General features: G+C 43.1%; 49 protein-coding genes and 2 tRNA genes (2 of these 51 only partly in view). 21 read left to right on the plus strand and 30 right to left on the minus strand.

Annotated elements, in window-relative coordinates; all coding sequences use genetic code 11:
• Positions 1–400, minus strand: the 5' portion of a protein-coding gene (locus JK628_RS12625) for a hypothetical protein (RefSeq protein ID WP_202284929.1). The gene continues 275 nt to the left of window position 1, outside the view; 400 of the gene's 675 nt are visible here — the first part of the coding sequence; it begins with the start codon at positions 398–400; its stop codon lies beyond the left edge, outside the window.
• A 186-nt stretch (positions 401–586) separates the two neighbouring features.
• Between JK628_RS12625 and JK628_RS12630 the strand changes: the two genes are divergently transcribed.
• Positions 587–940, plus strand: coding sequence for an MGMT family protein (locus JK628_RS12630; RefSeq protein ID WP_237524010.1), 354 nt, complete (start codon positions 587–589; stop codon positions 938–940).
• Positions 941–970: 30 nt separating this feature from the next.
• Positions 971–1774, plus strand: a complete 804-nt coding sequence (locus JK628_RS12635) for a DUF3108 domain-containing protein (protein WP_202284931.1) — start codon at positions 971–973, stop codon at positions 1772–1774.
• Positions 1775–1842: 68 nt separating this feature from the next.
• Here JK628_RS12635 and JK628_RS12640 read toward each other — a convergent pair whose 3' ends face one another.
• Positions 1843–2619, minus strand: coding sequence for a class II glutamine amidotransferase (locus JK628_RS12640; RefSeq protein WP_202284933.1), 777 nt, complete (start codon positions 2617–2619; stop codon positions 1843–1845).
• 242 nt (positions 2620–2861) lie between these two features.
• Here JK628_RS12640 and fadE point away from each other — a divergent pair, with 242 nt between their 5' ends.
• Positions 2862–5309: an acyl-CoA dehydrogenase FadE gene (gene fadE, locus JK628_RS12645; protein WP_202284935.1), complete on the plus strand. Its 2448-nt coding sequence runs from the start codon at positions 2862–2864 to the stop codon at positions 5307–5309.
• A gap of 62 nt (positions 5310–5371) precedes the next feature.
• On the opposite strand, the gene JK628_RS12650 is transcribed toward fadE, so the two are convergent.
• Positions 5372–7213, minus strand: coding sequence for a cation:proton antiporter (locus JK628_RS12650; protein ID WP_202284937.1), 1842 nt, complete (start codon positions 7211–7213; stop codon positions 5372–5374).
• Positions 7214–7760: 547 nt separating this feature from the next.
• On the opposite strand from JK628_RS12650, the gene JK628_RS12655 reads away from it, so the two are divergent.
• The 3 genes from JK628_RS12655 (at position 7761) to JK628_RS12665 (ending at position 12239) form a co-directional block, all read left to right on the plus strand.
• Positions 7761–8771, plus strand: a complete 1011-nt coding sequence (locus JK628_RS12655) for a DHH family phosphoesterase (protein ID WP_237524011.1) — start codon at positions 7761–7763, stop codon at positions 8769–8771.
• Positions 8772–8957: 186 nt separating this feature from the next.
• Positions 8958–9860 (plus strand): LysR family transcriptional regulator, encoded by a 903-nt coding sequence (locus JK628_RS12660; protein ID WP_202284940.1) that lies wholly within the window; start codon positions 8958–8960, stop codon positions 9858–9860.
• Positions 9861–10178: 318 nt separating this feature from the next.
• Positions 10179–12239, plus strand: coding sequence for an alkyl/aryl-sulfatase (locus JK628_RS12665; protein WP_202284942.1), 2061 nt, complete (start codon positions 10179–10181; stop codon positions 12237–12239).
• A 127-nt stretch (positions 12240–12366) separates the two neighbouring features.
• Here JK628_RS12665 and JK628_RS12670 read toward each other — a convergent pair whose 3' ends face one another.
• The 5 genes from JK628_RS12670 to dnaQ all read right to left on the minus strand — a co-directional run bounded on the left by JK628_RS12670 (position 12367) and on the right by dnaQ (position 16555).
• Positions 12367–13911, minus strand: a complete 1545-nt coding sequence (locus JK628_RS12670; RefSeq protein ID WP_202284944.1) for a glutamate synthase-related protein — start codon at positions 13909–13911, stop codon at positions 12367–12369.
• 222 nt (positions 13912–14133) lie between these two features.
• Positions 14134–14210 (minus strand) — tRNA-Asp (locus JK628_RS12675).
• Between the two features lie 85 nt (positions 14211–14295).
• Positions 14296–14372 (minus strand) — tRNA-Asp (locus JK628_RS12680).
• Positions 14373–14496: 124 nt separating this feature from the next.
• Complete coding sequence (locus JK628_RS12685) at positions 14497–15816, minus strand: TIGR03503 family protein (protein WP_202284946.1); 1320 nt, start codon at positions 15814–15816, stop codon at positions 14497–14499.
• Positions 15817–15826: 10 nt separating this feature from the next.
• The gene (gene dnaQ / locus JK628_RS12690) at positions 15827–16555 is read right to left on the minus strand and encodes a DNA polymerase III subunit epsilon (RefSeq protein WP_202284948.1); all 729 of its coding nucleotides are present in this window, start codon (positions 16553–16555) and stop codon (positions 15827–15829) included.
• 72 nt (positions 16556–16627) lie between these two features.
• Here dnaQ and rnhA point away from each other — a divergent pair, with 72 nt between their 5' ends.
• Positions 16628–17107: a ribonuclease HI gene (rnhA, locus tag JK628_RS12695; protein ID WP_202284950.1), complete on the plus strand. Its 480-nt coding sequence runs from the start codon at positions 16628–16630 to the stop codon at positions 17105–17107.
• A 12-nt stretch (positions 17108–17119) separates the two neighbouring features.
• Here rnhA and JK628_RS12700 read toward each other — a convergent pair whose 3' ends face one another.
• Positions 17120–18016 carry a LysR substrate-binding domain-containing protein gene (locus JK628_RS12700; RefSeq protein ID WP_202284952.1) on the minus strand — a complete coding sequence of 299 codons (897 nt, stop codon included), beginning with the start codon at positions 18014–18016 and terminating at the stop codon, positions 17120–17122.
• 16 nt (positions 18017–18032) lie between these two features.
• Positions 18033–18767, minus strand: a complete 735-nt coding sequence (locus JK628_RS12705) for a class I SAM-dependent methyltransferase (RefSeq protein ID WP_202284954.1) — start codon at positions 18765–18767, stop codon at positions 18033–18035.
• Between the two features lie 107 nt (positions 18768–18874).
• Here JK628_RS12705 and gloB point away from each other — a divergent pair, with 107 nt between their 5' ends.
• Positions 18875–19651 carry a hydroxyacylglutathione hydrolase gene (gene gloB / locus JK628_RS12710; protein ID WP_202284956.1) on the plus strand — a complete coding sequence of 259 codons (777 nt, stop codon included), beginning with the start codon at positions 18875–18877 and terminating at the stop codon, positions 19649–19651.
• Positions 19652–19741: 90 nt separating this feature from the next.
• Positions 19742–21304, plus strand: a complete 1563-nt coding sequence (locus tag JK628_RS12715; RefSeq protein WP_202284958.1) for a lytic transglycosylase — start codon at positions 19742–19744, stop codon at positions 21302–21304.
• 86 nt (positions 21305–21390) lie between these two features.
• Here JK628_RS12715 and JK628_RS12720 read toward each other — a convergent pair whose 3' ends face one another.
• From JK628_RS12720 to JK628_RS12730, 3 genes are all read right to left on the minus strand, one after another.
• Positions 21391–21831 carry a YcgN family cysteine cluster protein gene (locus JK628_RS12720; protein ID WP_202284960.1) on the minus strand — a complete coding sequence of 147 codons (441 nt, stop codon included), beginning with the start codon at positions 21829–21831 and terminating at the stop codon, positions 21391–21393.
• A gap of 174 nt (positions 21832–22005) precedes the next feature.
• Positions 22006–23007: a lytic murein transglycosylase gene (locus JK628_RS12725; protein ID WP_202284962.1), complete on the minus strand. Its 1002-nt coding sequence runs from the start codon at positions 23005–23007 to the stop codon at positions 22006–22008.
• Between the two features lie 56 nt (positions 23008–23063).
• On the minus strand, positions 23064–23345 hold the full coding sequence (locus JK628_RS12730; RefSeq protein WP_202284964.1) for a YcgL domain-containing protein: 282 nt from the start codon (positions 23343–23345) through the stop codon (positions 23064–23066).
• Positions 23346–23465: 120 nt separating this feature from the next.
• On the opposite strand from JK628_RS12730, the gene minC reads away from it, so the two are divergent.
• Genes minC through minE form a run of 3 tightly spaced genes read left to right on the plus strand, consistent with a single transcriptional unit; the run spans position 23466 to position 25229 of the window.
• Positions 23466–24131, plus strand: coding sequence for a septum site-determining protein MinC (minC, locus tag JK628_RS12735; RefSeq protein ID WP_202284966.1), 666 nt, complete (start codon positions 23466–23468; stop codon positions 24129–24131).
• Positions 24132–24156: 25 nt separating this feature from the next.
• On the plus strand, positions 24157–24966 hold the full coding sequence (minD, locus tag JK628_RS12740; protein ID WP_202284968.1) for a septum site-determining protein MinD: 810 nt from the start codon (positions 24157–24159) through the stop codon (positions 24964–24966).
• 2 nt (positions 24967–24968) lie between these two features.
• Complete coding sequence (gene minE / locus JK628_RS12745; protein WP_202284970.1) at positions 24969–25229, plus strand: cell division topological specificity factor MinE; 261 nt, start codon at positions 24969–24971, stop codon at positions 25227–25229.
• A gap of 158 nt (positions 25230–25387) precedes the next feature.
• Here the strand turns inward: minE and rnd are convergent, their stop codons facing one another.
• From rnd to JK628_RS12785, 8 genes are all read right to left on the minus strand, one after another.
• Complete coding sequence (rnd, locus tag JK628_RS12750; RefSeq protein ID WP_202284972.1) at positions 25388–26497, minus strand: ribonuclease D; 1110 nt, start codon at positions 26495–26497, stop codon at positions 25388–25390.
• Positions 26498–26609: 112 nt separating this feature from the next.
• The gene (gene fadD, locus JK628_RS12755) at positions 26610–28283 is read right to left on the minus strand and encodes a long-chain-fatty-acid--CoA ligase FadD (protein WP_202284974.1); all 1674 of its coding nucleotides are present in this window, start codon (positions 28281–28283) and stop codon (positions 26610–26612) included.
• 177 nt (positions 28284–28460) lie between these two features.
• Positions 28461–29342 carry an alpha/beta hydrolase gene (locus JK628_RS12760; protein ID WP_202284976.1) on the minus strand — a complete coding sequence of 294 codons (882 nt, stop codon included), beginning with the start codon at positions 29340–29342 and terminating at the stop codon, positions 28461–28463.
• A gap of 17 nt (positions 29343–29359) precedes the next feature.
• Positions 29360–30193, minus strand: coding sequence for a class I SAM-dependent methyltransferase (locus JK628_RS12765; RefSeq protein WP_202284978.1), 834 nt, complete (start codon positions 30191–30193; stop codon positions 29360–29362).
• 87 nt (positions 30194–30280) lie between these two features.
• Complete coding sequence (locus JK628_RS12770; RefSeq protein ID WP_202284980.1) at positions 30281–31012, minus strand: M50 family metallopeptidase; 732 nt, start codon at positions 31010–31012, stop codon at positions 30281–30283.
• Entirely contained in the window at positions 31005–31313 is a 309-nt protein-coding gene (locus JK628_RS12775; RefSeq protein WP_202284982.1) for a hypothetical protein, read from the minus strand. The genes JK628_RS12770 and JK628_RS12775 overlap by 8 nt, the downstream gene beginning before the upstream one ends.
• 60 nt (positions 31314–31373) lie before the next feature.
• Entirely contained in the window at positions 31374–32087 is a 714-nt protein-coding gene (gene tsaB, locus JK628_RS12780) for a tRNA (adenosine(37)-N6)-threonylcarbamoyltransferase complex dimerization subunit type 1 TsaB (RefSeq protein ID WP_202284984.1), read from the minus strand.
• Positions 32088–32344: 257 nt separating this feature from the next.
• Complete coding sequence (locus tag JK628_RS12785; RefSeq protein ID WP_202284986.1) at positions 32345–33841, minus strand: dipeptidase; 1497 nt, start codon at positions 33839–33841, stop codon at positions 32345–32347.
• A 213-nt stretch (positions 33842–34054) separates the two neighbouring features.
• Here JK628_RS12785 and JK628_RS12790 point away from each other — a divergent pair, with 213 nt between their 5' ends.
• Together JK628_RS12790 and JK628_RS12795 are read left to right on the plus strand one after the other, a co-directional pair.
• A complete protein-coding gene (locus tag JK628_RS12790; RefSeq protein WP_202284988.1) occupies positions 34055–36232 on the plus strand; it encodes a M3 family metallopeptidase in 2178 nt (725 codons plus the stop codon).
• A gap of 338 nt (positions 36233–36570) precedes the next feature.
• Complete coding sequence (locus JK628_RS12795; RefSeq protein ID WP_202284990.1) at positions 36571–38652, plus strand: bifunctional 2',3'-cyclic-nucleotide 2'-phosphodiesterase/3'-nucleotidase; 2082 nt, start codon at positions 36571–36573, stop codon at positions 38650–38652.
• A gap of 70 nt (positions 38653–38722) precedes the next feature.
• Here JK628_RS12795 and JK628_RS12800 read toward each other — a convergent pair whose 3' ends face one another.
• The 3 genes from JK628_RS12800 to JK628_RS12810 all read right to left on the minus strand — a co-directional run bounded on the left by JK628_RS12800 (position 38723) and on the right by JK628_RS12810 (position 39821).
• On the minus strand, positions 38723–38908 hold the full coding sequence (locus tag JK628_RS12800) for a hypothetical protein (protein ID WP_202284992.1): 186 nt from the start codon (positions 38906–38908) through the stop codon (positions 38723–38725).
• Positions 38909–39122: 214 nt separating this feature from the next.
• Positions 39123–39428, minus strand: coding sequence for a Fis family transcriptional regulator (locus JK628_RS12805; protein ID WP_202284994.1), 306 nt, complete (start codon positions 39426–39428; stop codon positions 39123–39125).
• Positions 39429–39455: 27 nt separating this feature from the next.
• Positions 39456–39821: a hypothetical protein gene (locus JK628_RS12810; RefSeq protein WP_202284996.1), complete on the minus strand. Its 366-nt coding sequence runs from the start codon at positions 39819–39821 to the stop codon at positions 39456–39458.
• Positions 39822–40034: 213 nt separating this feature from the next.
• On the opposite strand from JK628_RS12810, the gene JK628_RS12815 reads away from it, so the two are divergent.
• Positions 40035–40646, plus strand: coding sequence for a DUF938 domain-containing protein (locus JK628_RS12815; RefSeq protein WP_202284999.1), 612 nt, complete (start codon positions 40035–40037; stop codon positions 40644–40646).
• Here JK628_RS12815 and yjjG read toward each other — a convergent pair.
• Together yjjG and JK628_RS12825 are read right to left on the minus strand one after the other, a co-directional pair.
• Positions 40643–41323 (minus strand): pyrimidine 5'-nucleotidase, encoded by a 681-nt coding sequence (gene yjjG / locus JK628_RS12820; RefSeq protein WP_202285001.1) that lies wholly within the window; start codon positions 41321–41323, stop codon positions 40643–40645. The genes JK628_RS12815 and yjjG overlap by 4 nt on opposite strands.
• A 199-nt stretch (positions 41324–41522) precedes the next feature.
• Positions 41523–43532: a methyl-accepting chemotaxis protein gene (locus JK628_RS12825; RefSeq protein WP_202285003.1), complete on the minus strand. Its 2010-nt coding sequence runs from the start codon at positions 43530–43532 to the stop codon at positions 41523–41525.
• A 754-nt stretch (positions 43533–44286) separates the two neighbouring features.
• Here JK628_RS12825 and JK628_RS12830 point away from each other — a divergent pair.
• Positions 44287–46854: a hypothetical protein gene (locus JK628_RS12830; RefSeq protein WP_202285005.1), complete on the plus strand. Its 2568-nt coding sequence runs from the start codon at positions 44287–44289 to the stop codon at positions 46852–46854.
• A 117-nt stretch (positions 46855–46971) separates the two neighbouring features.
• On the opposite strand, the gene JK628_RS12835 is transcribed toward JK628_RS12830, so the two are convergent.
• A complete protein-coding gene (locus JK628_RS12835; RefSeq protein WP_202285008.1) occupies positions 46972–48762 on the minus strand; it encodes an acyl-CoA dehydrogenase C-terminal domain-containing protein in 1791 nt (596 codons plus the stop codon).
• A 205-nt stretch (positions 48763–48967) separates the two neighbouring features.
• Between JK628_RS12835 and JK628_RS12840 the strand changes: the two genes are divergently transcribed.
• Positions 48968–49813 (plus strand): D-hexose-6-phosphate mutarotase, encoded by an 846-nt coding sequence (locus JK628_RS12840; protein ID WP_202285010.1) that lies wholly within the window; start codon positions 48968–48970, stop codon positions 49811–49813.
• Between the two features lie 98 nt (positions 49814–49911).
• Here JK628_RS12840 and JK628_RS12845 read toward each other — a convergent pair whose 3' ends face one another.
• On the minus strand, positions 49912–50331 hold the full coding sequence (locus JK628_RS12845; RefSeq protein ID WP_202285012.1) for a hypothetical protein: 420 nt from the start codon (positions 50329–50331) through the stop codon (positions 49912–49914).
• A gap of 398 nt (positions 50332–50729) precedes the next feature.
• Here JK628_RS12845 and JK628_RS12850 point away from each other — a divergent pair, with 398 nt between their 5' ends.
• The 3 genes from JK628_RS12850 to JK628_RS12860 all read left to right on the plus strand — a co-directional run bounded on the left by JK628_RS12850 (position 50730) and on the right by JK628_RS12860 (position 54633).
• Positions 50730–53993 carry a YdbH domain-containing protein gene (locus tag JK628_RS12850; RefSeq protein WP_202285014.1) on the plus strand — a complete coding sequence of 1088 codons (3264 nt, stop codon included), beginning with the start codon at positions 50730–50732 and terminating at the stop codon, positions 53991–53993.
• 94 nt (positions 53994–54087) lie between these two features.
• Positions 54088–54288, plus strand: coding sequence for a YnbE family lipoprotein (locus JK628_RS12855; protein WP_202285016.1), 201 nt, complete (start codon positions 54088–54090; stop codon positions 54286–54288).
• A gap of 24 nt (positions 54289–54312) precedes the next feature.
• Complete coding sequence (locus tag JK628_RS12860) at positions 54313–54633, plus strand: YdbL family protein (protein ID WP_202285018.1); 321 nt, start codon at positions 54313–54315, stop codon at positions 54631–54633.
• A 93-nt stretch (positions 54634–54726) separates the two neighbouring features.
• Here JK628_RS12860 and JK628_RS12865 read toward each other — a convergent pair whose 3' ends face one another.
• Both JK628_RS12865 and JK628_RS12870 read right to left on the minus strand, forming a co-directional pair.
• Positions 54727–55899 carry an AI-2E family transporter gene (locus tag JK628_RS12865; protein ID WP_202285020.1) on the minus strand — a complete coding sequence of 391 codons (1173 nt, stop codon included), beginning with the start codon at positions 55897–55899 and terminating at the stop codon, positions 54727–54729.
• A 1-nt stretch (position 55900) separates the two neighbouring features.
• Positions 55901–56578 (minus strand): potassium channel family protein, encoded by a 678-nt coding sequence (locus JK628_RS12870; RefSeq protein WP_237524012.1) that lies wholly within the window; start codon positions 56576–56578, stop codon positions 55901–55903.
• A gap of 368 nt (positions 56579–56946) precedes the next feature.
• Between JK628_RS12870 and JK628_RS12875 the strand changes: the two genes are divergently transcribed.
• Positions 56947–57671, plus strand: the 5' portion of a protein-coding gene (locus JK628_RS12875) for a hypothetical protein (RefSeq protein WP_202285022.1). The gene runs 211 nt beyond the window's last position; only the first 725 of its 936 coding nucleotides appear in the window; the start codon lies at positions 56947–56949; its stop codon lies off the right edge, out of view.

A 57671-nucleotide genomic window follows, 5' to 3' on the forward strand; every position in this document is an offset into this window, starting at 1 on the left:
AGTGGTTAACGGCAAACTCTGTAAACACTTGGGTGTTTAACCAGCCTTTATGTTCATGCATCAAACCCAGCTGATACTGATAATGGCTAGCTTTACCTTGAGGTGTATCGCTCTTACCATGGTCAATCGATGCTCTAAGATGCCACTGATTAGAAGATGAGTACAGATAACCAAAATGCCATTTATCACCGCTAGTATTGGTGTTGACAGAGAATTTTTGCTGGCTCGTCGCCAAACTACCACCCACTTTCAGGACATCACCATCGAAGCCAACATAAAGCGAATCACTTAGGTTTAGTGGGTCGGCAATATGACGATACTGTTCGGCCATAGCTGGAACAGAAACAGTAGATAACAACAGTAATGAGCTAAAGAAAGGTTTGATGACCTGCACAGACATGATATATACCATAAAAAAGCGCTATTATTACTTTGGCGCCAAGTCTCAGCAAGAACTTTTACTTTATATTACAATGTATTAATAAAACAACCATAAACCAATAAAGCATTAACAAATGCAACCCGCATTTAGTGGGAGATACAAATAAGCGATAGAATTTAATCGAAAATAAAGGGATAGTGACTAATGGCAAGCGACAACAAAGCTTCACCTATGACGCAAATATGGCATATTGTGTCTATGATCCCTGAAGGTAGAGTCAGTTCTTATGGAAAAATTGCCGATTTAGCCGGGCTACCAGGTAGAGCTCGTTATGTGTCAAAGGCGCTCAAATCTGCACCTGATACGCTAGCTTTACCTTGGCATAGAGTAATTAACAGCCAAGGAAAGATCTCGTTTGCCGAGCATACTCAGCCTTATAGAGAGCAAATGGAGCTACTACGCAGCGAAGGGGTTGTTGTCAATCGCGGTCGAGTTAAGTTGTCTGATCACGAATGGCTGCCAGATATGGCAACATTAGTGCTTTCGATACCATTTTAAAGCACATTAAACACTTTTAAGGAGACGTTTTTGTCTAAAAAGTCACGTATTTTATTTGCTGTCAGCTTACTATTGACGAGTCATGTCGCCCTCAGTGACACAACGCCTTTGACTCCTCACACTGCTGAATATCAAGTCAATTATGGCAGCATCGAACTTGGGCGCGCGCGTTATATTTTGGCGGCTGCGGGTGGGAACGCATTCAAATACCGTTTCGACAGTGATGTCAGTCTACTAATACTGTCTGATCAACGCCATATTCGCAGTGAGTTTACCCTTGAAGACAAGCAACTGATCCCAATGCGCTACTCTGTCGAGAGAACAGGGACCGGGCCTAATTTTAGAGAACAAATCGCTTTTGCCAAGGGGCAGAATGTGGTTCATAGCCGCTATAAAGATGAGCGAGCAAAATTCCCTTACGACGCTGAACTGTTTGATCCTCTCATGGTGCAGTTACAATTTAGGCTCGATATGGCCGCCAATAAAGAAGAGCTGCATTACACCATGGTCAAAGAGGGAGAGATTGATGACTACGGCTTTAAGATTGTCGGAAAAGAGCGCGTCAATATCGATAGCGGCAGTTACCAAACCCTAAAATTTGAAGTGGTGCGTGACAGTACTAAACGGCAAACATTTTTTTGGATGTCTCCCAAGCTAAGCTACCTCCCCATACGCTTAACGCACTTTGAAAAAGGCAGTAAACAACTCGATATCCAACTGCTAAATTATAAGTTTGAGCAAGACACTGTCGTTCTTCCCCAAGTAATAGCGCCTGTGTTAGCTGATGCTATTAAGCCAGAGGCCACAGAGTCAAGCAACGCCACCGAACAATAACCAATATCACAGCAAAAAGCGCGGATAGCCAATAGCTAGCCGCGCTTTATTATCAGTCTAGTTCAAATCTAGCCTATCAGTAACTCGCCTTTCTTAAACAGCTTCCATTCACCTGCTGCTAAGACGTTCCACTGTTCATCTTTGGTTAATGGACGAGTAGCAATAACGGTAACAACATCATTCGGTGTGGTTTCTTTATCAAAATCAATTACCACATCGGTGTCGATTAGCTTGGCTTTACCAAACGGTGCGCATCGAGTGATGTAGCACAAGTTATTACTGCAATAACTCATCAAGTGCTCACCGTCACTCAAAATCATATTAAACACACCAAGTGCTCTTATCTCATCCGCTAATGTCGCAATAAAACGATAAACCGCGAGCATGTCATCAGGCGCTTTATCACCAAACTGCGCGACCACTTTATCCATAATCCAACAAAATGCCATCTCGCTATCTGTATCTCCCACGGCATTAAACCGTGTAGAGGCAAACTTCGCTTCATAATCGCTTAGCTGACCATTATGAGCATAAGTCCAATATTGGCCCCATAGCTCACGCGTAAAAGGATGGGTATTCTCTAGGGACACACAACCACGATTAGCTTGACGAATATGGCTCACAACCACTTCACTCTTAATGGGATAAGATTTTATTAATTTTGCAATATGTGAATCACTACTAGGGCGTGCATCTTTAAATGTTCGATTACCCTTACCTTCGTAAAAAGTGATCCCCCAGCCATCAATATGAGGGCCAGTCACACCACCTCTCTCAGCGAGGCCTGTAAAACTAAATACAATATCGGTCGGCACATTGGCACTCATGGCCAGCAACTCGCACATTAATCCTAATCCTGTTCAATAAACCACAACATATTAGTCCATTCTAACCAGTTGCTCACCATAGTGGAATCCTCCCTTAACACAAAAAATTTAAACAATTGTTTGAAAAAGGCTTGTATTAAATTGGGCTAACGTTTAAATTTTATGAGACACAGGTCTGACCACAGACTATAATTGTGACGTTAGCCCGCAAATAAGTGACTCGCTAAAAGTGATAAGTCACAACTAAAAGGAGAATTACAGTGACTACCCTACTTTGGATCCTGGCGATGATTTTTACCATAGGTGCTTTTGCCTATCTAAGAGTCTCCCTACTCACTGCGACCTTAGGTGCCGCCATCGTTATGGCTATCGGCACAGGTACTGCAGTTATTAGCCCGTTACTATGGGTTGCTTTTCTTGTTATCGCCCTACCGCTTAATCTTAGTTCTTTCAGACAAAATGTCATCTCTCGTCCGTTACTTAAAATGTATCGCGGGATCATGCCGGAAATGTCTACCACAGAGAAGGAAGCAATTGAAGCTGGAACGACATGGTGGGAAGCAGACTTATTTGCAGGAAAGCCAGATTGGAGCAAACTACACAACTACCCAAAAGCAACGTTGAGTGCAGAGGAGCAAGCATTCCTAGACGGCCCAGTTGAAGAAGTATGTAAGATGCTCAATCAACATCAGGTGTCTCATGAGCTCGCAGATCTACCAGAAGAGATCTGGCAGTATTTAAAAGATAATGGTTTCTTCGCCATGATCATTAAGAAAAAATATGGTGGTTTAGAGTATTCTGCTTACGCACAGTCGCGTGTACTGCAAAAGCTTGCTGGTTTAAGCAGTGAACTGGCCTCTACTGTTGGCGTACCTAACTCTCTTGGCCCAGGTGAGTTGCTACAGCATTATGGTACCACCGCTCAACAAGATCATTACCTTCCACGTCTTGCACAAGGGCTTGAAGTCCCTTGTTTTGCATTAACCAGCCCAGAAGCGGGCAGTGATGCAGGCGCTATTCCTGACTACGGCATCGTTTGTAAAGGCGAATGGGAAGGCGAAGAGGTCCTTGGGATGAAACTCACATGGAATAAGCGCTACATTACTTTAGCGCCTGTCGCGACGGTATTAGGGCTAGCCTTTAAACTGCGCGACCCTGACCAGCTTTTAGGGAAGCAAGAGGAGCTAGGCATTACTTGTGCACTTATCCCAACTGATATCGAAGGTGTTGAGACTGGTCGTCGTCATTTCCCACTTAACTGTATGTTCCAAAATGGTCCAACATACGGTAATGAGGTATTTGTCCCGCTGAGCTTTATCATTGGTGGCCCTGCAATGGCTGGTCAAGGTTGGAGAATGCTGGTTGAGTGTTTATCTGTAGGCCGTGGTATCACGCTACCGTCTAACTCTGCTGGTGGTATTAAAACCGCAGCATTAGCGACAGGGGCCTACGCTCGAATTCGTCGCCAGTTTAAGTTACCTATTGGAAAGCTCGAAGGCATCGAAGAGCCGATGGCGCGCATCGGTGGTAATGCTTACCTAATGGATGCTGTAACAACCTTAACGACAACGGGTATCGATTTGGGCGAGAAGCCTTCCGTCGTCTCTGCCATCGTCAAGTTTCACCTCACCGACAGAATGCAAAGATGCGTGATTGACGCTATGGACATTCATGGTGGTAAAGGTGTCTGCTTAGGTCCAAATAACTATTTAGGCCGTGGCTATCAAGCTGCTCCAATTGCGATTACTGTTGAAGGCGCAAACATTCTTACTCGCTCAATGATAATTTATGGCCAAGGTGCAATCCGCTGTCACCCATATGTATTACCAGAGATGGAATCGGCGTTTGATACAGATGCTAGCAAAGGTTTGCGTGATTTTGATGCTGCTATCTTTGGTCATATTGGATTTACCACCAGTAACCTAGTTCGTAGCTTCTGGTTAGGCTTAACCTCAAGCCGCTTCTCTAACGCGCCTTACTCAGATAAAACCAAGCGTTACTATCAACAGATGAACCGCTTCAGTGCTAACTTGGCATTACTATCTGACTTAGCAATGGCGACATTAGGTGGCAACCTTAAACGTAAAGAACGTATATCAGCCCGTTTAGGTGATCTGCTCAGTCAGCTATACCTTGCGTCAGCAACACTGAAACGTTATGAAGATGAAGGTCGTCAATCAGAAGATCTACCATTAGTACAGTGGGCAGTTGAAGATTCACTTCATAAGCTACAAACTTCACTAGATGATCTGCTGGATAACTTCCCCTTGGGTCTTGGTTTACCATTGCGTGCTGTTATCTTCCCATTTGGCCGTCCACTAAAACGCCCTACTGACGTACTTGATCATAAAGTTGCGCAGATAATGCAAACACCTTGTGCTAGCCGTGAGCGTATGGGACAAGGCCAATTCTGGACACCTAGCGAGCACAATGCTGTTGGTATTCAGGAACAAACCTTTAAAGATATCTTGGCTTCAGAGCCTATCTACGACAAGGTCTGTAAAGCCGCTGGCAAACGCCTACCGTTTATGTGGTTAGATAAAATAGCGGCTGAAGGTAAAGCGCTTGGCGTACTTAGCGAAGATGAGATTGCCCTGTTAGAGCGTGCAGAAATTGGCCGTATGAAATCAATCAATGTTGATGACTTTGATCCTGAAGAGCTTAAAGCGCGTGCGCTAGAGTTTGCTAAACAGGAACAAGCTGCATAATCAAAACGTTAGTTAAAACCCTAAAAGCCAGTCGCTACACGCAACTGGCTTTTTTATTGGTATTACTCAGCGTCAGACATATTGGCCACGACACTAGACATTGCGGCAGGTTTAGCATCGGTAGGAATTAAACTAATTAACTCAACACCGTGGTTCAATGTCGTGTCTGCAGCACTAATCACTTTAACTTTACCCTCCTGCAGGTAAATCAAAGGAATGGCAGCTTGGCCATACTGCTCCATAAACATCGAGTAATCAAAGCTCTCTGTTAGGTTTGTACTCTTTATCATGGCACCTTTGGCCATTAAACTTGCAAGTTTAGAGTAAGACACGGCATCGCCAAATAGACACAACCGTTTTAGATATGACTCAGACAACTGGTGCCTAGCGCTCGCTCTGGAGTTAATGCTATCACCATTATTGAGTCCATAAACCTTCTCGCCGCCAAACACATCTTGAAAGTAGAAACTGACTAAAGGATTAAGCTGCCGATAAGGCGACATAATCAACACCCGCCCTATTCCGTTCATGTTCATGTGGTTCTCAGCATGCTCCGATGCAGGGTTACCGAAATACACTGCAATATTGTCCATTCTGGCCAAGCGAATATTGTCCCAATTATTGTCAGCGAGTAGCACTGTCACGCCTTTTGACATTAAAATTTTAGCTAAAGCACGTGAAAACTGCGACGCGCCAAAAATCAGTAATCCTTGTGATGACCCAGCCGTCACCCGCAATTTTTTTGCCCAGCGCCCAGCCGTTAAACTCTGGATCACCACGGTGCCGATAATAATTAAAAACACTAAAGGCACAATCAACTCTGCACCCGACACACCAGCTTTTTCTAATTTGATGGCAAACAGTGAGGAGATGGCCGCAGCAACAATACCGCGCGGCGCTACCCAGCTTAAAAACCATTTATCAGCGCTAGATAATGATGTGCCAACACCGCAACACCAAATACTAAGCGGCCGAGCAATTAACATCACCACCGCTAACAACACTAGCCCCTGCCAGCCTAAACTGAGTAACGCCTGCGCATTTAATCGCGCAGCTAACAAGATAAACAGCGCAGAAATGAGCAGTACTGTAAGCGTCTCTTTAAATTCCAGAATGTCGTCAATTTCAACGCCCTTCATATTCGCCAGCCATATACCCATCACGGTTACCGACAGCAACCCCGCTTCCTCTTGCAGTAAATTAGACCCGACAAATACCGCAAGCATTAAAGTAAGCACGGCGGTATTACGTAAATAGTGAGGCAATAGGTTTTTGTGCAAGATAACCCCGACCAAATAACCGCTTAATGATCCAAAACCTAAGCCAACAATGAGCATTGCGCCTAAGGCATATAATACGTGCGTAGTGGGATCCGCTGCGACAACAATATACTCAAACACCAGCACGGCCAGTATTGCGCCGATGGGGTCAATGACTATGCCCTCCCAACGTAAAATACTCGACAGCTCTGTTTTAGGTCGTATGCTACGCAGCATAGGCACAATAACGGTAGGGCCAGTCACAACCACCAACGCACCAAACAGTGTCGCCATTAGCCATTCAAACCCCATTAAATAATGCGTTGCGACACTAATACAAACCCAAGTGATCGCCGTGCCTAAGGTCACTAGGCGCGTAACCATACCGCCATGCTCCTTAATCTCTTTAAAATTCAGTGTCAATGCACCTTCAAAAAGAATAACCGCGACACCTAAGGAGATGATGGGAAACAGCAGGTCGCCAAAGATCGCGTCTGGATTTAAAAAGTTCAGCATGGGTCCTAACAAGAGCCCGCACAGTAGCAATGGCAAAATGGCAGGTAATCTCAACCGCCAACCAAGCCATTGGCAAAACAGCGACAATACGCCTAACAGAGCGAGCATAGCGGTGATCTGCTCTAGCATGATGTATCCTTATCCAATAATTGCTGTCAGTACATTGTTAACATAGAAGTAAAAGTAACCAATGTAAAAATTATTGTGATAAGTGTTTTGTACAGGAGTATATCGATGCATTAATGGCTAGCATTGCTAGCTAACACAGTCGACAGCAATGAGTTAACTTCAAAGCAGAATAAAGTTTATTCTGCCATTACTGACCAGTGTCAATCTAGAATCCCGTCTTTTAAAGGCCACACAGGCCCTATAGATATAACAATCCATATTGTGGATGGTTGATTAATGCTTTGGCAAAAGGTTCTAAGTAATAGAATCCTGCATCAAAGTAGGTTATTGTCGGTAAACAAACGGAATGCTAGCTGTCAGAACACAGCAGGAGTCAAGGATGAAATCTTCGCCAAAGAGTGATTAAACAGGGGCTTATCATTAGCACCGACTCAAAGCGCTGTAACCTTCCACTTGACCCCTCACCAAAATATTTCAACCTAAAGCTTCATGTTGCTGAGGCTTAAAAAGTTTACTCTGAACACTTATTAATAATAAAGTAAATAATATGATGAAAACATCGGCACTAATTAATTTTATACAAAAGTTATCTCAGCTGCAGCGCGTCGTTATTCAAGCCCATGATTTTCCAGATCATGATGCGATAGCATCGGCCTATGCAATGTCAGTCCTACTAAAGGAGTTGGGGATAGATTCACTCATTGTTTATAATGGCGAGATTGACCGTATCTCTTTATCTAATATGATTGATTGGCTAGATATAGCAGTAACGCATTGCAGCAAAGCCCAATTAACCACAATGGATAAAATTATAACGATTGATGGTTGTATTGGAGAAAGAAATGTCACCGATATGCCAGGTGAAGAAATTGCTGTGATTGACCACCATGTTGTCACGCCGCCAAAAAATTTATGGTTTTGTGATGTTAGGGCTAATTATGGAGCAACGGCATCAATTATATTTGAATATTTTCAGGCTTTAAATATTGAGATCCCTAAAAAAGTCGCGACGGCTCTACTCGTTGGGCTAAAGATTGATACTGCACATTTAACCCGTGGTGTTTGTTCTGCTGACCTAAAAGCGTTTATTGTATTTAATCAATATGCAGATCTAGCATTGGTTAACAAAATTTGCCGAAATGAAATTACATATTCTGAACTCAAATTATTTGAACATGTCTGTCAGTCAATTGAAAAGAATCAAGGGGTTGGTTTGGCTACCGTCTCTATAGACTGCCCTAAAAATATGTTGGGAATTCTCGGGGATTTCTTACTTACGGTCAATGAGCTTGATGTCGTCGTCGTGGCACAAACAAACAATCAAGGTATACAGTTATCGTTACGGTCAGAGTGTGAACATGTCGATGTAGCTAAAATAATGAGGGAACAATTAAACATCAAAAACCTAGGCTTTGGTGGTGGTCATCCGCACATGGCAGGAGGCGTTGTTTTTAGAGATTTTTTTGATAAATTCATCGATGATAGAGAGCTTCACCTATCTCCGATCATGGATTCGATTTTAGCCTTAAGGTCTGCAACACTAGGCGCGAACCAATGATAGACTGTCGCTAAATAAAGTGACGCTAAGTCACTTACTCTTTAACTTCATCCGCAACTCTATGAGAACGTTCATATTCCTGCAGCAGAAAAAGTGTTGCGGGCCCTTAAATACAACAATGTATGCGGGTATTTGGTAATCTATACTTTGCTCCATCCCATTAATGCACTTAAGAAGCCGATACCTATGCTACCCAATATCGATTTGAACCTGCTCAACGTGTTTCTAGAAGTGTATCGCTTCCAATCCTTCACCTTAGCCGCTGAGTCACTCAATATGACTCAACCTGGCGTCAGTGGTGCTATAAAAAGGCTTAGAGAACAAATCGGCACAGAACTCTTTATTCGTGAAGGAAGAGGCATAACGCCGACAGCTACAGCGGTCAAACTTGCCAATGATATCGAAGTTGGACTCACTCTTATCAATAACGCGTTAAAAAATGTAGACAGTTTCAATGCTCAATCGGCGCATCAATTTGTAGTGATTGCCGACGAGCCAGCTATGCATCTATTTCAATCTCGAGTTGAGAGTGATACTTCGATGGGAAACTGTTCTATTAAGTTTATTCCGTCACCCGCTACAGACGATGAAATTTTTAACCTGCTAAATTTTCAGAAAGCCGATCTCGCCATTGATATCAGCACCACCGATAACACCGCGTTTGCATCTAATGTTTTCTATCAAGAGGAGATGGTACTCGCGTGCCGTGAAGCTCACCCAGAATTTAAAGAGCGAATTACCGTTGAAGACTATTATGCTGCAGAGCATGTCATTCTCCGATTCAAACGTTCTCGATTGTCAGTGGCTGATTTACTAACATCAGAAAATTTAAAACCTAGAAAGGAGGCTTGTGAAGTCGACTCAATCTTCTCAATGATGGCACTGTTATCAAAAAATAATTGCTTAGGCTTACTGACTAAAAATATTGCCGAGGAGCAGGCAAAGAATTTTGGCCTTAAACTTATCCCCTTTCCGTTTGAGTCGTCTCCTATGCGTCATCAAATGATTTGGCATAAGAGAAATGAGCAATCTTTACCACACCAATGGCTCAGAAAGAAACTCAATGAACTTCTTCCCGCAGAAAGTTAAACGTTCACAATCGCTACATTCATCTTCTTGAAATTAACCCTCTAAGCACTCTCGGCTGTCATTGCAATTTACTTAACACTATCCAAAGTAGAGCTTCCAACTCATCAGTACTGGTTATATTAGTCATACAGTCTCATAGCTACATTGCATGACTAAAACTAGATATATTGGCTGCAACACGTTAAGTAGATGCTTACTGAGCCGAAATAACTGCACTGTTGCAACAGCACAGCTTTAACACTTCTGACTGCAATGAACGGTTCATAACTCACTCTGTAAAGCCTATTTTAATTAGCTAACTAGACATTGGGTATTATCATGAACAGATCTATCATTGCGCTATCCGTTTTATCAGCCATCTCTTTTAATACGATCGCCGCTCATCACAATCATGATGACCATGCTGGACATGACCATGTTGTCATCTCTGGCGATCTATCGGTATCAGGTAAGCCCGCATCTCCCCATACTGTGACTTCCAATAACAATTTTGCAGCAGGACTTAACTTCGAAGACCAACGTGCATTCGAAAACAATGACCGCGGTTTGCTGGTACCACTCAACAAAGCGTCAAAAGCAACATTGCAAGATAGATACTCACACCTACATGAAGGACAGGTTATTGCTGACAAATCACCTGACTCTGTCAATCCCTCTCTATGGCGCCAAGCTCAGCTGAACTTTTCTGCTGCGGGATTGTATGAAGTCAGGGAGGGGATTTACCAAGTGCGTGGTACCGACCTTTCATCGATGAGCTTCATTCGCGGAAAATCGGGGTGGATTGTTTACGATGTATTGATGACTAAAGAAGCCTCTGCGGCATCACTCGCCTTCTTTTTAGAAAATGCACCAGAGAAAGAGCTCGACGTTGTTGCCATGATCTACTCTCATTCCCATGCAGATCACTTCGGTGGCTCTCGTGCTATTACCGAAGCGTTCCCTGATGTGAAGATATACGGACCAGAGGGGTTCATTAAAGAGACTGTTGATGAGAACGTGCTTGCTGGTAATGCAATGAGCCGCCGCGTTGGCATCCAATATGGTTCGACTTTAGGGCTAGCCTCGGCAACGGGTGTTGTCGATGCCGCGCTAGCTAACGGGTTCTCCCATGGTGAGGTCACTTTAGTTGCTCCAGATTATACCTTTAACAGCAGCGAAAAATTTGAAACATACCTAGTAGACGGGCTTGAAATGGTGTTCATGGATACCGCAGGCACTGAGGCACCGGCAGGAATGGTGACTTATATCCCAAGCATGAACGCTGTTTGGGCGGGTGAGATGATGTATCAAGGTATGCATAACATCTATACCCTTCGCGGCGCAAAAGTACGTGACTCATTAAAATGGTCAAAAGATATCAATGAGATGATCTCGGCTTGGGGCGGAACGGTTGAATACCTATTTGGGTCACACTCAGCACCAATATGGGGTAACCAAGAGATAAATCAGTTTATGGCACTGCAACGTGACAACTATGGTTTTGTGCATAATCAGACATTACGCCTAGCGAACAATGGTATGACGATGCAGGATATCGGCAGCTTTATTTATGATGAGTTACCAGAGCAGATCCGCACTAGCTGGCATACTAATGGCTATCACGGCACATATTCTCACAATGCTCGTGCCGTCTATAACATGTACTTAGGCTTCTTTGACATGAATGCAGCTAACTTAAACCCGCTTCCAGTCCACGCTGAGGCAGTTAAGTTTACCGCATACATGGGCGGCGCCGATGCAGTTGTTGAAAAGGCCAAAGTCGATTTCAAAAATGGTGAGTATCGTTTTGTGTCTACCGCTTTGAACAAGGTGGTGATTGCTGAGCCGACACATAAGGCTGCGCGTAAATTACTGGCTGACTCTTTAGAGCAACAGGGCTATCAAGCAGAAGGTGCAGGCTGGAGAAACACCTTCCTGACCTCAGCGCAAGAGCTACGCGTAGGCTCAATGCCTGGCACGCCAAAATCGGGGTCTGCGGACGTAATGTCAGAGATGAGCGTGACTAACTTACTCGATTTTATGGCGGTTAAGGTGGTTGCTAAGCAGGCTGCAGAAAACCCATTCACTATGAATGTGAAGGTAACCGATCTCAAGGAGATCTACTTTGTTGAGATGTCTAACGGTAACCTGAATAACATCATAGTGGAGAGCGAACGTAAAGCCGATGCAACATTAGTCATTAACAAGTCTGATATCACTCAAATCTTACTTGGACAAACAACATTAGAGACGTTGTTGAAAAGTGGACAGGCCAATATCGAAGGTGATACATCAGTACTGAGTAAACTTGCAGCAGCTTCAATCGAGTTTGATACTTCATTCGAAATTTTACCTCGCCCATTAGCAGGTAGCGAAGTTGATGCCCAGTTATACCAATAAACTAAGCTAACCTTCTAAAAAACACATACTGCCCTTTGCTAACATTTAGCAAAGGGCCTTTTATCATTAGCTAACTACAATGTCGCGTCACATGCAGAGTAAACCAAAGAGCCAAGTATCTTGTATGCTAAAATTTAACCATTCCAGAATATTTAACACCCGATAGCTCTGCCATCTCCTTGTGCCAAGTTGCAAGGTCGTGCTTACTAAATTGCTTCAATTCATCATGGCCGCACGCTCGCGACATCACCTGCATCAACTCCACTGAAGCTGCAAAGAAATTATGCAACTGCTTTGAGGCTTTAGCCACGTTCAGCCTTTGTCTTAGATCCGCTTTTTGAGTCGCGATGCCTGCTGGACAATTATTGGTGTGGCACATTCTCGCAGCGACGCAGCCAATCGATTGCATTGCACTATTTGATATCGCGATCCCATCAGCCCCCAACGCCATCGCCTTAACAAAATCCATCGGGACGCGAAGCCCACCCGTGATGATTAAGGTGACTTTGCCGCTGACCCCCTGTTTATCAAGGTATGCTCTGGCTCTTGCTAACGCAGGAATAGTTGGCACACTGATATGATCTCTAAACATCTCTGGCGCAGCTCCAGTACCTCCTCCCCGACCATCGAGGATGATGTAATCAGCACTGGCATCTAGCGCAAATTGAATGTCATCTTCAATATGGTTAGCACTGAGCTTAAATCCTATTGGAATGCCCCCGGTGACCTCACGCACCCGTTCCGCAAACATCTTAAAGTCCTCAACTGTATGAAGATCTTTAAAGGTCGCTGGAGATATTGCTGCCGTTCCCGCCTCAATGCCGCGCACTTGAGCAATTCTACCAATATTCTTACTGCCGGGTAGATGCCCGCCAGTCCCGGTTTTGGCACCTTGCCCCCCTTTAAAGTGGAACGCTTGCACCCTTTTCAATTTAGACTCATCATAGCCAAAACCCGCACTGGCCAGTTCATAGAAGTATCGTGAATTAGCGGCTTGCTCTTCGGGGAGCATCCCTCCTTCACCAGAACATATGCCAGTTCCCGCCAATTCAGCCCCAGTCGCCAATGCTATCTTGGCCTCTGCGGATAATGCGCCAAAGCTCATATCTGAAACAAATAAGGGGATCGCTAATCTAAGTGGCTTCTTAGCTTGTGGCCCAATAACCAACTCAGTCGCTACCGATACGTCTTCTAATAATGGTTGTTTTGCCATCTGCGCGACCATAACTTGCAGCTCGTCCCAATGAGGAAGTTGATACCTTGGTACTCCCATAGACGTCATGGGACCGTGATGTCCCACTTTAGCAAGTCCATCACGTGCTAGCTGGTGAATAAACTCCACCGTTGGTTCCTCTTTGGTTGCGCTGGCGATCGGGGCGAGACCTGTAACTTGGCTATCAAGTCCTGGTCCTTCATTTCCCACTTGTTCATTAGAGAACTGCTTGTGAGAACCATCACAAAAGGGCAGGTTTGCGCTATGTTTACAGCGGCAAAGGTAAGCATCGCCACCCTCTTGCACTGTAAAACTCTTGGGCTTGAACTCAGTTCCAGCATGAGAACCATCGCAAAAAGGTTGGCTTTTGGATCGACCGCAGCTACAAAAGTAATACTGCTGATCTTTGCTCAATTCGATTTTGATAGGTTTGTTGTCTGCAACAATAGGTTTGCTCATGTTCCATCCTTATAGGCTTCCACTTTCATGGTTTATTCATAAGATTAGAATAAGATCAACCTCTTTGGTAATGCTAAAAGTATAGAGGCCATATCAATACTGTAAGCTAATACCGATTCAAAAATGACAAAACAGAGAATATTGTTGCTGCAGTCTAGTGAGTTTTGTAAGGAGCTTAAACGAAAAAAGCCTCATCTTTCGATGAGGCTTTCGTCTTAATGCTGGCGGAGTGGACGGGACTCGAACCCGCGACCCCCGGCGTGACAGGCCGGTATTCTAACCAACTGAACTACCACTCCTAAACTCTTATAAACATTAACCACAAGTTAATGTTTATTCTATTCATTATGTCACTAACAAATAGTCTAAAATTTAGCACTTGATTGGCGGAGCGGACGGGACTCGAACCCGCGACCCCCGGCGTGACAGGCCGGTATTCTAACCAACTGAACTACCGCTCCACATCAAGTGCGGTGAATAATACGTAGCCTGTCAAACTCAGTCAATCAATTTTTGCATCAATCATTGTTAACCAGCCAAAAAATGAGCAATCAGGGTTAAAACAAGCCTCCTGCTGAGCTGTGGTTAACTCCCCGATTTAGGTCCATCAAAATCTTCAGGCATAGACAAGTCAATTTCATCTAGCTCTAAGGTTATATTCTGTTGCCGCGTTTCTTTGTCCATTCTTGCTTGAGCCGCCGCGAGTGCTTTTTTCAAATTACTGCGCTTGCGAACAAACAACAACACTAATATGCCCAAAATAATCAATAGCGCATTAACGGATATTAACAACAATAGCGCATTTTCCTTGGCGGTACCTTCAGCTTTTTTAGCTTGAACATCTGCTTTAGCTGCCAGCTCTTCCGCTGACGGCGGTGGCTCTGGAGGTTTAATAAAATTAAAAAACAGTTCAGGTAATGTCAGGTAGATCTCTCGCCCTGCTTTGGTGGTACTCACCGCGGTGAGCTTTATTCGATAACTACCAAAGTCATTCACTTTGCTTAAGCTATAGAGGGTTTCAGTGCTATTAATATCGGAAACGGTAACTTGTAAACGCATGCCGGCAGGCCCAACAAGTTCGGCTTCAACATGAGTCTGCGCCAAATGCAGCTCATTTTCATCAACGACAATACGCAGATCCCATTCACCCGATTCGAGATCTTGTGGCGCAACAATGTCCACATTTATCGGTCGAGTCGACAATCTAAAGGGTTCAGAATACTGACGTTCAAGCACAGCATTTTTTGCCGTGACTTGCAGTGTGTAACCTCCCCAAGCCTGGGTTAAGTTAAGTTTACTAGTGAAGACACCATCATCAGGCCGCTCATCTAATGCCTCACCGTTATCCCGGTAGGTACCCACGATAACGCTTCCAGCAGCAAAGTTTTCATCGCCTGGGTTATTGTCACTGATAAATTTTGCTGTCCAGTTCATTAAGAAATCTAACCCTGGCAGGCGTATCTTTTGCTCGTCACCCATCAAGCGAGCAGTGAGTTTTAAACGCTCACCTTGATACAATGGCTGCGGAATAGGGTCCACATCAATGGATAGCGCCGAGACTTTATCAATGATAGAGCCTTCAACCACTTTGCCAATCAATTGCCAGGGGCCTGGCATGGGATTGTCGATAGTGATCATATCGCCAGTTAAGCCATCCACCCATTTCACGTTTTCAGGATGGCGGCTGACATACCACTTGCTGCCGTCGGGTTTCACTATGATGACTGGCGCGCTACCGTATTCACGTTGAATGAGTAGCGTCACACTCTCAACCATATGATCAATTCTAAATCGATTTTTTAATTCTGATGCCTGAGAGGAGTGGATGACCTCGGCAACGGAAAACTGACTTATCATCAGCCACAAGGATGCAATTGCCACACAAGAAGTTACACGTTTAATCATAGAGTAAGGTCTATCCCCGCCAGATACACTGTCCAGATTTAGCAACTAAATCGAGTCGCTCTTCATGTCTAATTAGTTCATCGGCCGTTGCGCTGATCACTTTAAGTTTTGCACGATCTTTAGATAGTTTATTTATACCACCGCCCTCTTGTCCCGCCTCTTCACTCGATAGGTTAAACTTCGTTTGCCCACCCGTCATGATGAGGTAAACGTCAGCTAGGATCTCAGCATCCAGCAGTGCGCCATGGAGATCTCGGCGTGAGTTATCTATGCCATAACGTTTACAAAGTATGTCGAGGTTATTTTTCTGACCAGGATGAAGATGCTTTGCGATTGCCAGTGAATCGAGAATTTGACAAATACTCGCCGTCTTTGGGCCAATAGGCTGCAACATCGAAAATTCATGATCCATAAAGCTGACGTCGAAGCTTGCGTTATGCGCCACAATTTCAGCGCCATCGATGAACTCAATAAAGCTCTTGGCAATTTGATGAAATTTAGGTTTATCTGCGACAAATTCGTTAGTAATGCCGTGAACTTCAATTGCCTCTGGATCGATAGGCTGCAGCGGGTTGATATACTCATGGTAATGACGCCCCGTTAACTTACGGTTGACCACTTCAACACAGCCAATTTCAATAATTCGGTGGCCAAGATAAATCGGACCACTGGCTTGGTTCATACCTGTGGTTTCAGTATCGAGAATAATCTGACGTTTAGCGCTTGAAATAATATTCATGTGAATTAATGCATTTCTCAGTTAAATTTTTTGGGTATACTCGCCCAGCACTTTAGCTATGGTATCAACTTGATGACTGGACTGAAACAGATCTCTATCTTTACCGACGGTTCTTGCTTAGGAAATCCTGGGCCTGGGGGCTACGGCATTGTAATGAAGTACAAAAAGCAAACTAACGAACTCGCCGATGGTTTTGCGCTTACGACCAACAACCGCATGGAGATGCTCGCACCTATTGTGGCATTAGAGGCGCTAAAAGTCCCCTGCCAAGTAACTCTAACCAGTGATAGCCAATACATGCGCCAAGGGATCACGCAGTGGATCCATGGTTGGAAGCGCAACGGTTGGGTAACGTCAACCAAACAACCAGTTAAAAATGTCGATTTATGGCAACGTCTCGATAAGGTTTCGCAACTGCACCAAATCGACTGGCGTTGGGTTAAAGGCCATGCTGGCCATGTCGAAAACGAACGCTGTGATGACTTAGCGCGTCAAGCTGCAGAGAAAAAGCCAACCCAAGAAGACGGTGGCTATCTCGCGCAGCAAGTTTAAGCCTTGCAGAGATTAGCTGTCGGTGTTCAAAAAGTCTTGGCAAAAGGCGATAAATGCCGCACCGATAGCAGTAAAGTTACGGCTCTTATGGTGTATGCGGTAAAACTTACGCTCAAGCACCAGCCCCTCAACATTGATAACGGCAAGCTCTTTACGACTGATCTCTTTTTCAAGCGTTAACTCTGAGAGCACGCCTAACCCAGCCCCCTGTTTTACCGCCTGCTTAATCGCATCAGGGGTTGAGAACCTAAACTTCTCTTGTGGCTGCATATCGAGCGTATTGGCTGCATTGACAAAGTAATCGCGGGTGCCAGAGCCCTCTTCTCGCATGACCCAGGGCTGACCGATGAGTTCATGTGGGCGAACGGTTCTCCCCGCTAATGGATGAGCTGGATGGCAGAAAATGAGTAGGCAGTCTTTGTGCCAAGCTTCAACAGCAATACGGCTATCGAGACATTGTCCTTCAATAAACCCCATTTCACTTCTAAATTCAAGCACCGCGTTGATGACCGCTTGGCTATTATCAATGTCGACATTAACTAACGTGTTAGTATGCTGCTGGCAAAAAGCCACTGCACTTTTTGCTAATAAATAGTTACCTATGGTTGAACTGGCACTCACATTTAGATCCCCACCTAACTCAGTGCCAGCTGGTGAAAACGCATGCTCTATCTGATCTATCTTTTGCAGTGCATCGGTTGCTAACGGCAGTAACATACTGCCCTGCGAGTTTAACCGCAGTCGATTACCGATCCGCTCAAATAATCGAGTATCGAGTTGTTTCTCTAGCTCTGATAATGCCATTGACGCAGCGGGAGAAGATAAGTTCACCATCTCCGCAGCTTTCGCCACTTGCCCGCTACGGGCAACAGCTTCAAAGATAGCGAGTTGTTTCAAGGTAATACGCATGAATAGTCTTAACCATTTATTTTGAAGATTGAGAAGTATGACCCGTTCGGCCTGCACTTGGGGCTGTCGACCAGTTAGGTTGCTTAACCTTTCGCTTTGATCTAACGGGTGTAAGCGGTGTTTCTAGTTTTCTTGCGACCAACACATAGAGACTACCAGTACTCGGTAACCATGATTCCAAGGCATGAGACCAAATACTGTCGCTTTTAACCTCTTTTAGCAGGTGATGATGCAACAGTCGCTCATCAGCTACGACTTGATAACCGAGTAGTCCAAGCCAGTCTTTAACACGAGATGGCATAAAGAAGCGGCCGTTCCACGGGATCTCTTGCTGATGCTTAGGCAGCATTTTTCCCAAAAACATCGGGCTTAATGGGTTAAATCCAGCGATAACCAGATAGCCACCCGAAATTAACACTCGGTCGACTTCGCGCAACAACCGGTATGGATCAGCTTCAAATTCAAGCAGAAAATTCATCACCACGGCATCGACACAAGCATTCTGAATAGGCAGCTGGCTATAGTCAGCCACAATATCGGCTTCCGCTTCATCAAAAAGGGAGTATTGGCAACTGATCCCAAGCCCTGTTTTATCTATTTTGGCACTTAGCGGCCCAAGGCTGAGCATGTAATAACCAAACACTCGCGGCCACCATGAAAACAGTGCTTCTTCTATACTTTCACGTATAACGGGACCGTTTGGTAATTCTGACCAATGATAAGGTTTTAGCGGAATACCTGTATGAGTCAAAGCAATCTCCTGATCGGCTGAAGCTATACTTTAATGACGAAAGCGCTATACAAGCAATAGCTTTGATAAGTAAACTTGTTTTAGCGCCCAAATTATTAGGATTTACTATGTTAACAGTCACTCCATTACCCGCCTTTGATGATAATTACATTTGGGCTTTGCAAGTTGCAAATACTCCTGGCGCCTATGTTGTTGATCCTGGTGATGCTAATGTCGTTATCAATTTTCTTGATAAAGCGCAGATACCGTTACTGGGTATCCTGATAACACATCACCATCATGACCATACTGATGGCATCGCTAAGCTACTGAGTCATTATGGTAATAATACCCCGATTTATGGCCCGACGATGGAAAATATTGCCGGTGTCAATATGCCTGTTAGTGCCAATAATAAACTAACACTGCAAAACATTGGGCTCACAGCTGAAGTCATCGAGGTTCCAGGGCACACACTAGGCCACATTGCTTATCTGATAGAAGATGTTCTATTTTGTGGTGATACCCTATTCAGTGCAGGTTGCGGCCGTTTGTTCGAAGGCACGCCGAAGCAAATGTTGGCCTCGCTAATGCAGCTAAGTCACTTAGCCGATAGCACCCGAGTGTGCTGCACTCATGAGTACACCCTTGCCAATCTCGCCTTTGCTAATGCTGTCGACCCCGACAACAAACAACTTGCGACATACACTGAACACGCCCAGCAGTTGCGTGCCGCAAACACCCCAACGCTACCGTCGACCATTGCCCTTGAAAAAGCAATAAACCCCTTTTTACGCAGTCATACCACAGCAATCCACACATCTTTAGCCGAGCAATTCCAACAACCTATAAATGATAGTGTGCATAGCTTTGCACTTCTGCGCCAATGGAAAGACAATTTCTAAAAAATACTCTACAATAGCCCGCTAATCCAGCGCCACTAAGCCAGATAACATCTGGCTTTTTTAGGCCTAAATAAAGGACACACATTTTACATGCGCGTACCCATTTTATTTGTCGCGGGGGGGATTGCCCTGCTGACTGGTTGCCAAACCTTAAGCAACCAACCGACTTCAGAAGGAACTCCTGCGGCACCGATTGCAGCAGAAAAAGTCGCCGTAGAATCCGCTCAACCGGAAGTTATTGAAGTGGTCGAAGTCACTGATATTTGGCAACGGATCCGTCTCGATATGCAGATGGACATTCCCGATGAAAAATTAGTGAGACAGTACCGAGATTGGTATATCAAGCATCCACAACACTTAAAGCGTGTTTCTGAACGTGCTACACCGTTCATGTTCTTGATTGTAGAAGAGTTAGAAAGACGTAACTTACCTATCGAATTGGCTCTTTTGCCTATCGTCGAAAGTGCATTTGATCCATTTGCATACTCTCACGGTGCAGCCTCTGGCCTATGGCAGTTCACCTCACCGATGGCACGCCACTTTGGCTTGCAGATGAACTGGTGGTATGACGGTCGCCGTGATGTACCAGCAGCGACCATTGCCGCACTTGATATGCTCGAATATCTCTATGATAAGACAGGTAACAACTGGTTATATGCGATTGCTGCCTATAATACCGGTGAAGGCCGAGTCATCAACGCAGCCAAGCGCAACAAGAAAAAGGGTATACCGACTGACTTCTGGCATTTGAATTTACCACGTGAAACTGAGCGTTATGTGCCGCAGTTATTGGCCCTAGCTGATGTGATTAAAAATGCCGACAAATATGGCATTGTGTTAACGCCAATCAGTAACCAGCCAAAGATTGAAATCGTTGAAATCGGTAGCCAAATAGATCTCGCGCTTGCGGCTGAACTCGCAGATATGACGACATCTGAATTACATAAGCTTAACCCTGGATTTAACCGCTGGGCAACAGCACCTGCAGGTCCGCACAACTTAGTGTTACCCGTTGAAAAGGCTGAAGCGTTTAAAGTCGCCCTAAACGATACTCAAACGAGCGATAGATTAAATTGGGAACGTTATAAAATAAAATCCGGTGACAGCTTAGGCGTTATCGCCAAACGCTATCGCACCACAGTTTCGGCGTTGAAATCCGTTAATGATATTAATGGCAACACGATTGTCGCAGGTAAGTTTTTATTAATTCCTGTTGCAGCCAAAAACCTCGATGAATATTTGCTGTCGGCTGATCAACGTAAGAACCGTAAGCAAAATCAAACACGTGGCCAGCAGAAACTAACATACAAGGTGCGATCAGGAGATTCACTTTGGAAAATAGCCAAACAGCATAAAGTTAAAACATCACAACTCGCTAGCTGGAATAGCATGGCACCCAAAGATCCGCTTCAAATAGGCCAGAAACTGGTTATTTGGACCGGAGATAGCACTGCTAGCAAGCAAAGCCTGACCGAAGTTATGCGTACTATTAACTATAAGGTTCGTAGTGGAGATTCATTAGCAAGAATTGCCAGTAAGTTTAACGTTAAGGTAAGCGATCTTGTACGTTGGAACTCACTTGAAAAAAGTAAGTATATTCAGCCTGGCCAGACACTAAAGTTATATGTTGATATGACTAAAGTTCGAGCATAATACTCTCGAGTATTGCGCAAAACAAAAACGCCGATAAGGTTCACTTATCGGCGTTTTTATGTGTTTGTTTGATTAATTCAAGCGACTTACTCTACATCTTTCATTGGCCAAATAACGATGTGATCTTCCATATAGCGAATTTTAGTTTCACAAGTCACTTTACCCGCAACCGACATTCCCGCTTCGATCATTGCCTCTTTTGAGCCCGTTGTTAACGGATGCCAAGTCGGCAAGCCACGCCCTTCATTTAGGCGGCGATAAGTACAACTAGCTGGTAACCAAGTTAGCATTGCTAAATTATCGATAGTCACTTTAGTACATGATGGAACAAAACTAAAACGTTGTTCGTAATTCTGGCAATGACCTTGTTTGGCATCTAATAACTTACAGCCAGCGTTGGTATAGTAGAGTTCCTCAGTGTCATCGTCTATCAACTTATTGAGGCAACATTTACCACAGCCATCACACAATGACTCCCACTCAGTGGTGTCCATCTCTGCTAGTGTTTTTTCATTCCAAAATGCCATGCTAAGATCGTTAACTCTATTTTGCTCAAAGAGACGCTATTGTACACCAGCCCGATGTTCTGTGGCACTACATATAGCCTCAAGTTTACTAATCTCACGGATAATAATGACGCTTAACATACAACAACGAATATAAAAATAGCGGCTAAAAAGCCGCTATCAATGGTGTTGCAGTTACCTAATTGGTGGGTACTTAATTCTTTCAGAAAGGTAAGCCACTGAAATGGCGAAGTAGTTCGACTTATTCCAACGCAGCAATCCTCGATAGTTATCGTATACCAAGTACTTTCGCCCTTTTGCACCATCAGGCATAACCATCGAAATCATCATGTCATCACGATTGGGGAGGTCGCTGCCATTAAATCGTCTAACCCCAAGCGCTTGCCATTGTGAGAATGTTTTCTTAATGGTTAAATCAGCAAGGGCTATATCAAATGTAGCAGGAACCTTAACTTGTCGCCCCCAAGTTTCAGACGCTTTCCAACCGGCTTGCTGTAAATAATACGCAGCAGATGCAAACGCGTCGCTGGTATTACTCCAAATATCCTTTTTACCATCTCCGTCGCCGTCTCGTGCATAAGCTAAAAAGGAGGTAGGCATAAACTGGGTTTGCCCCATGGCCCCTGCCCATGAACCTTTCATCTCTTCAAAGGAAAATTGCTCCTGCTCCGCTATTTTAAGCGCTGCAAAAAATTCCTTTTTGAAAAAATCTTCTCGACGGCCCTCATAAGCTAATGAAGCCGTTACCGATAACACCGGATAATTACCCGTTAACTTGCCGAAATTTGACTCAACTCCCCACAAAGCCACAATAAAACGCGGTTGCACGCCGTATAACTTACCAATGCGCTCTAACTCTACTTGGTGAGTTTTAAAGAGATTACGGGCTTTTTCGACTTTCCAGTCAGGAACGACTCGGGGAAGATAACTCTCTAACGTTAGCTTTACTTCCGGCTGTGCTTTATCAGAAGCGACTGCTTTCTTGAACATTTTAATCTTAGGAAACACATCATCAATGATCTGCCCGTTAACCCCTTGTTCAAGAGCCTCTAGTTTTAGCTCAGCAACATAATCGCTAAAGCTACCTTTAGCAGTTGTATCCGCATCGCTTGCTATCGCGGTAAAAGAGAACAGCAACCCAAACGTTAATGTAAAAGCCTGTTTACTCAGTAACATATATATTCCCTTTTCTCTTTTCCCTTTCCCTTTCCCTTTCCCCTGACAAAATGCTGTTAATCAGGGTTAAAACCAATGTCTTTCTTATGTTGTTCTAATAAATTAACCACAGGCGGCGGTAACTGTAAATAAAATCCTTTCGCTTCTAATTCCGCTTGTACCTTTTTGATATCGGCAAAACCTAAATGGTCACGCTTATCAAACGGTAGCATCATCACCAATTTAGGCTCGCCAAACATCTTCATCAACACGTCAGGAACGCGGTCAAAATGGTCACGTTTTTCAACAAATAGATAGCTATCCGCTTTTCTTAAACTTTTATACACAGCACAGATCATATACGACTCAATTTCCAGACTATTCAACTTGCCAGCTTATGCCGCACACTATAACATGGACTGTTAGGAATATAATGGATATCAGCATTACGCTGACTTTTTCTAGAGAGTGATACAGGAATGCAAACACCTAGCCTCGAATTAAAAGGCTCCTCTTTTACTCTCTCTGTTCTGCATATTAATAGTCAGGATATGGCAGTTATAACGGCGGAGTTAGACAGTAAACTTGCTATAGCACCTCAGTTTTTTCTTGGTGCGCCTTTAGTGGTTAATTTAAGTACCATTAAAGCGAGCAATTTTGATCTATTAGGCTTGAAAGAGATTTTGACTAGCCGCCAACTTATTATTGTTGGGATCACTAGTGCATTACCTGAAATAAATGCAATGGCAAAATCCATCGGTTTAGCCATCATTAAATCAGGCAAAGCCGCTTCAAACCAACCTCAAATGCCAAAGACCACCAAAATCGTCAAACAAAACATCCGCTCAGGTCAGCAGATCTATGCAAAAAACGGTGACTTGATTGTAATCGGTGCTGTGGGCAATGGTGCTGAAGTCATTGCAGATGGCAGTATCCATATCTATGGTACTTTGCGTGGCAAAGCAATGGCTGGCGCGGCTGGTGATAAAAATGCCGTGATAATGGCACAAAAAATTGAAGCTGAACTGGTATCTATTGCAGGTCAATACTGGTTAACAGAAAACCTTCAGCAAAACGGAGCCGCTCCGAGCGGTTGTATTCGCCTAGAGGGCGAATCGCTTACGGTTGAATCATTGCCTCTGTAAGAGCGCAAATAATAAGGAATAATAAATGGCGCAAATTATTGTTGTCACATCAGGAAAAGGCGGTGTGGGAAAAACAACCACCAGCGCGGCAATTGCAACCGGTCTTGCATTAAAAGGTCATAAGACCGTAGTGATCGATTTTGATATCGGCCTGCGTAATCTAGATTTGATTATGGGTTGTGAACGACGTGTTGTTTATGACTTTGTTAATGTCATAAACGGTGAGGCAAATTTAAACCAAGCGCTGATTAAAGATAAGCGTTGCCCTAAGCTATTTGTATTGCCTGCATCTCAGACACGCGATAAAGATGCGTTAACGAAAGAAGGCGTTGGCACTGTACTAAATAACTTGGCAAAGGATTTCGAGTATATTATTTGTGATTCTCCGGCCGGTATTGAAACTGGCGCGATGATGGCGCTTTACTTCGCCGATGTGGCCATTGTAACAACTAACCCAGAAGTGAGCTCAGTTCGAGATTCTGACCGTATTTTGGGTATGTTACAGAGTAAATCTAAGCGTGCAGAAGAGGGACTAGAGCCTGTAAAAGAGTACCTTTTACTGACTCGCTACTGCCCTGCTCGTGTAACGACTGGCCAAATGCTAAGCGTTGAAGATGTTGAGGAGATCCTCGCTATTCCGCTATTAGGTGTCATTCCAGAATCACAAGCTGTATTAAAAGCGTCAAACTCTGGTGTACCTGTTATTATTGATACAGAGAGTGATGCGGGTATGGCTTATAGCGATGCTGTTGAGCGATTGCTTGGTGAAGAACTGCCTTTCCGATTTATTATGGAAGAGAAGAAAGGTTTCTTAAAACGAATTTTTGGTAGCTAATAATGTCATTACTTGATTATTTTAAAACGAAGAAGAACACGAGTACTGCTGTAACCGCCAAAGAACGTTTGCAGATCATTGTTGCTCATCAGCGCGGTGAGCGAGATGCACCAGATTATTTTCCGCAAATGAAGCAGGAGATCATCGATGTTATTCGCAAATATGTAAAAGTCGGTGCCGATCAAGTATCAGTACAACTTGATCAAAATGACGACAACTTATCTGTACTCGAACTCAATGTCACCTTGCCAGAGCAGGGATAATACACATTAGTACGACGAGCATCACCGAGTGCATTTACGAGTGATTGCAAGTGATCTAAACGTTATTTTTAGACATAAAAAAGCCCGTGATATACGGGCTTTTTTGCGACTAACTTTTAAAGCTAAAGCGATAGAACGATTAGCCCTAAGGCTACATTTTACAAAGCAAGCGCGTTGAGTGCTTCGCTGACTACGGTTTTGCGCCAACCACTTAACACTAGAGGCAAGTCACCTTTCTTACCGTCCCATACCCATTGCAAATATTCATGGATTAACTTCTTTGACCCAAGCAACTCAATAGGAACATCCTGCGCTTCAGCTTGCTCCGCAATGCATTGTTTAATGCTCTTAAATGCAGTTTTATAACCGGTTTTAAGTGCTAATACATCTAATGGTTTAGGAAGATCTTCAAAATCAACGCTGGCAATAATCTTGATGATCTCTTTACCATGAATGCGTTTTTCCTGTTCTGTCACTTCGGTCATCTTATACAGATCATTAGTCGTCTTTGGCATTTTTTTCGCCAAAGCAATCAATGCATGATCTTTCACCACAAAACCCAGGGCGAGATCCTTAGCTATCGCACGCTTTAAACGCCAATGGGCCAACGCTTTCAGTACCGCTAACTGTCGTGGCAGCAACTGAAATGCATTTTTAACTTTAAGATAAGCCACTTCAGGAGCTGGAGCATCGAGTCGCCCTAACGTCATCCGCTCGCCGTCTTCATAGACCCAATCTAATCGCCCTTGTGACTCTAACTTTTCGACTAACTGAGGATAGAGTTCATACAAATAATAAACGTCATTAGCCGCATAATTCAATTGTGCTTCGGTTAAAGGTCGTTTCAGCCAATCGGTGCGAGACTCGCCTTTATCGAGTTTTATATCAAGGGTTTGCTCTACCAATTTGGCATAGCCCATACCATAGCCCATGCCACAAAGACCCGCGGCAATTTGGCTGTCAAATAATCGATTAGGTTGGCAGTCACCGTTATTGGCGAAGACCTCGAGATCTTCACTACAAGAATGCAGTAGCTTGATAATGTTGTCATCGGTCAGTAAGCTCCAGAATAGACTGAGATTACTGACGGCAATCGGGTCAATTAATGCTAACGTTTTACCATCATAAGCTTGAATAAGTCCTAGGCGAGCGTAATAAGTGCGAGTTCTGACAAACTCTGTGTCTATCACAAGTAACTTGGTTTCGCGGTATTGCGCTACGAGCGCCGCTAAACTGGCATCATCGTCAATATATTGAAACGCTAACAAAGTCTTCTCCAAAAATCCTGAAATAACCTGAACTCGGCCTAGTAATGCAAAAGCCGGCATACGCCGGCTTCTGTCTATAAAAAGTGGCAATTACCACTAATCCTCAAGAGTGCTAATCGTTCTTAGCTTCATCTCTCAATTCACGACGTAGGATCTTGCCTACATTCGTTTTGGGTAATTCATCTCTAAATTCTACCAGCTTAGGAATTTTATATCCCGTCAAATGTTCACGACAGTGCTTGATGATGTCCTCATTGGTTAAAGATTTGTCGTTTGTAACCACAAATACTTTCACCAGCTCACCGGAAACCTCGTGCGGTACGCCAACCGCTGCCACTTCAATGACTTTAGGATGCAACGCGACAACCTCTTCAACTTCATTAGGGAAGACATTAAAGCCTGAAACCAAAATCATGTCTTTTTTACGATCGACAATAAAGAAAAAGCCCTTCTCGTCCATATAACCAATATCACCAGTGGCTAAGTAGCCTTGTGCATCAATGACATTCGCAGTTTCTTCTGGACGTTGCCAATAACCCACCATCACCTGTGGACCTTTGGCATAGAGCTCACCGGTTTCACCTTGGGCTAGCACTTTACCATCATCATCTCTGATCTGAATGTCGGTGTTAGCGACAGGGAAGCCAATAGAACCATTGTAGCCCTCTAAGTTGTATGGGCAGCATGTCACCAGTGGTGAAGCTTCTGTTAAACCATAACCTTCCAGCAAACGAGTCTTGGTGAGCCCTTGCCACTTATCTGCAACCGCACGCTGAACTGCCATGCCGCCACCAATAGACAGTTTTAAATCTGAGAAGTCGAGCTTGGTAAACTCTTCAGAGTTAACCAATGCATTAAACAGTGTATTGACACCAGTTAATGCAGTAAAAGGATGCTTTTCTAGCTCGCTAATAAAGGCGGGGAGATCTCTTGGGTTAGTGATCAGCAGGTTATTGGCGCCTTTATGCAGGAACAGTAGACAGTTAACCGTTAAAGCAAAAATATGATAAAGCGGCAGTGCTGTAACAACGAACTCTTTACCATTGATCAGCAATGAGCCATAGGAGGCATCCGCTTGCAATAAATTGCTCACCACGTTGCCGTGGCTCAACATTGCACCTTTAGAAACACCAGTAGTACCGCCGGTGTACTGCAAAAACGCCAAATCGTCTTTTTTCACAACTGGTTTTACATATTGTAAACGGCGACCTTTCGATAACGCTTTGCGCATCGAAATTGCTTGTGGTAAATGGTATTTAGGCACCATCTTTTTAATGTACTTAACCACAAAATTAACCACAGTACGTTTAGGCGCGCTGAGTAAGTCACCTAACCCGGTTAAGATGACACTTTCAACAGGTGTTTCTGCAACCACTTTATCTAGCGTGTGGGCAAAATTTGATACAACTACAATCGCTTTAGCACCAGAATCTGTTAGCTGATGTTTCAACTCCCGAGGGGTGTAGAGTGGATTGACGTTCACCACAACCATGCCTGCACGCAAAACACCAAACAGCGCAATAGGATATTGCAGGAGGTTAGGCATCATAATGGCAACACGGTCGCCCTTACTTAGCTTTAACTCATTTTGCAGATAAGCCGCAAATGCTCGACTACGCTCTTCCAATTTACGGTACGTCAAGGTTGCGCCCATATTTACAAAGGCGGGCTGATCTGCATATTTTGAAACCGATGTTTCAAATAGATCCACTAGAGAAGCATACTGCTCCACGTCTATTTCAGAAGGCACATCATCTGGTAGATTATTAATCCAAAGTTGGTCCACAAAAATCTCCTAATATTTCCACCTGGGAAACAATACCTCAACGGTCGTTTGCAGCTTGCCAATAAACAAGCTAAACACTGTTAAATCTTTATATTTATAAGAAACGCCAATAAATCATACGAGCGTTTAAATTTTGATTATCATCACATAAATGAAACAAAAAACCTAGTCTCTTTTTCAGCCTTTAGCTGTCAAGAAATTCTCAATTGCTACCGATACCTCTTTTGCGTTACCCATGTGAAGATGATGATCGCCCTCAAGTTCCCTGACTTCAAGCTGCTTAAACCAACTTTTTGCGGCTGGTATTGCACTCTTAAGTTGAGAGAAGCCCTGATGGCCAAAAACAAGTAATGTCTCGACTTCATGTTGTTGCATTAATGCGTCAACTTGGGAGTAAACCAGTCTCAATGGGGAATCTAACTTTAAGCGGGGATCACTGCGCCAGCATACTCCAGAATCAATTTTTTTCATATTACGTTGAGTGATAACTTCGCACCATGCCACATCTAAAGCAGTAAGTTTATGACGTGCATTGACAGCAACTGAAATATCCTGATAAACACTGGGATTGGTCAACGTAGATTGTAGATAACGCCGATGGGCTACAAAGCTATTATTGAGGCGCTGCTTTGTCTTACTTTCTTTCTCATACAGTGGCGAAAGAGCTTCAATTAAGATTAACTGATCCACCTTTTCAGGGAATGCAGAGGTATAGGCTGACGCGATAATGCCCCCTAAAGAGTGTCCTAGTATCGCGATCGGTTGTTGATGCTGAGGAAGTGCATCGAGCAGAGCATCTAAATCGTAAAGATAGTCAATCCAATGTAGCGGGTATTTACCCGGTCGGTGCTCAGATAATCCATGACCTGGCCAATCGATTGCCATTATTTGGTAGTTAGTTAAATAACGGCTTAAAGGCAGAAAGCTATTGGCGTTGTCTAACCAACCATGCAACGCCAATATTAGTGGTTTGTCTTGCGAGCCCCATAATTTCGCTGATAACGTAATATGAGGTAATTGAATTGTTATTTCATTTTCTTGCCCGCAAAACAGATCCATATTATACCAATTGCCAATTACTTTTTAGTGAATTTGAGCGTCATTCTATCGCTTTCACCAATGGCGAGATACTTTTCTTTATCTTGATCATCAAGCGCTAAGCGCGGTGGTAAGGTCCAAACTCCTTTTGGATAATCCTTGGTATCTTTGGGGTTAGCATTAATTTCAGAACTTTCAACAAATATAAAACCGGCTTTTTCAGCCAGCTTTATCATTTCAGCTTGATCCATATAACCGGTTTTAGCATCCATACCTGCAACAGCTCTGTGCTCGACGACTCCAAAGGTACCGCCTGACTTCAGTACTTTATAAGCAGAATCAAAAACAGGCTCTAAATAACCTTTCATAGCCCAGTTATGTAGATTTCTAAAGGTGAGCACCACATCTGCACTATTGTCATCTCCCATTCCATAAAAGCTAGGAGGGTCGAAAGTCACCGTTGATCCATTACCAAGCTTGCTTTGGTTATCTTTCAGCCATTGTTCAAACTTTCTACCGGCTTTAGCGCGATATCCATTACGTTGTTTTTCATCTGTTGGATTAGCGTTAAAGTTAGCACCGATATAATGCCCTTTTTCTGCAAGGTAAGGAGCGAGGATCTCAGCATACCAACCGCCACCAGGCCATAACTCAATGACGGTATCTGTAGGTTCTACACCGAAAAATGCAATGGTTTCTTTTGGATGTCTGTAATTGTCTCTGGCGGTGTTCTTAGCTTGACGAAAATCACTACTTACAGCGCTATCCAGTACCGTATTTTCATGGACATGGGCAGAAACAGTAGGGCTAATAATTGACAGGCCAAACGCACCTGTAACAATAAGACTTGCGGCTAGGGTGTTAATTTTCATTCGATATCTCCATATGGGCTGGCATCAACCTATCAGTCAATAGCTTAAAATCCAAGCCTATGAAACAGAGATTTACACTTTGTTAAATTATTTTGCTTTCAGTTTATCCGCTTGTCTATCGACTCGACGCCAGCAAAGAAATAACATAAAGGCACTGGTTGCAAGCCAAACAAGCACCCAGAACCATGCAGGGATCCAGCTTTGTCCAGCTAACATGTTCGCATCACCCTGCCCCTTTAGGCCAAATAACACCGTCGGGCTAGCGAGTGCATTTAAAATTACCATCAATCCCATAATACGCAAACTGGTGGCTAAGTAGCGATTAAGCTTTAGTTTTAATGGCATTAAAAAAAGCAGTGCGAGTGACACTAAAATAGATATGGTTAGTAGATCTCTAGCCCAAAGCAGCGTCGTTAAGGTAACGCCAGCGCCTAACAAACCGAAGCTAAAACGGATCCCTTTAGGCCAGGTTGCAAAGGTAAAAATTAAGTAGCCCCATAATGCAGCACCAAAATAACCAGAGAACCCAATCACTAAAGGCCAACCACCTTGGCTAAAGCAAAGACCAGCGCCATTAGGAAATAGCTGTATGTGGCTAACGGCTCCACCCGTAAAGAGTGTCGCTAAGCCATGGGACAATTCATGAAAGTAACTTTCTAACCATTTAAACGGCACACTTATAAAAGGCAGTTTTGTCACTAAGAATGCAATCAATAGCTCAATAAAAAAACGTCCACGAGTTGGAGTACCTGAAGACGCTGGAGTTAGAAATTGACCTGAGTGGTTCGAAGAGCTACTTGCTGGCCGAATACTAGGCATAGGTGTCTATGCCTACCATCTGCTGGATCTCTTCACGTTTTGCAGCATGTTGATTAGTGAGATACTCAGCCACTGCGCCGCGGTGGCCTCGCGTTTCATTTTCATACTCAATATGCGCACCAAGTCGAGACTTTAGTGCTGCGGCATCTTCATTATAATCATTAAATTGATAGGACTGCTGTGCCTGGATCGGCAGCACTGGATCCGCTGCATCTACAGTTACAGCAGCAGCCTGATTTGTCCCTATCGACTTATTAACTTCAACTTTTGAAGGTGCAAGTTGATTTGAATTAATTTGCATCAAATCGTCCCTAATCTATAAAAAATGCAGCGAACTTTTCACCCAAGCTTACCCAACTTACTATTTCCCTGGGAGTTTTTTCCACGTTACCGTGTCACGCAGGTAAACGGGTTTTAGCTCATCTACACTGGTGCTCAACCCTAAAGCATGCCCTTTTTTCGCCAAAACAGCCATAAACTTTGCATCTGGATATTTAGCAAGCTCGCATACTATAAGCCCTCCCGCCAATGCTAATAACTGCGGGTAGGCGTCAAAACCTGTGCCACATGCTGTTATCGTATCGGCTTCATTCAAGCTTAGCACTAACGCTTCAGGTGCGCTGACAACCTCTTCATTGACCAAAGTGGCTAAACCATCAACGTTGATATATTGTCCCCAATAGATCTCACCCATACGGGCATCTATCGCCGCTAGCACCTGATTAGCACCATTTTCAATCGCTGCTTGTGCCATTGTTGCCAGCGTAGAAATACCGATAACTGGCAACGACTGACCCAAAGCTAATCCTTGGGTGATACTGGTACATATTCGAATACCAGTAAAACTGCCCGGACCTCTGCCGTAAGCAATTAAGTCAACATCGGTAAGTTTTAACTCAGCTTGTGATAGCACAGATTTCACCATGGGTAATAACCTTTGGCTGTGTTCCCGTGGTGCATCAGCTTGCTCACTGAAGACGTTATTATTGTGCGTTAGCGCTGCAGAGCATGACTCTGTACAGGTATCAAGAGCGAGTATACTCAACGAAGATGCTTCAATGGACTGTTCTGTCATTTATTACTTACCAAACTCAATAATCGGGCTAAACACGTAAAATTTGTACCTACGTATTGCAGTTGAAACTCACTATGACGAACTCAGAAATTATTACCGAGTCGCAGTTCACAGCATAGCTCACTATAAAAGAGCGAGGATTATACCTAATCCGCCCCGTCCCTTTAAGCATAAGTCGAAAAATAGTTTCCCCAATACAACTATTTTGTTGTAAAAAACGCCAATGACGGCGATTTATTTATACCTATAGATGAAAATTAACGAGCAAGTTCAATAAATGCTGCAGTGTACATCTTTAAATTCAGCATGAATTGATCATAAGTGATAAATTCATTCTCGGTATGACCGGTATATTCTACGCCAGGCATGGCGGGGCCAAAACTTAAAGCATTAGGAAACAGTTTACTATTAGTTGACCCTCCAATAGCAACAGGTTGAGGATCTTTCACCCCGGTGAAGTGAGCGTAAACACCAAGTAAAGTATCAAGATGTGGCGCATCTTTCATCACCATAGGTTCGCCCCAATAAGTCTCTAAATCCACCAATTTAACCTGCTGCTTTGTTTGCCATAGCTGCAATGCTTCAGCTACTTGGCTGTCAAGCTGTTCAGGCGTTTTTCCCACTGGACGGCGTAGATTAATCATCACCTGAGTGCCCTCTTTTCCAGTTTTTACTATGGTTGGTGCTAAACTCATTGGCCCCATAAAGTCATCTTTATAAGCGATTTCACCAAACTGCTCAGCATAAATACCCATACCCACCATTTCGTGGATAAAAGTCTGAGTTAATGAAGCGGTTGTTTTGGGCCACTGATGAGTTGCAAGCAACTGCGCAAGATGCGTTACGGCATTAATACCATCTTCGGGAGTCGAAGAGTGTGCCGCTTTTCCATCAGCGCGAATAAGCAAACTACTGCCTTTCTGTTCAAAGCGATAATGCATTCCCTGTTGCTTCTTTGCTTGCTGTTTTAATTGCTTAATCAGCTCTTCATCTGCAAAGCTAATTTCGGCTTGGGCTTGCTGTGGTACCTGACTTCCAAAATAACCACCGGAAAACTGGTTAAGTATCGGTCGCTTCCCATTAGCATTTATTTCTGTGACTGCTGGAATAACAAATTCAATTTTACTCCAGCCTTTTTCCGCGGTGACAACCGGATACTCGGCATCGATGGTAATGTTGATATCTGCAGGAGTAAAAGTAGTCAAAAAGGTTTTAAGTGGTGCCCAATTTGATTCTTCAGCCAAATAAACCATCAGTTCGATACGTTTATTTAGCTTTATACCATTGTCTTTTATCGACTTCATTGCATACATCGCAGTGACGATAGGACCTTTATCATCTTCGGTGCCGCGGCCAATAAGTTTACCTGGCTGTGAGAGCATATCCAGTTGATACGGGCTTTGGTGCCACAACGTAGGGTTTGCAGGCTGCACATCGCCATGAGTAATCACCCCCAGCTTATCTTGTTGCTGGCCTAGGCCGATTAAAATTACGTAGCCGTGATCGGCATAATCTAAACCCAATTGCTGACTTAGGCTTTTAAGCTCACTTTTAAAGCCTATAAATTCTGGATTAGTATCTGGCGTTGTGCCATCAACCGCAACGGTATTAAATCGAACTAAAGTTTTCAGACTGCTTACCATCTCTTCTGCATAATGCTCAACGGCATAGTTGGCAACCTTGTCTGATTCAGGTTCAACGGCATAAATTGGGAGAGAAAGTAAGGCTATAAAAAGCAGAGGTAATCGTTTCATGGTCGTCCATTTTATTATTATATTTAAAAAACGGCCTCAGTTTGCCATAACTTTTGCCCCCAAAGTGATAAAAAGTAGCCATTCAAAATATTTGTTACAAACAATACGGTTTTTTAATAGATTTAACATGACCAACCGTGATATTTAATGACGTTAACGTCAATGCAAAGATATTGATGAAAATTAAAACAAGTGAAATCGGGGATTTAAAATATGAAGGGATCAACCCTTAAACCATTGGTTGCAGCCATAGCAATCACACTGTCTCTTGGCGCTTGCAGCAGCGCGAATAACACCACAGACAACCAAACAGCAGCTAATGTTGTTGCCCAGCAAGTTATTGAAAAAAATGTGAGCAATCCATTTTTCGCACCCTATGACACCTATTTTGGCATTCCAGATTTTTCTAAAATCAAAGCAGAACATTATTTGCCTGCATTTAAAGCAGGTATTGCTCAGCATCAAGCTGAAATTCAAGCGATAATCGATAACCCAGATGCCCCAAGTTTTGAAAACACTATCGAAGCGATGGAGTTTTCAGGTGAGCTAACAACTAAAGTCGCCAGTGTTTTTTATAACTTAACCGGTGCCGACACCAATGAGCAGCTGCAAGCTATCTCTAAAGAGGTGTCACCGATGTTATCTGCCGCAGGCGATGATGTATTACTTAACGACGCGCTATTCCAAAAAGTTAAAGCCGTTTATGAGCAACGTGACACATTAAAATTGAACGTGGCTCAAGCAAAATTATTAGCCGATACTTATAAGTCATTCACTCGTGGCGGCGCTAATTTAAATGATGCTGACAAAACAAAGCTGCGTGCTCTAAATGATCAAATAGGAAAATTAAGCTTAGAGTTTGGCGACAACTTACTTGCTGAAACTAATGCATTTGAATTGGTTATCGACAGTAAAGATGAACTTTCAGGTCTGCCTGATGATGTCATCAGTGTTGCCGCGCAAACTGCGACTAAGCGAGGTCATGAAGGTAAATGGGTATTCACCACTTCACGCCCCTCCATCACGCCTTTTTTAACCTATGCAGATAGCCGCGAACTTCGCGAAAAGATCTATAAAGGTTATGTCGAGCGCGGCAATAACAATAACGAGCACGACAACAAGAAGATCCTCGCGAAAATGGCTGCACTGCGTGCCGAGCGCGCACAATTAATGGGTTATAAAACCCACGCTCACTTCGTGCTAGAAGAGCGCACAGCTCAGACGCCCGAAAATGTTTATGGCCTACTCAATAAGGTATGGCCGGCAGCTCTTGCTCAAGCGGAAGCAGAAGTAGCTGATATGCAGCAGTTGATCGACTCTGAAGGCGGTGACTTTAAGCTAGCAGGCTGGGACTGGTGGTATTATTCAGATAAAATTCGAGTGGCTAAATATAGCTTCAACGAACAGCAAACTCGCCCATACTTCTCGCTAGAAAATACCCTTAAAGGCGTATTCTATACCGCTAACCGTTTATATGGCATCACAGTTAAAGAGCGTACTGATCTGCCAAAGTACAACGACGAAGTGCGTACTTGGGAAGTGTATGACAAAGATGGCGAAATAATGGCTATTTTCATGGGCGATTATTATGTCCGTGATAGCAAACGTGGTGGCGCTTGGATGAACTCTTATCGCCAACAGTACAACATGAATGGCGTTGACTCTAAACCTATCATAGTTAACGTACTTAACTACCCGCGCCCTGTTGGTGATGCACCTGCATTACTGACATTTGATGAAGCCAGTACCCTATTCCATGAATTTGGACATGCACTGCATGGCATGTTGTCAGATGTAGAGTATCGCTCACAAGCGGGTACTTCAGTGCCCCGCGACTATGTTGAGTTTCCTTCACAAGTGATGGAAAACTGGATGACCCAACCTGAAGTGCTGGCGCAGTTTGCTAAGCATTACCAAACTGGTGAAGTGATCCCACAACAGCTTGTTAAGAAAATTCAAGCGGCGAGCAAGTTCAACCAGGGCTTTGCCACTGTTGAATATATGGCGGCAACAAAGCTTGATCTCGATTGGCACACCGTGACTGACTTTATGCCTAAAGATGCGGCAAAATTCGAAGCTGAATCTTTAAATAAGATGGGGCTTATCAGTGAGATTGCACCGCGTTACCGCAGTACTTATTTCTCACATATCTTCTCAGGTGGATATTCTGCTGGTTACTACAGCTACCTTTGGTCTGATATTCTAGGTGCTGATGCATTTGAAGCCTTTAAAGAGAATGGTATTTTCGATAAAGCCACTGCAGATGCCTTTAGAAATAACGTACTATCACAAGGCGGCAGTGAAGATCCTATGAAGCTATATAAGCAGTTCCGTGGCAAAGAAGCAGGGATCGCCCCATTACTGCGTAGCCGTGGTCTGTTAGCTAAGTAAGAAATAGATGCATGTGTGATTAAAGTATAAATCACTACAACAAGCGTTCCTTCAAAAGGCACACCCTAGGGTGTGCCTTTTTTGTTATAAATAGCATTTAAAACCAACAATGTAGCAACAACAGCTTGTAATATCGCCTAGCGGATATGCTCATGATTAAATGCTGAGCAGTGTCACAAATTGATACAACGAAAGCCAAACCTAGATCACAAAAAACACATAAAGAGTCGTTATAATCGCATCCGTTAATAGTGAGTTATGCCAAAAATAAACCTATTAACAGTTTAAGAAGTGCTTAATGGCTTCTTGGGGTCTAAACCAAATATAAGAGAATGGATATGTTAAACAAAACAGTTTTAGCAGTAGTTATCGCGTCGACACTTGGTCTAACGGCATGTGGTTCAGATGATGACAAAAATAGTGAAATTCAAGTCGATCTGCGTGTTATAGAAACATCAGATCTACACGCTAACATCATGGATTTCAATTATTACAGTGGTAAAGAAGACGCTACTATCGGCCTAGCAAGAACCGCTAGCGTAATCAGCGAAGCTCGCTCTGAATCAGCCAACGTCGTATTGGTTGATAATGGTGACCTGCTGCAAGGTAGCCCAATGGGCGATTATATTGCCAGCGTTGGGATGAGCGATACCCACCCTGCCTACAAAGCAATGAATACTCTCGACTATGTTGTAGGTAACATTGGTAACCACGAGTTCAACTACGGTTTAGAATTCTTGGAAAAAGCCATCGCTGGTGCAAACTTTCCGTACATCAACTCAAATGTAATTTGTGCTAAAAAAGACGGTTGTTGGAACGAAGTAGAGTTCGCCGACAACATGTTCACACCATACATCATCACAGATAAAGTTGTGGTTGATAGCAATGGTGACGAGCATACAATTAAAATCGGTTATATCGGTTTTGTACCACCTCAAATTCTCACTTGGGACAAAGCAAACTTAGACGGTGAAGTCGAAGTTCTCGGCATTACTCAAGCGGCAAATAAGTTTGTACCTATGATGAAGGCCGAAGGCGCTGACGTTATTATTGCAATCCCGCATTCTGGCATTGGTTCTACTGAAAACCCTGGCGATCCATGGGCAGAGAACGCGACTTACGCACTCACAAATGTTGAAGGCATCAATGCCATCATGTTTGGTCACAGTCACTCAGTCTTCCCAGCTGCAGGCTATGCAGACTTACCAAACACCGATGTTGAAAAAGGCTTACTCAACGGCATTCCAGCTGTAATGCCTGGTCGTTGGGGTGACAACTTAGGTATTGTCGACCTTAAGCTTCGCAAAGAAGATGGTAAGTGGAATGTTTACCATGAAGAGTCTCAAACTGAATCGCGTCCAGTATATGACACTGCGAATAAAGTAGAGTTAGTTGAGGGTGAGCAATCAATCCGTGACGCTGTTGCACTTGAACATGAAGGTACTTTAGAGTTTGTTGGTCAACCTATTGGTGTTGCTTCTTCTGACATGTATAGCTTCCTGACGTTGGTTCAGGATGATCCAACCGTACAGATTGTTTCTGACGCACAGATTGCAAAAGTTGCGCAAGTTATTCAAAACGGAACTGATGAAGCCTTAAAACTGCTTCCAGTATTGTCAGCCTCTGCACCGTTTAAAGCGGGTGGACGTTACGCTGAAGGCGATGCTAGCCAGTTCGTCATGGTAGAAAAAGGCGAGTTAACTTACAGCAATGCAGCCGATTTGTACCTATATCCAAATACTATGGTTGCTGTTAAAGCTACCGGTGCTGAACTGCAAGATTGGTTAGAATGTAGTGCAAATCAATTCAACCAAATTGATCCAACTAGCACTGAACCACAAAACCTAATCAACCGTGCAGGTCACCCAACTTATAACTTCGATGTTATTGATGGCCTAACTTACAAAATTGATGTCACTGAGCCAACTCGATTCGACAGCAGCTGTACATTGGTTGATGCTGATGCAAATCGTATTGTTGAATTGACCTATACCGATGCTGACGGTAAAGAGTTTACCGGTGCAGAGCTAGCAGATAAAGAGTTTGTGGTTGCATCAAATAACTATCGCGCCTTTGGTGGTTCATTTGCGGGGACTGGTTCTGATCACGTAGTACTAGAACTACCTGACTCTAACCGTGAAGCACTCGCTGAATACATCACTAACGAATCTCAGCCAGACGGTTCTGGTGGCTACAATAGCGAAGTTGATCCAAGCGCTGATTACAACTGGGATTTCAAAACAATCACTACCAGTGTAAAACTTGATGTTCGCTTTGAAACGCAAGACAGCGAGCTTGCAGATACTTTCGTTGAAGAAAATCAACAACGCGTAATGGTTAAACTAGCGAAAGATGATGAGACTGTGGCAGGTTTTGCTATCTACAGCATCGACTTAACAACAGCTCCTGTTGCTAAATAAGCTATAGATACAGAGCTATACCCACTAAAAAAGGCTCCTTCGGGAGCCTTTTTTAACATAACGACTGCTATTAACTCACTGGAAATAACCATAGATATATCCAGCGAGCACTATAGAACCCCGCGGGTAAACCTGCGACGATACCGAGCATTAAGCCAAAGAATTTTAATCTTTTTCGATTTAATTGTGACAACATCTCAATATCGTTATCGCAATCAACTGGGTCCTGTTGATGGGTCACTTGATTAGTATCCATATTTGATTCGGCTTCCTGTCTTTATCTCTAAATGTCCCTATCGTTAAATTATGGCTGGCTATTGTCGTTGACGCCAACTATTACTTGCTACAAAATGTTAACTATACTCGAAACCGTGTAATAAATGCGTTTAACAACTACCCATTCGGATTATATTGGCTTGATATATCGCCTTCTCAAGTATTGCAATTGATTACGCTATACATAGCTAAAGCTATAAGTGCCGCTCTTCAGTGTCAAAGACAAACTGTTTGGCAGCGTTGTTAATCTGGATATTATGTTTAGCCAAGGCCCTGCAAGCTAGATTAGCCATGCCATCTGTTTGTAACCGCAACTTGGCTTCTCTTAGTGACTGATTGGTCGCGAACATAAAGGTGACTTGCAAACTTTGGCTAACGTTTGAAAAATTCACTTTGTGGGTTAGCCATTCAAACCCTACAACTTCAGCTTTAAGGCTTTCACACACCTCTGTTAACGATATGCGGATCGCAGTTTCAATCTTTTTGTCGCTCTTTTTCACACTAACCTCAATCCAATGACTACAGTTCTACCCTTGATTAATAGAGATTATTTTATTGATAAAACCTTTCACAGCGTCAATATTGTCGAAACTAAAGGCCAACCCATAATGGATGCCATTGACACTTTTTTGCACTCGCTTAGGAAAACGGGTCATCTCCGAGTAGTGGCAATACTGCTCTTTTGCAGTGACACCATCAAGTGCAGCAAAATCAGCCTTAAACACTTCATAAGCAGGCCGGATCACTAACTGAAGTTGTTTACCATCAACATATAGATAAAAAGGTTCCTTCAGTTTCGGCAACATATACTCTGTCACTTTTTTGATGGTGAAGTTGGTACGACATTCAAGTTCACTTAATAACGCCATCATCTCTTGCTGTTCAATCGCCAAGTTATATCCTTACCTAATTACCGACAAAGCGGCGTTACATTATGAATTGATAATAACCCCTTTAACTATAGCTGCCTACGACTATCTCTTTGATAGATCTAAATTGATGAACAGACTAACTTGAGTTGTTATTTCGTGAGTAACACGGTAAAACATTAGGCATTATTGAAAATACCCATCCTACTAGAAGATGGATATAGACAGGATTATGTTGTGACATCATTACCCTACTCTCAATCATGTGAGAATAATAAAGCCGCAATTGCCGCGATCTTAGAAGATGCTTTCAGTCAATCAACACATGTACTCGAAGTTGGCAGTGGCACTGGCCAACATGCGGTTCACTTCGCCAAACTTCTACCACATGCAATATGGCAAACAAGCGATCAGCTTGAGTATCACGCAGGCATCAACGCTTGGTTGACCAAATCACCCAGCAGTAATTTACGCCAACCATGGCTGCTTGATGTATTAAAGCCCTGGCCAATAGATCCCGCAACAACCCCTTTAATCGACTCAATCTTCAGCGCAAATACACTACATATCATGTCAAAAGAGATGGTTAGTGCATTTTTTAATGGTGTTGGAAAACACTTAAGTGCTCAGGGCCAACTTTGTATTTACGGGCCCTTTAACTATCAAGGCCAATATAGCAGTGACAGCAATCGCAATTTTGATGGTTGGCTAGCAGCACAAAACCCGCAAAGTGCGATTCGGGATTTCGAGTGGATTACTGCGTTAGCTGCGGAGCAGAACCTGTCGTTGATAGCCGACTTTTCCATGCCGGCTAACAATCGTTTACTGCATTTTGAAAAAAATCGTTAGCTGCTCGCTAATAAAAGTTGTTGCAATTCATTTAACGAACAGACTTCATAATGAGGCGTAATCCCCTCCGGTTGGCTTTCGCCATGACGATTCAACCAGCAAGTATGGATCCCTGCGTTTAACCCGCCTTGTATATCCGAGTGAGGATTGTCGCCGACCATTAGGATAGCGTCTCGAGCAGGGTTGCCCATACGCGAGAATGCATGATCAAATATCCCCACGTCGGGTTTCGCCACCCCAACCTGCTCTGAAATAACTAACGGCGAAAAGCGTTCAGCAAAACCAACTTTTTCCAGTCTTACCGTTTGTAGATCAGTAAACCCGTTGGTAATGATCCCCATATTGACCCTGCCCGTTAAGGTGTCAATTAGTTCTTGAGCACCCGGTAATAAAGTACAGATATCAGCCATAGCGCTTAAAAAGTCACTATTAAGACGCTGAGTTGAGACACTTAGTTTATGGGCCCACGTTTCAAAACGGGTGTTTTGCAACTGTTTAGCGCTGAGTTTTCCATCTTGATAATCAACCCACAGAGGCTTATTCACCGTTTGATATTGTTGAAAATCGGCTGCGGTGAACTCCACATTAAACCGAGAGAACATTAGCTGCAGACCTTTAAATGCATCAAAATGAAATAGAGTCTCATCGGCATCAAACAGTACCCAATCATATTTCAAAATTTTATCCTTCTAAAACAACATGTCGCGTATAGCCACAAAATAGCTGGCTATATTAACCTATAAAGCCTAACTGTCATGCAAAAAAATATCCTGCAAGAAACAACAAAAAAGCACCCAACTGATGCAGTCGAGTGCTTAGTCTTAAACAGAATTATTTTAAAGTATAAATCGAGACAGCTCTAACCTTCATTTATGCTTAGATTTTAAATCGTTTGACCACATCCGTCAGCTTGTCAGTCTGGCCCTCTAGATCAGTACAACTTTTCATCAAGTTGCTGGCCTCTATACGCGTTTGCTCACCAATATCATTAACTTCATGCATCATATCGCGGATTGATTGCGATACCTGATCTTGCTCTTGAGTAATATTGACGATCCCTTGCATATTCTCACTGTTCTCATCTACCACGATAGTGATTTCTGAAAGCTGAGTATGCACCACTTGAGTGTCTTCCATATATTGATTAATTTGCTCACGAGTCGAACGCATACTGCTTTCTGCAGCAACGGCTTTACTCTGCAAGTCATTGATGCTGCTTTGAATGCTTTCAGTCGACTCTTGAGTTCGTTTGGCTAGCTGTCGCACTTCATCGGCAACAACCGCAAAACCACGCCCATGTTCACCGGCTCTCGCAGATTCAATTGCCGCATTAAGCGCCAATAAGTTAGTCTGTTCTGCAATATTGCGGATCACAACCATAACCTCTCCGATAGATTGACTACTCGAGCGCAGATCTTCAATAGTATGCACCGCACTGTCAAAATTCACATTCAGTGTCGATATACCTTCCATGGAGTTGCTCAACACCGACTGCCCTTGCTTTGAGGTTTCGCTCGCCACTGCGGCAGATTGTCGCGCCGATGACACCTGCTCTTTAATCTCGTGAGCTGTCTCTGCCATCATATTAATGGTATTAACGGCTGAAGCGACCTCTTGTTGCGACTCTTTGATCTTACTAGCTGCCACTTCGCTAATATCGCTCACCGTTGCCGTGGTCTTTTTTAAATCAATACTGCTGTCTTGTACGTGACGCACGATGCTTTGGATTTGACCCACGAAGCTATTAAACGCTTCCGATAACTGCCCAATCTCATCATTGTTTCTAACCGGAATAGTTTTAGAAAGATCACCATCCCCCTCCGCAATACCAACCAATGCTTCTTTCACCTGCGACAGTGGTTTTAATAAAATTGAGGTCATCACATAAACCGCGATGAGGGTTACCGCTAAAATAATCAATACAATCAATGCTGATGATTGCACAGACTCAGTCACTGGCGCCTCAACGTAATCCATTGGCACCATAATAGCCAGCTTCCAATCAAGGCTAAGCCGGTCCACTTCAACGCTACTAAACTGCACATAATATTCTTTACCGCGCCAGATAACTTGTGACTGACCATAACTGTCGTCGTCCATCTGGTTGGCGAGTTGTAAAAATCCTTCATTACCATTTTGTTGGTCAAGCTTTTGCAGTTTAATATTTTCAGTCTCGCGGTTTTCAACGTCAACAATGGCCAACTGCTCATCGGGGAACACCACCATGTCACCATTATTATCTAGCAAAAATGCTTGGCCTTGCCCTTTATAATGGATAGCAGAAACAATATCTTTGACAGAGGTCAGGTAAAGATCAACACCGCCAACACCGATGAACTCTCGTTCGAAGTTGTTTATTGGAAAATTGATCGACACATAGAATTCATCGTATCTTGCCTCATAAATAATGCGGCTGACATTCCACTGCTGGCTATCTTTAACTTCGTTCCACCAGGGTCTATCAAGCACATTGTAACCAGGAATTACCGATACGCCCTCTTCAGCAAAGTACTCACCAGTAAAAGCGGAACCAAAAAAGATGGAGATGATGTCACCATTGGTTTTGACTTCTCGGTCAATTATCTGCACAACCCGATCAAATTCGGGCGTATCAAGCTCTTCACCACTGACTTTATGGTTTTCAAACCAATCAATAAGGCCAACGTTTCGAAATACAGTTTCAACCCCATTAGCATGTTGCTTGAAGTAGCTTTCAATTTCAGTGGCGTTTAACTTTATAGATGCAGCCATAGAATCATCGAGCTCACTGCTCGCAGACTGCGCCACATAGCGTACCGTAAAAAATGCAGTCACCAGAAGAACGACTGAAACCACAATAGCAGTAGAAATTACAATTTTTGCTGTAATCGAATTTTTAATTCTCATAAGACACCTAATTATCACGACTTCATTGTATTTATTTGAACATTCTCATGGTTTTTATGGATAAACACAGTACTTTACGCTCAACGTTAAATACTATCGACTATATTAATAATAACTTTAGTCGTTCGGTATGGAAAACATATTAACCCCAATATTATCAAACTTGAAATTTATATAAAGCATAACTTGTAATATTTTTTGTCAACGTTAAAAAAGTACGAGGCTATAATATTTAATTTCCCAACACTACACCTTTGACCTAAATGTTTTACCAACCCAACACTTTAAACATGGCATTTAACACCAAAATAGATGAACCACTGATAACTTTCGTCTACAGATCAACAAAAACTCGATATAAAAAGGCATTTATCATTCAATTTCAACAACTAACAATTTAAGTATACAATATCCACAAAATCCAGTATTATTGGTGATCACTAGAAAATGTAAATTTCATTATTCTTTAATTTAGGGTAGAAATATTCTAAATTAATATACCTGAGAAAAGTGCAGTCCCCCTAAGTCAAACTAGAGACACTCTACAACAAGGTGACACTTTCGGGATTAACAGGATTACCCTAGCCATTGATTTAAATTGAACCTACAAATAAAGCATCTACTACATCACTTTAATATCAGGTCGAACTTATTTAATGAAATAAAGATAAAATGCTAGTTACTTAGCCGTTAATAGTATAAACGTTCTATTTAACTCCCATCATACTTACATATAATATGGACTTAATTTTGTATGAAAAAGAAAATTATATGCGCACTAACATCTGCTATCCTTTTAAGCGCCTGTGCTCAAAACACCCCAACTGCGTTATTGTCACAAACAGACACTCCCCCTGCTAGCTATACACTTGATATCGTACAAGCTATTCCCTCCCCTGCAGCAATGAAGGCGAATGTGCTGCATAATGCCAGAACGTCAACCGTAGTCGATATCGATGTGGCTTACGTGGGTAAACAGATCCCTTTTACTTTTAGTGACGGTAAAGTAGCCAATTCCGACGGGTTTGACTGGTATGTGAGTAAGCATTTTGCATTAAAAACAGACTACCCTGCCGAGCGGGCAAAATTCTTCTTGGAGCTGCTTGAGTTATCGTATCCTTACTATGTTGAGTTCTTTGGAATCGAGCCTGCCAATATTCGAAATCAACGTATAGCTTCAACTTATGCCACAACTGTCGGCAAATTGCGTTTAGCCATGTTTGACGATGGTTTCAATCGTGGTGTACATCACACCGCAGGCGGTGAGGCGATGTACTATAACCAAGTAGGTTATAGTTTTCCTACCGAAAGGCCGCAGCATCAGCGTTATATTGCCATTCATGAAACCATGCACTCTTATCAAATGGCCGTTGGTAACTACCCTTGGACCCCCTCTTGGCATGGTGAAGGTTTAGGTGATTCACTGGCTAATCATGTGTTCGATAGTGAGAAAAAGCAACTTGCAGTGTTTGGCCATGATGTACCAATTTTTGATGTTGTTAGCCAGGGCATTGACGTTTATTCAAAAGAAAAGCCAACCTTAGTCGATATCCATAACCGTGCCAAATTCAACCGTGGGCTTAACGTGTTGTTTGTACAGTTTATGTATAACAACCCTGAGTACTCTCAGTACATGAAGATCTACCATCAGGAAATTATAAAGCGCCAAACTGCAAGCAGAGCAGAGTCTTTAACTGTTTTACAAGATATTGTACCTAACTGGGACGCACTTGAGCAGAACTTCAAGCAATGGGCAGAGAATATTGTGCAAACCCATGAAGTGGCTACCCGTGGCCAGTGGGAGATGGACGGTAATATGTTTTACAAGCGTAAAACAAGTTACCAGTATGGCCCCCAGAGACTAGGCTTTAACATGACGCCTGCACAAATTCCTGGCTTTACCCCATTTCAGAATGATTTTCCGCAAGCCGCTGCCAGTTCGCTAACGTTACCAGCCAAGCGAGGTGTCGCTCAGCCTACCCTGGCTTATGTTATCAACTTTGATAAGGCACAAATCACTCAGGGCAGTATTGGTATGGCATTAGGTGCACAATCAACCGCCGAAAACACCAAAGCGAAACAAGATAGCTATTGGGGTTGGAAAGGCGCCAATACCGATACAGACCCTCAATTAAGAGTCGAAATAAAATCCGCTAATACCTTAGTTATTGACGGTCGAACCCTTGGTGCAGAATTAAAAGAGATTGCGCTACCGTTAGATATTATCGAAAGCATTAACAACCAAGATAAGCCACAATTAGGCGTCTCGATTCAAATTAAACAAACTGAAGTCATCTACACGTTAAAGGCTAAAAACGCTAACACCTTTATTGTAGAGTTGCCGATCACTGCAGGCATATACGCCGCATTGATTAACAACAGCTTCGGATTAGTCTCTACTGATAATCAGCATGGTATCACGCCATTTATAGACGATGGGCGTGACCTCAATCCAAATAAGGTTGATTTAGCAACATCCGCTCCAACCAATGCTTGGGCATTCAAAGGTGATTCACTGTCACTACGTTTTGCCAGAGCAATATGGAAAGCAGGCGATGCGGCGCCTAAATCTTGGCAGGAAAGCTTTAACCAGTTAAGCAGCGCGGCTCTCAATCGTCCAACAGCTGATAAAGAAGTTGCTACAGTTGTTAGCCTATTACCGTCTCTTGCAAAAGAGGGTGCTGGTCTAAATGACGCACTGGCTGAACTATCCGGTTTAGAGCTAAAAATCGACTGGATTGGCAAGGGGTTAGACTCTCTCAATGAAGTCGCCATATTGACTAACCATGGCAGTGATTCAATTACCTTAACTCTAGCGGTAACCGCAGGGAGTGAGTCAGCGAAAAGTGAAACGATGACGATAAATCCAGGCCAAAGACTAGAAGTGCCAATTGAAAACAGTCTGCTTGCGCTATCAAGTACTGTGTCTGCCAGTATTAGCTACATTTGGAATGAACAACAGATCGACCAAACTATCACTCAGAAGTCAAAACAGTATCGTGGCTTTGAAATGCCACAAATCAGTGCTCAATATAATGAAGGTCAGCTAACCCTATCAGGTCAACTAAATGGTCCTTTCTCCGGTGATACTTCAGGGCATATCATTTATGACCTATTCCATGGTCAAGAGAGTGAGCGTCATAGTCAAGCATTTACCATGCAGCCCTATGATGAAAAAGCACTTGAGAAAGTCTTTACCATTGATGAAAAATCACTAGAACATGACGCCTGGTTTGAAATTACCGTAATTGCTGACGTTGATGGTGAGCCAGTGACTTTAAGAAAGCGTCTACCTTTTGTACCGCAAAAGCTAAAGCGTTAATTTTTAAGCAATAAACATCTTGCTTAAAAAAGCCTATTACGTTCGCGTAATAGGCTTTTTATTTCTTATTCAGTGATTTACCCGTAGCTTGCAGCCATTCATATAGACGCTAATAACCTAGAAGTCAGCGTCCTCGAACTCACAAATAACTAGGCTTGCAGATCCAATCTGTTTCAGCAAGCTTCGGGTTTGCGGCGCCCAATACGCCATATAAAACTTAGCTGTATTTAATTTGTTTCGATAAAATGCGCTATCCGCCTGACGACTCTCTATACCTGCTAAAGCCTTTTCAGCCACTCGTGTCCACATCCAAGCTAGAGAGGTTATGCCCAATAATTGCATATAGGCAAATGACGCTGCGCCTATCACATCGGGGTTCTTGGCTGCTTCAGTGGCAATGATTTTCGTTGCTTTCTCAAGATCTGTCGCCGCAGCCATCAAACTTGAAACCAGAGGTTTCATCATATCGTTATCAAGGTTTGATTGAATAAGGGCTTTAACTTCCTCAGACCATAATTCTAGTGCAGCACCTTTGTCAGACATAATTTTGCGGCCAACAAGATCAAGCGCTTGTACCCCGTTGGTCCCTTCATAAATCATGGAGATACGACTATCACGCACATACTGCTCCATGCCCCACTCATGAATATAACCATGGCCACCAAACACTTGTTGCGCGTCAACACAGGCCTTAAACCCTTGGTCAGTAACAAACCCTTTTACAATCGGGGTGAATAGCGCCGCCAACTGAGAAGACCTCTTCCTTCGTACTGGATCACTGTGTCGCTCAGCTTCATCAAGCCAAAGTGCTTGCTGGCCCATCAGTGCACGAGCGCCTTCATTAAATGATTTTTGCGACAACAACATACGGCGAACATCACCATGAACAAGAATAGGATCAGCTGCTAACGCCTTCTGCTTTGCCCCACTTAATGCACGCCCTTGAATACGATCTTTGGCATACGTTAGTGCATTTTGATAAGCGATCTCAGACACTCCAAGCCCTTGAATACCGACACCTAATCTTGCTTGGTTCATCATGGTAAACATCGCTCGAAGACCTTGATGTGGTTCGCCTACGAGTTCGCCTATTGCGCCATCGAAATTCATCACACAAGTTGAGTTCCCGTGGATCCCCATCTTATGTTCAAGACTCGCAGCATATAACGTATTGGGCTCTCCTAGGCCTCCATCATCATTAAGTAGTATTTTAGGCACTGCAAACAAAGAGATCCCCTTCACCCCTTCTGGGGCATCAGGCAGTTTCGCTAACACTAAATGAATAATATTATCCGTTAAATCATGATCGCCTGAGGAGATGAATATCTTCTCACCTGTTATGGCAAACGTATCGTTCCCCGCGGGAGTCGCTTTTGTGCGCAGCAGTGCCAAATCGGTGCCAGCGTGAGACTCGGTTAGGTTCATAGTACCGGTCCACTCACCACTAACCAGTTTGTCCAAATACTTCCGTTTTAAGCTGTCACTTCCATGTGCATGGATCGCTGCGTATGCACCATGCGTAAGACCTGGATACATGGCAAATGCCATGTTGGTGGCCGTTTTCATCTCAGTTGCAAAAATGCCAACAACTTCAGGCAAACCTTGGCCGCCAAATTCTGGATCGCACGTGAGCGTTGCCCAACCATTATCAACATATTGTTGGTAAGCATCGATAAAACCTTTCGGGGTAACGACTTTACCGTCAACTAATTTACAACCTTCTACATCACCAGAGCCGTTGAGTGGCAACATAATATCGCTGGTAAAATCTGCAACACCTTGCAGTACTGCATCAATAAGTTCGGGATCAAACTCTTCAAAACCCGCTAATTCCTTTTGATTATAAATGTCGAGCAATTCATTAAGTACAAACTGATAGTCACGTAATGGAGCTTGATAAATTGGCATTGTGTCATCCCTTTAATTATTGTCTTTATGCTCAGTGCTCCGACCACCTTATCTAAATTTGAGCAAAAACTCAGCATTATTTTGGCTTTGTTTATTAAGTAGAACAGCGTTACTGTAAAATCACTTTAAATAGCCCTTATCTCACCGCTAAAAACGCGTTAAGCTAAATCATCTATCGCGTTAACTCTCTGAAAGGACTGTCCCCATGGGTTTCGTCACCACTCAAAAGCACGCTAACGGTCTAGAATATATCGATATAAATACGCCTCTTTGTAAGGCGCGGATCTTTCTTCAAGGCGCGCAAATTGACTACTTTGAACCAGCAGGTAAAAAACCGCTGTTATGGGTATCAACAGCTGATGATTATCAACCCGGAAGTGGGATCCGTGGCGGAGTGCCGGTTTGTTGGCCTTGGTTTGGTATGAGTTCAACGCCAGGTTTCCCGCAACATGGTTTTGCTCGCACAAGCATTTGGGCCTTAGACTCGGTCAAAATGCTTGAAGATGCGGTAGAGATTAAACTCACCTTACCTTTGACTGACAGCGATAGAGAATATTGGCCACATAACACCAGTGTAGAGATGTCATTTAGGCTCAATGACACGCTCTCGGTCAGTATTACTAATATTAACCATGCCGATTATGATGTGAGTTTAACCCAAGCTTTACACAGCTATTTCCCAATCGGCGATATTCACCAATTAAAGGCCAGTGGATTTGCAGGTGCTAACTTTATCGAGTTTGCCAAAGGGCCCTTCCCTCAAGCAGAAAATGATATCGATTTCACTCGTGAAACAGACCGTGTATATACCGAACTGGGCGACACACAAGCGCTACATACTGTTGATGGGGTTATTGAAGTCAGTCGCGAGAACAGTAAAAGTGCGGTGTTGTGGAACCCTTGGATTGAAAAATCGCAACGATTGTCCCGTTTTAATGACGATGATTACTTATCGATGGTCTGTTTAGAAGCCGCGAATGTTCTCGATGATAAAGTCACTTTAGCCCCAAATGAATCTCATACATTAACCACCCATATCCGCTGGAAATAACATTAAATTATATACCCATCTTACTTGAAGATGCTCGTTTCAGAGGCGATGGGTATAGAACCTACCTATCGCTTGATTCTGCAAGCTTAAGTAGGTTCTTATAACTGTGCCCATTGTTGTTTCAAACCAATCAGATGTATTAATCCGACACATAGGCAAATCGCCGAACTCCAAAGCCAAAATGCAGCAGAACGCCCCATTGTATTGCCAATAAAAAACAATCCCGCTACTCCACGGAGCAGATAAATAGTGCTAATGACAATCAGCACTAGCCGCATTAGAGGTAACCGAGTAATAACGTCTGCCGCAGAAAAAGCATATACAGACCAAATCGAAAGAACTACAACAATACCACTCGTGATAATGGTTGGTTGAAGGCTGCCACGTTCAGCCATTACAGCCATTTGCTCGCCCGCGCCAAAAAATCGATACCAAGGCGCATCAAAATAGATACAGCCAATATGCATCAATGCTGCAGTAGCATTGAAAACACCAGCAAAAATCAGCATTTTATTCATTATTTCCTCATCCCTGATTAACATCCTGTATCACGAAAAAAGCGCACCGTTTAAAAAATAATTAAAAACTCTACTGGAGTGATTTGGTCACTAAATCTGGTGTAACATCGCTGGTTAAAGTCCCCTTTTCCAGTAGATCTCTTTGGTAAAGCGCAAATGTGCCGAGCAACTAATTGCAAATTCAACGTTAACATTTTTCACGGGTCCTATACTCTCTTAATACCATGGATAATGTTTCTACTGTGGCCATTTTGGCGCTTAAGTACTCCGGCAAGTAACAGTTAAGTCATTGATAAACTGTTCAAGGCTGTTATTTCGGTGCTAGAATCGACCACTCAATTGCAGTAAAGTTTGGCATAAACATCGTTGAAAACGAGCAAGTGTAGAGAGCATAAAGAGTGCAACAAGCCACAGAAAAAACATTAGGTCAAACAGTACGCCGCTCATTATTGATATCACTCGGTATTATATTAGCTGCCACCTTAATGACAGCACTCTATATTGGCTGGAATTATCAGCGGCTAACGATAAAGCTGGCAAATAATTTTTTACAGCCTTATCAAATGCACATAGAGCACCTTCGCTTTACACCGCTGACTTTTACCCATTTTCAGGTGCCAAAAGTCAGCTTGACGGTCAATGGTAGCGATATTGAAATTACCGATCTTGATATTATACTTGAGCCCGATAGCAAATTATGGGCAATAGGCGTAAATGATCTACGCTCGCTATCGGCAAAACAACTTCAAGTACAGCTCGCCCCTAACATATTACGCCACTCTTCGACGCCCAGTCACGACACAAGCTCCACTATAGCGCTCGATTTTTCAGACTTACCAGAGATACAAATAGGCCAGACACTGTTTAGCGTAAAAGGCGTTTCCGCCACTAAACTTAATATGGCCTTAGACTACCTAGTACTAGATAGTAAAGGTCACTTTAGTAGCGCCATCAGTCATAATCAGCAGCCTGTTTTTGCATTAGATGCACAGTTGTCAGCTACGCAGTGGCGTGCAACCACACGACTCGATTTAACGCAATTACAACAGCTAACATCAGCTATTCGGGCGGCTGAAACAGCTTTATTTACAGTCAACCCGACAACAACACCGCTATCGACTAGTCGTATCATCGATACTAATGTCGCCCTAAGCAGCCCACAAGATAGCAGTTTATTAGCCCCCTTGTATGCTCTACAAGCAGCGATTAACGCGCAGAAGATCGATTTTTCTGCAACGTTAGATTCAACAATGACATTGGCAATAAAATCCGCACAATTACAATCGACGCATCGATTAAATCAGCTGCAAATAGGATTGAATGCATTCGCAGGATTACAACTTACCCCAAGTCTGATTGTAAATGGCGGCGATGATGCTACCACTGACAATAAAACAACTCCCCCAATTCAGTCCACGGGCCCACTAACGCCAACTGGCCAATTGGCATTTAACATTGACGGCCATATCACTGATTTAAAACTCACCCTACTGCCTTTTGAGCTGCCAATAGCATTAAATGCGCAACAGACAGCAACGGCGAATAAAAGTAGCGCGCCTCAGCAGCTCATCAGTTTACTTAATAAGCTGGATGATGTTCCTCTAGAACAAGCTCTGGCTCACCTATATCAGGTATTAACAACCCATGGCAATGCTGACCAGCCACAAATGGGCCCCATAATCCGCATCACAGTTGCAGCCCCTCTCGTATATCGACTTAATAAAAGGTCTTTGTTACTACCAAAACTAAGACTTGCCGTCGAAAATACAAAACTGGCCGCAGTGGTTCATCTACAAGATATCCATTACGATTTGTCGCTCCCAATCCAAAGCAGTCAAACCTTGCAAAATGATGACTACAGACTCACTTTTGACTGGCAACTACAAGCCAGCCATCAACAAAATATAATCATCAATACGCTATGGCCAACGTTAGTAAAGCTGCCTTACGAGGTCGCAATAGATAGCGCTTCCCTCGCCCTACAAGGATCATTTACTGCAGAAAATAACCAAGATAAGTCAACATTTGAAGTCACAGTGTTACCTCAAGCTACACAGCTTACCCAAGGGATTACGATCTCGCCTAACAAAGAACATTTAAATAATCAAAATGGTTCAATCATCACCGCAAGTATGACTCAAACCCAACTGGTACTAGGCTCAAAGGCAAGTTACCGTTTTGGCAACGGGCAAACCAATATTTCGATTCCGGCACTACAATACCAAATTCAAAGTGCTGAACTAAACCAGCAAAGTACTGATGAACAACAAACTCATTATCAATTATTGGTCGATGTAATCGACATCGCGTTAGCTGCGCCAATTTCTTTGCAATTGACCGCGAAGAACTCAACTCCACCTATCAACCAATTGCTGCAACATGAACTCACTAACCAAGTTGGCTTTTCGATAGATAATCTAGTATTAGATAAATCAGCTTTAGCTTTGAAATCAAACAAAGTAGCCAAGATAAAAAAATCTCATCAACTAGTCGAGCAAAGGTTATTGCATTTAGATCAGGTCGAATTGAGCCAGCAATTAGACCTTAACGCTAACAAGCTCACTACCGAAGAGATTTGGCAAATAAATGGCTTGAATTTGTTTAGCCTGCACCAGTATCAGCCAGAGTATAGCAATCCAAGCCAGTACCAATTAGCGGGTCAATGGCAATTTAACAGTGAGTTTGAACCTATTATCGCCTTTTTAAGCCAAAGTAATTCACTGCCAGAGTCATTAGATCTTAACGGTAATGCATCTATCAACATGCATTACCGCTTAAACCGCAACAAGTACACTCGATTTTCACTCACGTTGAAGCCGCATGTTGCAGACATTCAAGGAAGCTTCGCTGATTTGCCCTTTGAAGGCGGTAATATAGATACTCAATGCCAATATCAGTGGCAACAACTGCAATCACAGAGTAGAACCAGCAACTTTAACTGTGATGATATTAACCTTTCATTGCAGGCATTTAATCCTGGAGTATTGCTTACCGACATAGAAGCAGAAGCTGCCGTCTCTTTTAGTACCGACTCTAGTCAAGTCCTCACCGAATCCAGCAGCAATGGTCAACATAACCTTGCCTTACCGGCGGAGCTATTTGGCGTTCAACAAGCATCCTTTAACCTTACCGCAAAGGGAGATCTGCTCGGTGGTCAGCTGCTTATTCCACAATTTCAACTAAACCTAAAACAACCCTCTTCAGCTTACTTTGTAATGCAGCAGATCGATCTTGAACAATTACTTGAAATTCAGCCACAGGTTGGTATTTATGCTGATGGTATTTTTGATGCTGTACTGCCTGTGACTCTTGAAAATGGCCAAGCAGCAATCAGTGGCGGCCAGATAGCAGCAAGGGCGCCCGGAGGATTAATAGCAGTTAGCGGTAATCCTGCCGTTGATCAAATGCGCCTAAGTCAGCCCTATCTTGAATTTGCATTTTCGGCATTAGAGCATCTGGAGTATTCTGAACTATCCAGCAGCTTTGATATGGATTTTTTAGGCAATGCCTTACTCAAAGTCAATGTCAAAGGTAAAAGTCGCGGGATTGAACGCCCTATCCACTTGAACTATTCTCAAGAGGAGAACATGCTACAGTTACTTAAAAGTTTACAAATAGGCAATAATCTACAAAATCAGATTGAAAACTCAATACAGCAATAAACAATTTGGCGTTAACGATAGATTTTTTATCTAATAGACATCAAGACAAAGAATATTTACTCTACCCTTTTTATTATGAAGTAAGGATAAGTCATTGAAGATATTTAATATCCCTAAATCGACTCTGAGCATACTCATTGCAACCTTTGCCATAATCGGCTGCAGCCCTACGGTTAAAATTGAGCCTCCAGACAAGCCCATTGTCATTAATCTCAATGTCAAAATAGAACATGAAATTAAAATCAAAGTCGACAAAGAACTCGATGAGTTGCTCGCCGACGATGAACTTTTTTAACCTAAGGATAAGAAGGAGTAATCAATGAAATCTAAAATACTAATACTGTTTGCTAGCCTATTACTTAGCTTCAATGCCTTGGCTATCTCTTTGCAAGACGCAAAAGCCCAAGGGTTTGTCGGTGAGCAGACAAATGGCTACTTAGGCCTTGTGAAAGAGACTTCTGACGCTAAAACCTTAGTTAGTTCAATTAACGCTAAGCGTAAATCCCATTATCAAAAAATCGCGAAAAAGAACAGTCTCTCTATCAGCGATGTTGCTAAACTCGCAGCAGAAAAGGCCATTAAAGCAACGAAGAAAGGCCATTACATTCAAACTACTAGTGGTAAATGGGTCAAAAAATAGCGACCATTTATCTGTAATTAGTGAAGGTGAGTTGTCTATCCCCATAAAAAGCCCGTATTAAACGGGCTTTTTTTATTGAGTCATTCGCTTAAGTTAATCTTCTGCCTCATTATGAGCGGGGGCACTCACCAATGGTTTACTTCCATCGCCAGAAGTACTCACATCAGCATTGTCTCGGTCAGCTCCCTTAACCAAACTATCTTCAATGTTAAGCCAGGTAATAAATAGCTCATACCAAATTGCCAATATCACGGCACCGAGAAAGAGTCCAATAATTCCTGCGGTGATCATGCCTCCAATCGCACCAATTAAAATAATGGGCATCGGCACATCAACTCCACGCCCCATCAACATCGGTTTTAAAAAACTGTCTGATACACCCGCAATCAGTACCCAAACGGTAAATATTGTCGCACCAGTTGAATCATGGGTTGAAAACACATAAAAAATTAACGGTAACACAACCAGTAATGGCGGTAGCTGGGCTATCCCTAAAATAAATACGATAAAGGTAAACAAACCCGCAGCAGGAATACTAAAGGTAAACAGTGCTGATCCAATCAATACCGCTTGAATAAAGGCAACGCCCACCACCCCAAGTAGCACACTTCTAATTGTGGCAGCAGTTAATGTTGTCCATTCCTCACCATGCTTACCAACAACTTTCACTGCAACTGTGCTCACGGCAGCAGCTGATTTTTCCGCATGTGCCATAAAGCCACCAGCGATAGCTAACGAGACCACGAACATCACTAAAGTACCAAGACCACTACCCAATACTCCAGCCATCGTGCCTACTGCTGATTTAATTTGTGGTAAAAAGTGCATAACCGCTTTTTCAAGGTTTGTCGAAAACAGTGCCCATGCATCAAATAGCTTATCGCCGATTAAGGGGATATCCGCCACTTTTTGAGTCGGACCAGGTATTTTTATCTCACCAGTCTGCACGACAGCAATGGTATGACTTATCCCTTCAAAAATAGAGCTAGAAACCAAAACAAATGGAGTCACAAGCAAAGTGATCCCCGCAAGCGCCATGATGGTTGCAGCTAAACCACGCCGCCCTTTAAGTGCCTTTTCCAATTTTTGAGTTAACGGCATTAATGCCACAGCGATAATCGCTCCCCATAGCACGGGGATAACAAAGGGTTTGATAATGTCATAAGTCCAGATGATTAAAATAAATAATAAGCCGATGCGAATGGCTGATTCCATCATATTGGTAATAAACAGTTTACTTTGATTGTGCTGCATTGGGTTTTCCATATTAACGTTCCTGTTCTGTCTCTTTTTGAGCCAAGCCTGCACTCACTAAACTCGCAACAACAATCGCCATATAAAACACACCAGCAATTGCCTCCATATATACCACTACCTGAGCAAAAGGCGTATCGGGGCTGATATCGCCATAGCCTAACGTCGTTAAGGTTACAAAACTAAAATAGGCCATTTGAGAAAAGTTTTGCCCCCAGGGTATCTGTTCTATCCCGGTAAAAGCATTAGGTGAAAAAGCTAACACAAGTAAATAGACTAAAGCCCACTGTAGACCAAGCAGTAAAAATAGTGCAATCGAACCAACGACTTTATTGCTATTAACTGCTCCAGAAAATAGTATCTGCCTTGAAATTGAGCTAAATGTTCCCCAAAAAAAAGCAAACATAAGTACCAACATAAGTAGATCTATATGAGGTACAACAACCAGCTTTTTGAGCAAAATTGCTGCGACCCAAATGACGATCAGCGCCTGCATAAAGCGCTTCCAACTTTTATCGACACCTAAACTAACGACGCATACTAAAAAAGTCACTGCGATAACCCCTTCAAGAACGGTTTCCACCATTCCATCGGCAACAGAGCGCACGAGAGATGCACTCAATAAAAGTACTATTAGCGCGGCGGTCATGTAATAAAAATTATTATGCTTATTAATTTTATGCTCAAACACGCTCAAATCTCCCTACATGCGTTGTTATGACGAACCTTGGCAAACTCCCTATTAAACATCGCACATAATTCACATAGATCAATGTTTAGCACAGCATGATTTTGCAGTTAATCATAAGAAACTGAATTACAAATTAGTGAAAGACACTGAGGTGTTAGATAAAATAAATTTTAAGCTATAAGCCATTGGTTTAGAGTCATCTTAGCCATGCGTATATCGTTTAGAATACTAACTTAATAGAGTAAAATCTGTTGCTCACTGAGGACAAGTTTATTTTGACCTAAATAGCCTAAACCATTATGGTGTCGCCCCTAATAACTACAATAAATATAGGATGTCACTTCTCTAAAGAAGTGGTTAACAATGCCATGCCATCATTCAAGCCTGCGCTACTGTCTGCTTCACTGTTATTTATGCTAGTACAACTTGGAGTTATGCCAGCAGTAAATGCGGCAGGATCTTTTTATGCCACTCAAGAGTTGCAATCTCAATCCCCCCAAGCATTCGCACTGCAACCCGAAGCTCGAGCGTTTATATTAGCCGCTCAACCTAAAACAATTGCTGATGCTAACAGATTAGTTGAGCTCATTTTAGCTGATGACGGTTTAGTCACCGCACTGGCCCATTGGGAACAGCTATCAATCAATGATCAGATCCCCTACTTACGCAAAATCTTCGCATTAGAGTATCGTTCTATGGGGATAGAGCAACCGAAACTCATCATCGATAACCATAGCTACCCTAACAAAATGGTCTACTTTGACTTCGATATATCTCATTTTGCACCATCCCAGCGGTCAAAGATTGATAGCTTGAGCACCGGCACGGTTTATCTAAATCCGGACAAATTAGCGACTCAGGACAAATTTGCCAGTTTGGCATTTCTTATCCACGAAACCCGCCACTCTTATCAGTTTCAGTTGAGCCAACAAGTTAACAACAGTGCAAACCAGGCCACACTTGCTTCAGGCTATGTAGCCGCATTCAGTGCACAAAAGTCGTTAACTGGTTTTGGTTTTAGTGACTTTTTAACCCTGCTTAACGAATTTGAAGCTTTTCAGTATGGAAATTATGTTTTAGGTCAATTAACCGA

The sequence above is a fragment of the Shewanella sp. KX20019 genome, from assembly GCF_016757755.1.
In the GTDB taxonomy this organism is placed as follows: Bacteria; Pseudomonadota; Gammaproteobacteria; order Enterobacterales; family Shewanellaceae; genus Shewanella.

Coding starts and splice junctions, on each gene's coding strand:
- JK628_RS12685 (WP_202284946.1), bottom strand. CDS start 15,816: ATGATTAAACGTGTAACTTCTTGTGTGGCAATTGCATCCTTGTGGCTG.
- JK628_RS12790 (WP_202284988.1), top strand. CDS start 34,055: ATGAAGGGATCAACCCTTAAACCATTGGTTGCAGCCATAGCAATCACA.
- minD (WP_202284968.1), top strand. CDS start 24,157: ATGGCGCAAATTATTGTTGTCACATCAGGAAAAGGCGGTGTGGGAAAA.
- JK628_RS12785 (WP_202284986.1), bottom strand. CDS start 33,841: ATGAAACGATTACCTCTGCTTTTTATAGCCTTACTTTCTCTCCCAATT.
- JK628_RS12825 (WP_202285003.1), bottom strand. CDS start 43,532: ATGAGAATTAAAAATTCGATTACAGCAAAAATTGTAATTTCTACTGCT.
- JK628_RS12655 (WP_237524011.1), top strand. CDS start 7,761: ATGATGAAAACATCGGCACTAATTAATTTTATACAAAAGTTATCTCAG.
- JK628_RS12760 (WP_202284976.1), bottom strand. CDS start 29,342: ATGGATCTGTTTTGCGGGCAAGAAAATGAAATAACAATTCAATTACCT.
- JK628_RS12845 (WP_202285012.1), bottom strand. CDS start 50,331: ATGAATAAAATGCTGATTTTTGCTGGTGTTTTCAATGCTACTGCAGCA.
- JK628_RS12665 (WP_202284942.1), top strand. CDS start 10,179: ATGAACAGATCTATCATTGCGCTATCCGTTTTATCAGCCATCTCTTTT.
- JK628_RS12660 (WP_202284940.1), top strand. CDS start 8,958: ATGCTACCCAATATCGATTTGAACCTGCTCAACGTGTTTCTAGAAGTG.
- JK628_RS12700 (WP_202284952.1), bottom strand. CDS start 18,016: ATGCGTATTACCTTGAAACAACTCGCTATCTTTGAAGCTGTTGCCCGT.
- gloB (WP_202284956.1), top strand. CDS start 18,875: ATGTTAACAGTCACTCCATTACCCGCCTTTGATGATAATTACATTTGG.
- JK628_RS12830 (WP_202285005.1), top strand. CDS start 44,287: ATGAAAAAGAAAATTATATGCGCACTAACATCTGCTATCCTTTTAAGC.
- JK628_RS12650 (WP_202284937.1), bottom strand. CDS start 7,213: ATGCTAGAGCAGATCACCGCTATGCTCGCTCTGTTAGGCGTATTGTCG.
- JK628_RS12715 (WP_202284958.1), top strand. CDS start 19,742: ATGCGCGTACCCATTTTATTTGTCGCGGGGGGGATTGCCCTGCTGACT.
- JK628_RS12640 (WP_202284933.1), bottom strand. CDS start 2,619: ATGTGCGAGTTGCTGGCCATGAGTGCCAATGTGCCGACCGATATTGTA.
- JK628_RS12630 (WP_237524010.1), top strand. CDS start 587: ATGGCAAGCGACAACAAAGCTTCACCTATGACGCAAATATGGCATATT.
- minC (WP_202284966.1), top strand. CDS start 23,466: ATGCAAACACCTAGCCTCGAATTAAAAGGCTCCTCTTTTACTCTCTCT.
- JK628_RS12730 (WP_202284964.1), bottom strand. CDS start 23,345: ATGATCTGTGCTGTGTATAAAAGTTTAAGAAAAGCGGATAGCTATCTA.
- JK628_RS12795 (WP_202284990.1), top strand. CDS start 36,571: ATGTTAAACAAAACAGTTTTAGCAGTAGTTATCGCGTCGACACTTGGT.
- tsaB (WP_202284984.1), bottom strand. CDS start 32,087: ATGACAGAACAGTCCATTGAAGCATCTTCGTTGAGTATACTCGCTCTT.
- rnhA (WP_202284950.1), top strand. CDS start 16,628: ATGACTGGACTGAAACAGATCTCTATCTTTACCGACGGTTCTTGCTTA.
- JK628_RS12765 (WP_202284978.1), bottom strand. CDS start 30,193: ATGAAAATTAACACCCTAGCCGCAAGTCTTATTGTTACAGGTGCGTTT.
- JK628_RS12775 (WP_202284982.1), bottom strand. CDS start 31,313: ATGCAAATTAATTCAAATCAACTTGCACCTTCAAAAGTTGAAGTTAAT.
- JK628_RS12670 (WP_202284944.1), bottom strand. CDS start 13,911: ATGAGCAAACCTATTGTTGCAGACAACAAACCTATCAAAATCGAATTG.
- JK628_RS12835 (WP_202285008.1), bottom strand. CDS start 48,762: ATGCCAATTTATCAAGCTCCATTACGTGACTATCAGTTTGTACTTAAT.
- JK628_RS12720 (WP_202284960.1), bottom strand. CDS start 21,831: ATGGCATTTTGGAATGAAAAAACACTAGCAGAGATGGACACCACTGAG.
- dnaQ (WP_202284948.1), bottom strand. CDS start 16,555: ATGAATATTATTTCAAGCGCTAAACGTCAGATTATTCTCGATACTGAA.
- JK628_RS12840 (WP_202285010.1), top strand. CDS start 48,968: ATGGGTTTCGTCACCACTCAAAAGCACGCTAACGGTCTAGAATATATC.
- JK628_RS12860 (WP_202285018.1), top strand. CDS start 54,313: ATGAAATCTAAAATACTAATACTGTTTGCTAGCCTATTACTTAGCTTC.
- JK628_RS12725 (WP_202284962.1), bottom strand. CDS start 23,007: ATGTTACTGAGTAAACAGGCTTTTACATTAACGTTTGGGTTGCTGTTC.
- JK628_RS12770 (WP_202284980.1), bottom strand. CDS start 31,012: ATGCCTAGTATTCGGCCAGCAAGTAGCTCTTCGAACCACTCAGGTCAA.
- JK628_RS12800 (WP_202284992.1), bottom strand. CDS start 38,908: ATGGATACTAATCAAGTGACCCATCAACAGGACCCAGTTGATTGCGAT.
- minE (WP_202284970.1), top strand. CDS start 24,969: ATGTCATTACTTGATTATTTTAAAACGAAGAAGAACACGAGTACTGCT.
- JK628_RS12865 (WP_202285020.1), bottom strand. CDS start 55,899: ATGGAAAACCCAATGCAGCACAATCAAAGTAAACTGTTTATTACCAAT.